This window comes from Aeromonas simiae, assembly GCF_014892695.1.
GTDB lineage: Bacteria > Pseudomonadota > Gammaproteobacteria > Enterobacterales > Aeromonadaceae > Aeromonas > Aeromonas simiae.
Genome location: NZ_CP040449.1, coordinates 1,603,903 through 1,659,451, shown reverse-complemented (window position 1 = coordinate 1,659,451; position 55,549 = coordinate 1,603,903). Strand labels below are relative to the sequence as shown.

The window sequence follows — 55,549 nt, the reverse complement described above, 5'->3', positions numbered from 1 at the left end:
GCAGAGCACCGCTCGCGACACCAATAAGGTGCTGCGTAACACCTACCTGCTGCTCTCCCTCACCCTGGGCTTCTCCGCCCTGGTGGCCGGTGTTGCCGCCACGCTGGCACTGCCGGCGCCCCATTGGGCAGTATTTCTCATCGGCGCCTATGGTCTGATGTTCCTGACCGAGAAGAACCGCAACAACAGCATGGGGCTGGTGTTCACCTTCCTGTTCACCGGTTTCATGGGCTACACCCTCGGCCCCATCATCAACTTGTTCATGAACAACGGCGGCGGCGACATCGTCCTGACTGCCATCGGCGGTACCGCCCTCACCTTCTTCGGCCTGTCGGCGTATGCCCTGACCACCAAGCGTGATCTCTCCTTTATCGGCGGCATGCTGTTTGTCGGCTTCTGGGTGCTGCTGGTGGCCATGATCGCCAACATCTTCTTGCAGATGCCGGCCCTGCACCTGGCGCTGTCGGCCATGTTCATGCTCTTCTCCTCTGGCGCCATCCTGCTGACCACCCAGCAGATCGTGCGTGGCGGTGAGACCAACTACATCTCGGCCACCGTGACCCTCTATATCTCCATCTACAACATCTTCGTGAGCCTGCTCAGCCTGCTGGGCGGCAACCGTAACTGATCTCCATGACGAATGAATGCAAACCCCGCCACGGCGGGGTTTTTTATCCCTTCTGATTTGGATCAGTCGGCTGGACACGCGTTTGCGTTACCATCACTATCCACTGATTCGTTCCGGACCCTGTTGTCATCCATGCCTACCGACTTTTTCGGCCAACTGCGCCGCTTTCTCACCGACAGCCACGTCTACTTCGCCCTCAAGGTGCTGATCGCCATCCTTGGCATTCTCGGCTTCTCACTGGTCACGGGGGATCTCAAGATCGCCGTGCTGCTCTCCCTCGGTGTGGTGGCCGGTGCCATCGCCGAAACCGACGACCACCTGTGGGGGCGTATCAAGAACCTCACCATGACACTCGGCTGCTTCCTGTTTGCCAGCTTCTCGGTGCAGTTTCTCTTCCCCTGGCCCTGGCTGTTTGCCCTCGGGCTGGCTAGCTCGAGCTTCCTGTTCGTCATGGTGGGGGCGCTGGGCCAGCGCTACGCCACCATCAGCTTTGGCTCACTGCTGATCGCCATCTACACCATGTTGGGCGCCGCCAATGCCCCCAACCTCTATTACCAGCCGCTGCTGCTGTGTGCCGGCGCCCTCTGGTACGGCGTGGTCTCCTTGCTCTGGCTCTGGCTGTTGCCCTACAAGACCTTGCACGAGCAGCTGGCCCAGGGCTACTTCGCCCTCAGCCGCTACCTGCTGGAAAAATCCCGCTTCTTCCCCGCTGACGAGCACGGCTCCCAGGCAATCCGTCACAACCTGGCGCTGCTCAACATCGAGGTGGTGCAGGCGATGAACCTCGCCAAGGCGAGCCTCAACAGCCGTCTCGGTCAGCATCGCTCCCCCGAGCTGGCGCGCCTGCTGCAACTCTATCTGCTGGCCCAGGAGATCCACGAGCGGGCGACCTCGAGTCACTACCCCTACAGCCAGCTCGAGCAGGATCTGAAACAGGGCATAGTGCTGGAAGGGTTCCAGGAGGTGCTGCTGCAACTGTCGGAGGCATGCCAGCGCCTCGGCTACAGCATCTTGGTGCACAAGACTTATCAGCATTCGCGCCGCAGCCATTGGACCTTGGAGGCGCTTGGTGACCAGCTCGAGTTTACCCATCTCAAGCAGCACTACCCGAGCAGCCTGCTCACCCCGATGAAGTTCCTGCGCCGTAATCTGGCCAGCATCAACGCCCTGCTCGAAAGCGCCGCCAACCTGCCAGAGCCGCAAGGAGAGCTGCCTGCGCTGGCCCGGGCACCGCGCATCAGCTGGCAGGTACTGCGCCAGCACCTCTCACTCGATTCCATGCTGCTGCGCCACGCCATCCGCATCTCGCTCGGGCTGGTGGTGGGTTACGGCATCTTGCAAGCCTTCTCCCTCGACAAGGGGTACTGGATCCTGCTGACCGTACTGTTTGTCTGCCAACCGAGCTACAGCGCCACCCGTCGCCGTCTGGTGCAGCGGATGCTCGGCACCTTCATCGGGATCCTGCTCGGGGTGCCGGTGCTGCTGCTCTTTCCTGACCTGCAATCCCAGTTGGTGGTCATGGGGCTGGCCGCCTTCCTCTTCTTTACCCAGGTGCGTCTCAACTACAGCGCGGCGGTCTGCTTTATCACCCTCTACGTGCTGATGGCCTTCAACCTGCTCGATAACATTGGGCTGGCCATCGTCGCACCGCGCCTACTCGATACCACGGTCGGCTGCCTGCTCTCTTATGCCCTGGTGGCCTGGCTCTGGCCCGACTGGCAATACAAGCGCCTGCCCGCCCTCATCGCCCGCTCCCTCTCGGCCAACGCCGGCTATCTCGACAGGGTGCTCTCGGCCCTGCATCAGGGGCGCAGCGAGTCGCTCGACTACCGGCTGGCGCGCAAACTGGCCCACCAAGCCGACAGCGAGCTGGCACTGGCCTGGCAAAGCATGCTGGTCGAGCCGCCCAAGCACCGCCACTTTCTCGAACTCTGCTTCTCGCTCACCTGGCACAACCATGCCCTGCTCTCCTATATCTCGGCACTGGGGGCGCACCGCGATACCCTGGAGGCGATCGAGGGGCTGGCGGAGATCAACGGCTACCTGATGCAGACCCTCGACAGCGCGGCGCTACAGATCACCGGGCAACAGGCCAATCAACCGATAGGACACTGCCCGGTGCTGAGCCCGGATCAGAGCGAAGAGCACCTGATGCTGGCCCAGCAGCTCAACCTCATCAGCCGTCAGGCCGAGGAGCTACTGGCGTTGGCCCGCCAGACCCGGTTGCTCACCCAGGGGTGAGGCGCTACCATGCCCGCCTCTTTACAGGAGTCATCCATGGCAGAACTGATCTTCAACGGTCGCACCATCGCCACCGATCCTCAGGGGTATCTGTGCGACATCAATGAGTGGAGCGAGGCGCTGGCCCTGCTGTTGGCCGAGCAGGAGGGGATCGTGATGGAGGAACCCCACTGGGAGGTGGTGCGTTTCGTGCGTGCTTTCTATCTGGAGTTCAACACCTCCCCCGCCATCCGCGCCTTGGTCAAGGCGATGGAGAAGCACTACGGCCCCGAGAAGGGCAACAGCCGCTATCTCTACAAGCTCTTTCCCAAAGGGCCCGCCAAGCAGGCCACCAAGATTGGCGGCCTGCCCAAGCCCGTCAAATGTATCTAAAAAAATACCGCGCCAAGGCGCGGTATTTTTTATTCGGTGGGGGACCCTTTTCTCAGGGGTTATAGGCCACCACAGAGCCGCTCAGCGCGGTCAGCTGGTTAAGGCGCGGCAGCATGCCCTGTAACTTGTCGCGCGACACATCAGGCCCCACCACGACACGGTTGAGCTCGCCCTGGCGCGGGGTGCGCGGCACGCTGTGGGCCGGATAACCGGCGGCGCGCAGCTTGGCGACGATGCTATTGACGCTGTCGACGTTTTTGAACGCCCCCAGCTGGATGATCCAGGAGCCCTGTGACGCCGTGGCAGCCGGTTTCGGCTTATCCAGCGTGGACATCAGATCCCCCAGCGGATCCCCAGAGCTAGCCCGCTTCGGCGTCTCAGTCGCCTTTGGCTTGGGCGGCAGGGCCGGCTTGGGCTTGGCTTCTGCGATCTGTACCGGTTTGGGCTGGGGCTTGGGATCGGGTTTCTTCTCGACCGGCTTGGTCTGGGTCACCGTCTGTGGCTTGCTCGGCACGGCCGGCTGATGGTTGGCCGCAAGTTGGGCTTTGCTCTCGGGCTGCTGCACCGTGACCGGCCCGGAGATGGGTTCAACCTGCCACTGCTGGTGTGCCTGCTCATCGACCTGAGCGCTCTCGAAAGCCGGCTGCTGGGCAGCCGAGGCCTGCGCCTGGCTGGCCTCATGGGCCGCCTGCAACTCGCTCGCCCCCGATACTTGCAGCGCCGGCTTGGCCGGCTCCAGCTCGGGGCGCAGCGGGATCTTGGCAAAAGACTCCTCTTCGACCTCCTGCTGCTTGTTACCGTCGAGCAGATCCGGCAGGAAGATCACCACCAGGGCCACCAGGATAACGGTGCCCACCAAACGATTCTGAAATTGCGAGGCCACTATGACTCCTCTTGCTCGTGCCCGGCCAATACGTCCGCGACAGTATAAAACGAGCCAAAAACGATAACCATATCAAGGGGCTCGGAACGAGAGAGCGCCGCCATATAGGCCTGCATCACGCTCTCATGGCAAAGGCCTGCTTCCCCCAGCGCCCCGAGCAGTTGCTCGGCGCTGGCACCGCGCGGCCCACCCAGGGTGGCCAGGTGCCACTCACCGATCAACCCCTTGAGTTCAGCCAGCGAGCCGGCCATGTCTTTGTCTTTGAGCATGCCGACCACGGCGCGACGAACCCCGGCGCACGGCAGCTCGCGCAGACGCTGCGCCAGATAAGCCGCCGAATGGGGGTTGTGGGCCACATCCACATAGACGGTGGGGTGCTCCTGCAACCGTTGCAGGCGACCCGCCAGCCTTGCCTGGGCCAGGCCCCGGCGAAGTGCAGACACCTCGAGAGGCAGGCCAAGGGATTCCAACGCCGCCAGCACGGTCACCGCATTCATCAGCGGCAGGGCCGGCTTGGGCAAGTCGGCATAGTGGTGGATGCCGTGGTAATCCCAGCCGTGCTCCCCCACCTCAGCGCGAAAATCACGTCCCACCTGGCGCAATCTAGCCCCAATCCGCTCGGCCTCGCTGGCGATGGTGGCCGGCGGCACGGGTTCGCCGCTGATGGCCGGCTTGCCGGCGCGGAAGATCCCGGCCTTCTCCACCGCCACCTGCTCGCGGGTATCGCCGAGCCAGTCGCAGTGATCGAGGGCAATCGAGGTGATCATCGCCACGTCGGACTCCACCACGTTGGTGGCATCAAGGCGGCCACCGAGCCCCACCTCGAGCAGCAGCACATCGATGCCGGCACGGGCGAAGATCCACAGCGCCGCCAGGGTGGCAAACTCGAAGAAGGTGAGCGAGATATCACCGCGCGCCGCCTCCACTGCCGTGAAGGCCTCACAGTGCAGCGCCTCGGCCAGTTCAGCCCCATCGACCCTCACCCGCTCGGTAAAACGCAGCAGGTGGGGTGAGGAGTAGACACCGACCCGGTAGCCGTGCTCTTGCAGCACGCTGGCAGCCATGGCGCAGGAGGAGCCCTTACCATTGGTGCCCCCCACGGTCACCACCTTGCACGGCAGGGTGGTGACCCCGAGCCGACGGGCCACCTCGCCGACACGGGTCAGGCCCATGTCGATGTTGGCCGGGTGGATGGCCTCCAAATAAGAAAGCCAGTCGACCAGCGACCGGCTTTGATCCAACGATGAAGAAGTCATGCTTACTCGGCGTCGACAGTGGTGTTCATCAGTTTGGCCATCAGGCCCGCCAGACGATCGCGCATCTCGCGGCGATCGATGATGAGATCGATGGCGCCCTTCTCGAGCAAAAACTCGGAGCGCTGGAACCCTTCCGGCAGCTTTTCGCGCACCGTCTGCTCGATGACGCGCGGACCGGCAAAACCGATCAGTGCCTTGGGCTCACCCACGTTGATGTCACCCAGCATGGCGAGGCTGGCAGAGACGCCCCCCATGGTCGGGTCCGTCAGCACGGAGATAAACGGCAACCCGGCCTTGGAGAGGCGATCGAGCGCCGCACTGGTCTTGGCCATCTGCATCAGGGAGAACAGCGCCTCCTGCATGCGGGCCCCGCCCGAGGCGGAGAAGCAGATCAGGCCGCGCCCCTCTTTGAGACACTCGTCGACGGCACGCACGAAGCGGGCGCCGACCACGGAGGACATAGAGCCGCCGATGAAGGCAAACTCAAAGGCGCATGCCACCACGGGCACCCCCTTGAGGGTTCCCTTCATGACCACCAGGGCGTCTTTCTCGCCGGTGCTCTTCTGGGCAGCGGCAAGGCGCTCCTTGTAACGTTTGGAGTCCTTGAACTTCAGAACATCCTGCGGCTCCAGCTCGGCGGCCACTTCGACGCGGCCCTCCTCGTCGAGGAACTGCTCCAGGCGATCCCGCGCACTGATGCGCATGTGGTGATCACACTTGGGACATACTTCCAGGTTGCGCTCCAGCTCAGCCCGGTAAAGCACCTGCTCGCAAGCACTGCACTTGGTCCACACCCCTTCCGGGATGTTGTGACGACGCGGTGTGGTGATCTTGCTCTTGGGAAGAATCTTCTCAAGCCAGCTCATGGAATTCCTTAATGCTTTTTCTGCTTGAAAACACGACAGCACCGTGAGGATTCAATCACTTGCCGATGCTGCGGGGATATGTGGCCTGCCATTAAAGCACACTTTCTCGGGGGCAGTTACAAAAAACTGGTCGTACCCGGGGCCGAGTCCGGCAACCACAAGGGGCCCAGCGGCACACCCGGTAGCGCGAATTCATCGGGGTAGTCGACATCGACCAGGTAGAGGCCGCCCGCCTTGGCGGTGGGGCCCGCCACATTGCGATCGCGCGCCGCCAGCACCTCAGCCACCCACTCCACCGGCTTCTCGCCCTTCCCCACCTCAAGCAGGGTGCCGGTGATGTTGCGCACCATGTGGTGCAAGAAGGCGTTGGCTTTAATGTCGAGCACGATATAGGGGCCGGAGCGGCTGACGCACAAGTGCGTCACATTACGCCACGGGGTATTGGACTGGCAACTGATGGCGCGAAACGAGCTGAAATCCTGCTCACCGATGAGACACTGTCCCGCCACGTGCATCAACTCGGCGTCGAGGTGGTCGTGATAGTGGCTCACCCCGCTGCCGAGGATCGCCGGGCGGTAGTTGTGGTTGTAGATGACATAGCGATAGCGGCGGGCCGTGGCGCTGAAACGGGCGTGGAAATCGTCCGGCACCTCCTTAAACCAGCGCACCGCGATGTCACCGGGCAGATTGGAGTTGAGCCCGAGGGTCCAGGCCGACTCCTTGCGGGCGGCATCGGTGTCAAAATGGATCACCTGACCGGTGGCATGCACACCGGCATCGGTGCGCCCGGCACACTGGATCTCGACCGGATGATTGGCGATCTTGCCAAGGGCCCGCTCCAGCTCGGCCTGTACGCTGATCACTTCCCGTTGACGCTGCCAGCCAAAATAGCGGCTGCCGTCATATTCGATTCCGAGGGCTATACGCATGGGACACCTGAGACAATGAAAACGCGGCGAATTATACGCAAACAGGGGGTAAAAAGAAGGGCGGCCATCCGGCCGCCCTGCATCACATCAGGCATCTGAACGGGATCAGGCCAGTCGCTTGAGGAGTTTCTCCGCCTCGGCACGCTGACTGTCGGAGCCCTGCGCCGCCGCCTCTTCCAGCAGCTCGCGCGCGCTCTCCTTGTCATCGATCTCGAGATAAGCGCGGGCCAGATCCAGCTTGGCGCCCACACCACCATCATCGGCATCGACATCAAAGCCGGAGCTCTCTGGCAGCACTTCGGGGAAGCCATCTAGGCCCACATCGAGCGACACATTCTGATAGGGCTCGTCAGAGCTGGCGCCGTGACCGGCGTCAGCCAACAGAGCGTCAATCTCCACATACTGCTCCTGCTGGGCGACATCACGCTCCGGCAACGGGGCCGCCTCGGACTCGCGGAAGGCCTCGGCAAAATCGAGCGCCAGCTCATCGTCTTGGCTGACATCGGGAGCGGCCTCATCACTCAAGGCCTGCTGCGGCGCTTCGCTCTCGGCCAGCACCTTGTCGAGCTCGGCATCGAGCTGGCTGAGATCAAACACCTCTTCGGCCAGTTCGGACGAGATCGGCGCCGCACTCTGCGCGGCGGTGGCGGTAAAGGGCGACAACTCGGGCTCATCGACCGCCTGCGGCTCGGGCACCAGATCCGGGTCCTGACTGGGTGTCAGCCCCACCGCCGAGTCATGTTCACTTTCGTCATGGAACACCAGATCGGGTTGCGCTTGCAGCGCAGAAAGCTCCGGCTCAGCCGACTCGCTGTGCGGCGGCTCCGGCACCAGAGGCGCCACTCCGGGTGCCAGCAGATCATCAAACTCATGGGAATCTTGATCATCGAAGAAGGCGGTCGTCGACTCCGACAGGCTCTTCTCCTGCTCCTCCAGCTCGCGGCGAGCACGGGCACGCAACCAGAGGGTGACCAGCGCCAGGACCAGAAGCACCGGCAGCAAAATGATCATGGCCAGATTAAGCGGCGATGAAAGCAGCTCCACCAACCAGTTCTTTTCCGTTGACGCCGGTGCGGCGGCTGGGGGCTGCCCCTGCAACTTGCCCTTGAGCTCACCGATCTCTTTTTGCAGCGCAGCCTGATCCACCAGTTGCGCCTTGAGGGTCTCCAGCTCCTGCATCTGGGACTCCACCCTCAGCTTGAGGCGGTGATTGGTCTCACTCACCTGGGCCAGCTGATTGGTGGTGTCATCGAGCGCCAGCTTCATCTCGGTGGCGTTGCCCGGCAGGTCGGTCGCCGTCTGCGGCGGCAAGGGGGCCGGAGCCACCACGGCACTGCTGACTGCTGGCACCAGCGCGACGGCGCTGGAGACGGCGGCAGAAGTGCTGGCCAGCGCAGCCGAAGGGGCGGCCTCGGTCTTGACCGGAGCAGCAGGCGGCAACGCAGCACGGCTCGCGGAGGGGGCCTTGGCCTGCGCCTTAGTGGGCAGCGGTGCCGCGCCATTGCGGGGGGCCGGCTTGGGTTGGCTGGCCACCTTGGGGTGCACCGTCAGGTTACGCACCTCTCCCAGCTCCCGATTGGCCTGGTACTTGGGACTGATCCCCTTCCAACTGGCATTGTCACTGCGAAAACGCGAGATGGCCTCGGCCTCGGAGATGCGCCGCGCCTCCTGCTCGGTGGGGAGCAGGATCGATGAGCCGACCAGAATATGGTTGATGTTGCCATCGGCGAAGCTGCGCGGATTCTTCTCGTAGATAGCCACCATGGTCTGGTAGACGCTGACCCGACTGCTAGGACGATAACGGCTGGCTAGGCTCCACAGGGTATCGCTACGGCGCACCGGGCCATAACGCTCGCTGCGAGTGGTCGTGGCCGGAGCCCCCCCCCTGGCGGTTGCCGCCGGCTGGGCAGCCGGCTGAGAAGATGCCGGCGTAGCGGCGGCGCGCCCCGGCTCATCCGGCCCCTTGAGTTCGACAAAGAAGGGCTCACGCTGCTCCCCATGGGCAGGAGTCAGCAGGCCCAAAACCAGCAACGTTGCCAATGCTATGCGGGAATGTCCCATATTCGTTCCTTGTTTGACGGCCCTATCGCATTGAAAAATTTGGATAGTTAACCCGTATTTTGTCGAAACACTATAATTCAGCCGGCGTTCACAGACCAGTTGTCGGCACGCCTTCGCTGACATTTCATGCAGCCGGGGTGACCTCGGTCATGATTCCCCCCCATTGCAAGCTCACAGATAATCGCGCAGCAGCACCTCTATCGCCTGCAGGGCTCCTTGTGCCACGCCGCTACGGACGTTATCGGCCACCAGCCACAGATCCGCACCCAACGGATGTGAAACGTCCTGACGCACCCGCGCCACCAGCACCTCATCACGGCCATTGGCATCGACCACGGGTGAAGGGACCCCCTCCTCCTCCTCGAACACGGCCACCCCGGGCGCTGCGCGCAAGATGGCACGGATCTGCTCGGCATCAAGGGGTTGCAACAATTCAAGGTGCAGCGCCAGCGCATCCCCGTAAAACACGGGCACCCGAGCCAGCGTCGGGTTGATGGCGACATCGCTGCCAAGGATCTTCTGGCTCTCTTGCAGCAACCGCCACTCCTCGCTGCTATAGCCATTGTCGAGCATGCTGCCGCACTGCCCCAGCACATTGAACGCGATCTGGGCGGGGAAACAGGCCGGCTCGACCGGACGGGCGTTGAGCAGGGCGGCGGTCTGACCGGCCAGCTCGCTCACCCCTTCCGCACCCGCCCCCGCCACGGCGAGATAGCCGGCCACGTTGGCACGCGCGACCCCCACCTCGGCATGCAGCGGACGTAATACCGCCAGCAGCTGGCTGGTTACGCCACAGGCCAGCGCAATCAGGTTACGTTGGCGAAAATCGCCGAGCGCATCCGGGTTGGCCCCCATGTACACCAGCGGCACCTCGTCATCGCTGATGAAGGCGCCGCTGGTATCTAGCACGATACAGCCCTGCTCGGCCGCCGCATCGGCCCAGCGCAGGCTCTCCTGCGCGGAGCACAAAAACAGCGCCAACTGGGCTTCGGCCCAGTCAAAGTGGGCCACATCCTCGACATCCAGATTGCGCCCCATGGCACGCACCGTCTCTCCGGCTTCGTCGGCACTCCCCAGCGCGACGACGCGTCCGATGGGAAGATCGCGCTCTTCTAACAGTTCCAGCACGGATTGGCCGACAGAGGTGGTGGCCCCGACAATGGCCAGGGTGAGTTGTTGACTCATCAAGATGACTCCTTTAAATGCATGAAACGGATGTGCCACGCACACCCGTCGTGATCTCAGTAGCTGGCAGGGGAAAAACCGAAAGCGTGCAGGGCGGCCAGACTCATCGCCCCTTCCAGACGCAGCGAGGAGAGCTCACGCCGCTCCAGGTAACATTTGCGCTGTCTGTCAAAACTGCCGGGCAGTCCCAGCTCGCGGCGAAAACGGGCATCATCACGGCGCACATCATACACAAGGTGCACCAGACGGCCGATAAGCGCTTGGCTCGGCGGCTGACCCAGGGTCAACGCAAGGACATCGGGGGCCGGCAGTAAAGAGGCCAGCTCCTGGCGCGGCGAGCGACCCAGCCGGGTACAGAGCGCCTCATAGAGCATCCAGGTGCCGCGCGCCTTTCCCTCTAGGCTATAACCGGCGATATGGGGGGTGGCAATCTCGGTGTGAGGCACCAGCTCGGTGAGAATGTCGGGCTCATGCTCCCACACATCCATGACCAGCGAGAGCGGGGCAGCGCCGCGCTGACGCTCGAGCAGGGCCTGATTGTCCCACACCTCACCACGCGAGGCATTGATGAGAAACTGGTTCGCCCGCAGCGCCGCAATTCGCGCCGCATTGAGCAGGTGCCAAGTGGCATCGGTGCCCTCACGGGTAAGCGGCACATGAAAGCTCACCACGTCGGCCTGCAATGCCTCCTCGAGCGAGATAAACGACCCAGCCCCTTCCGCTCTGGCTCGCGGAGGATCGCAATAGCACACCTGCATGCCCAAGGCGCTCGCATGGCTGGCCACGGCTCGCCCTGTGTTGCCGGCACCGACGATGGCCAGCGTCATACCAGCGAGCGTCAGGCCATGGCGCTCGGCCAGCACCAGCAGCGCACTCAATACATAGTCACCCACCGAGATACGGTTGCAGCCAGGGGCGCTGGCAAACGCGATACCCCGCGCAGCCAGCAGAGGCTGATCCACATGATCGGTGCCTATGGTGGCGGTGCCGACAAACTGCAACCGGCTGGCCTGCGCTAGCAGATCGGCGTTAACCCGGGTCACCGAGCGCACCAGCAGCACATCTGCCTGCGCAAGCTGAGCGGCGGTCATGTCGCGCCCCGGCAGCAGCGTCACCTCACCCAACTCGCCAAACAGCTCGCGGACATGGGGCATGTTCTCATCGGCCACTATTTTCAGCATGCTTACCTCTTCCGGCCCAGACCTCTTGGAAGGGCGCATTCTAACGCAAAGCCGGCGCCGATTTCATGCACCTTCGCCTTGACCCAACACCTCAGAAAGGCACAATGCGCGCTTCACGCTATCGGAGCCCCCCATGCTGACCAACGCCCGAGTGATCACCTTCAGCTCAGCCTTGATCCTGCCCCTCGCCCTGCTGGCTTGCTCGGGTTGGACCCCCTTTCTCAACAGCAATCTGCAACAAAGCGGCCTCTATATTGCCTATCTACTCTCAGGCACGGTCGGGTTGCCGGGGCTGATCGCCACCACCGCCCTGCTGCTGCTGATCACGTATATGAAGTTGCGGCTGGGTCGCCGCGAGTGGCTGCTGCTGCTCGGCGCCTTGGCCGCACTGCTGTTTGCCGACTGGTGCATCAAATCGCTTATCAAACATCTGACCCAGGAGCCGCGTCCCTATCTGGTCTGGCTCTCGGCGCAGCAACTGCTGCCTGCGCTCGATCAGTTTTATCGCCAAAGCTGCGAGCTACGTGCCGAGCAGGTCCATGCGGCCAGCCAACTGCTCGCCCTGCCCGCCTGGCTGGCCAACCACTGGCAGCACGGGGTGAATTACGCCTTTCCCTCCGGCCATACCATCGTCACCATCACCTTGGCCCAGTTTTTTGGGCTCATCTGGCTAGCACGGGCCCCCCGCGGTGCCTGGCTACTGCCACTGTGGGCGCTGGCGGTGGGGATCTCGCGCCTGATGCTCGGCATGCATTGGGTCGCCGATCTGCTGGCCAGCGCCATTTTGGGGTCACTGACCGCGCTCTTGGCGGTCCGTTGGTGGTTACATCACAGCCAACCTTAAACAGTGACTAGTTACTTCTATTTACTTTTCTGGCTTTGACCAAAGCGGCCTATTTTTTTACAATCCTTCCCCCTTTCACTTCGAGTGCCGATGAAGATGAGTGATTCGACTCACAGTAAATTGATTATTCTGGGTTCCGGCCCGGCCGGTTACACCGCCGCCGTCTATGCAGCCCGTGCCAATCTCAACCCGCTGCTCATCACCGGCATGCAGCAAGGTGGTCAGCTCACCACCACGACCGAAGTCGAAAACTGGCCCGGTGATCCAGAAGGCCTCACCGGCCCCCTGCTGATGGAGCGCATGAAGGCCCATGCCGAGCGCTTTGAAACCCGGATCCAGTTTGATCACATCAACGAAGTCACCCTCACCGAGCGTCCTTTCCGTCTCAAGGGCGACAGCGGTGAATACACCTGTGATGCACTGATCATCGCGACCGGCGCCTCTGCCAAGTACTTGGGGCTTCCCTCCGAGGAGTCGTTCCAAGGGCGTGGCGTCTCCGCCTGCGCCACCTGCGATGGATTTTTCTATCGTAATCAAGAGGTTGCCGTTATCGGCGGCGGTAATACCGCCGTGGAAGAGGCGCTTTATCTCGCCAACATTGCCAAGAAAGTGCACCTCATCCACCGCCGCGACGAGTTCCGCGCCGAGAAGATCCTGATCAAACGTCTGCACGAGAAGGTCGAGGCTGGCCAGATTGAGCTGCACACTCACCAGACTCTGGATGAAGTGCTGGGCGACGCCATGGGCGTTACCGGTGTTCGTTTGCGCAGTACCCAGGATCAGAGCCTGAGCGAGTTGCCGCTGATGGGGGTCTTCATCGCCATCGGCCACCAGCCGAATACTCAGATCTTCGAGGGTCAGCTTGAGATGCAAAACGGTTATCTCAAGGTGCGTGGCGGCCTCGATGGCTTCGCCACCCAGACCAGCATCGAAGGCGTCTTTGCCGCCGGCGACGTGGCTGACCACAACTACCGCCAGGCGATTACGTCGGCCGGAACAGGCTGTATGGCCGCACTGGATGCCGAACGTTACCTCGATTCTTAACTATCACGTCGGAGAGTCATCCCTGTCACTCATTGCCAAGCTCAAGACGCTATCCAAACCAGAAATATGAAAAAAGCCATTAAACAGAAAATCCTTATCGTCGAAGACAGTCTGACTATCCGACGGATGCTGACGCAAGCATTGCGCCAGCAAACAGAACTGGAAGTCGACGCATTCGAGACCTTAGGGGAGACTCGTCACTGTAATGGCGAAGATTATTTAGTCGCGCTCGTCGATCTCACGCTGCCAGATGCCCCTTCTGGTGAAGCCGTCACCGTGTTGATGGAACGCAAGTTACCTGTCGTGATACTCACCGCAGACATCAGCGAAGAGAAGCGAGCGCATTGGTTAGAAGCCGGCGTCTTGGACTACGTGATGAAAGACTCACGCCACTCCCTGCAATACGCCATCGGTCTGGTGCATCGTCTTTATCTCAATCAACAGATCGAGGTATTGGTCGTTGATGACTCTGTCACGGCTCGTCATCGCACGGCCACTCAGCTGCGACGCCAGTTGTTGAACGTGCATGAAGCCTGTCACGCCCAAGAGGCATTGGTCATGATGCGCGACCACCCTCAAATACGGTTGCTGCTGATTGATTACCATATGCCCAAAATTGACGGAATTAGTCTCGTCCGTCGCTTGAGAGAGCGTTATAACAAGCAGCAGTTGGCCATTATTGGCATCTCAGGCTCAGACAAGACCGGTCTGTCGGCTCGCTATCTTAAACAAGGGGCGAACGACTTTCTGAATCAGCCGTTTGAGCCTGAAGAGTTGCAGTGCAGAGTGAGCCATAACCTGGAGGCGCTCGAGCATTTCGAGCGCATTCAAGATGCTGCCAACAGGGATCATCTGACCACCCTCTATAACCGTCGCTACTGGTTTAGTGAAGGCCAGAAATGGTTTGACGAGCTCAAAGAGCAGAATGTCCCGATGGGCATTTGCATGATTGATGTCGATCACTTCAAACAGATTAATGACACTTGGGGTCATGATGTGGGCGATCAGGTGCTTCGCCATCTCAGTCAACAGCTCAAGAAGTTTTTCCCTGATGCATTGCTGGCCCGTTTCGGTGGTGAAGAGTTTGCACTCATGCTGCCTCGCTTCACCGGATGTGCCCTATCAAACCGTATCGAGGAGTTTCGACTGCACATGCGAGATCTCCCGTTATCCAAAGATACCCCACTCTTTGTAAAAGCCAGTTATGGGGTACTTAGCGTGGATAATATGGGGTTGAGCGAAGCATTGTGTGAAGCCGACCGTTTGCTCTACATCGCCAAGACCACCGGGCGTGACAAAATCATGACCCATGAGCTAGAAGCTGCGGCCGTTGCGGGCGCAGCCTAACCTAATAGGTGCGGTCGACACGCACGCCATCGTCAAAATAGAGGATCCTGGCCTTATCTCCACTCGCAAACACCATGGCCGGATCGTAATCCTGAATCACGTTGATGAGCTTGCCATCCTCACCACGGATGAGCAGCTCAACCAACTTGTACTCCACCGTCTCACCCTGCGACTGGTAATACTGGGCCGCACCGGCCCCCGCCAGCGCGCCGACAGCCGTCGCAATTTCACGCCCATGGCCACCGCCGAACTGGTTGCCAAGCAGGCCGCCTAACAGGGCTCCCCCCAAGGTCTTCCACCCCGAGTGTTCAGACTCGAGTACCTGGCGCTGGGTGATATTGCGTACGCTCTCCACCGTCCCAAACACCACCTGGTTGACCGGGCGAGCCGTATTACGCTCGTAAACACCGGCAGCGACGGGTACGGTGACAAAGCAGAGCAGGCTGGATAGTATCAATAGAAGACTCTTCAACGCGGTACCTCTTGGATGTCGATGTATCTCACCCAACTGGATGCCAATCCGACCCGATTTCCCGAGCCCGAGCTGGCGCTGGATGAACCAAACGGCCTGTTAGCCATCGGCGGGGATCTCTCCCCTGCCCGATTGCTGTCAGCTTACCACAGCGGCATCTTTCCTTGGTATGAGCCCCATCGCCCCATTCTCTGGTGGTCGCCCGATCCACGCGGCGTGCTCGAGCCGGCGCGCCTGCATGTAGGTCGGAGCCTACGCAAGTTGTGGCGCCGCGGTGAATTCCACATTTGGATCAACCGTGACTTCAATAGGGTGATCGAGGGGTGTGCAGCGCCACGCCGGACTGCCGATTCCACCTGGATCAGCCAGGAGATGATGGCTGCCTACCAAATGCTGCATCGTCTTGGGCACGCACACAGCGTCGAGATTTGGCAGCAAGAGCGGATGGTAGCCGGTCTCTATGGCCTCTCCCTGGGTCAGGTGTTCTGCGGCGAGTCCATGTTTAGCCTCATCGACAACGGCGCCAAGCTGGCCATGCTGGCATTGTGCCGCCATTTGACCACCTTCGGCGGCGAACTCATCGATACTCAGATGCAGAATCCATTTCTTGCAAGCATGGGGGTCGAAGAGTGGCCAAGATCGCAATTTCTCGAGCGGTTGCGCTCACTGACCCAGCGCCCTCTTTCCCCCGGATGCTGGCAGACCAGAGAGGTGTGGTATGACTGAAGAAGTGATCCTCAAAGTAGGCCTAACCCCTCAGCATGCCTGTAGCTACTTGGGAGAGCGGCGCGAACAGCTGCTGGTGCTGATGGATCACTCCCTGCTCACCCCCAGCGGCTATGAACGCCTACTCAGTGCCGGCTTTCGCCGCAGTGGCGGCGACATCTATCGCCCCCACTGCCCTGCCTGCTCCGCTTGTCAGTCACTGCGCATTCACAGTGACGATTTTATCCCTACCCGCCGGCAACGAAGGATCTGGCAACAGAACGGGGATCTTGAGGTGATCCTGAGTAGTGAGGATAAACCGGAGTATTACGCTCTCTATGAACGCTACATCCGCGAGCGGCATGCCGATGGCTCCATGTATCCCCCGAGTCGCAGCCAGTATCACGGTTTTCTTCACTGCCACTGGATGCCGCCACGCTATCTGGAGCTGCGCCTTGGCGAACGTCTGCTCGCTGTAGCCGTTACCGACCTGATGCCCCACTCACTGAGTGCCATGTACACCTTCTTCGATCCTGACGAAGCCGGTCGCTCTCTGGGGGTCTTTGCCATCATGAAACAACTGGAGCTGGCGCGCCACAGCGGACGAAACTGGGTCTACCTTGGCTATCTGGTCGAAGGGTGCCGCAAGATGAGCTACAAGCGTGAATACCACCCTCATGAGCTGTTAATAGACAAGGAATGGAAAAAAGTGACCTGACTTTGCGAGTAAACTTTACACATAGCCTTAAATCCGGCATGATCTCGCCGTTTTTTGTTGTGGCTTATCAAGAGGATTCAATGGCTAAAGAAGACAGTATTGAGATGCAAGGCACCATTCTGGAGACTCTGCCCAATACCATGTTCCGGGTGGAACTTGAGAATGGTCACGTCGTGATCGCCCATATTTCCGGTAAGATGCGCAAGAACTACATCCGCATCCTGACCGGTGACAAAGTCACCGTTGCCCTGACCCCGTACGATCTCTCCAAGGGACGCATCGTTTTCCGCTCTCGCTAAGCCAGGAATTCAAACAAAAACCCCAACCTGATGGTTGGGGTTTTTGTTGTCCTGCCCTTAGAAGATCAAGGCTGTAGTACCGCACCTGTCACCTGGAAATCGAAGGTTAAACCTTCCTTGCCCAGATCAACCCTGACACAACCCCCATCCACCAGTGAGCCAAACAGGATCTCATTGGCCAGCGGCTTCTTGAGCTGCTCCTGAATGACCCTGCCCATCGGGCGGGCTCCCATGGCGCGATCATATCCCTTCTCCGCCAACCAGTGCCGTGCTGCTTCGGAGATCTCGAGGGATACCCCCTTGGCATCCAGTTGCACCTGCAACTCGACGATGAACTTATCGACCACCTGATTAATCACCTCCATATCGAGGTGGTTAAACCAAATGATGTGATCGAGGCGGTTACGGAACTCCGGCGTGAATGTCTTGTTGATCACCGACATCGCATCGTGGCTCATGTCCTGTTGCTGGAAACCTATCGACTTGCGCTGCGTCTCCTGCACCCCGGCGTTGGTGGTCATCACCAGGATCACGTTACGAAAATCGGCTTTTCTGCCGTTATTGTCGGTCAGAGTCCCGTTGTCCATCACCTGTAACAACAGGTTGAAAACATCGGGGTGGGCCTTTTCAATCTCATCGAGCAGCACCACCGAGTGGGGATGTTTAATCACCGCATCGGTTAGCAACCCGCCCTGCTCAAAACCAACATAACCGGGAGGGGCGCCGATGAGCCGTGAGACAGTGTGGCGCTCCATGTACTCGGACATGTCAAAGCGCAGCAGCTCAACCCCAAGCGCTTTGCCCAGTTGTTGGGTGACCTCCGTCTTGCCCACCCCTGTGGGGCCGGCAAACAGGAAACAGCCCACCGGACGGCGCTCGTTACCAAGACCGGAGCGAGCCAACCGGATCGCATCCGTCAACACCGTAATGGCGCGGTCTTGCCCAAACACCACCATTTTCAGGTTGCGCTCGAGATTTTTCAGGATCTCCTTATCGGAAGCTGACACCGACTTCTCCGGGATACGTGCAATCTTGGCCACGATGGCCTCGATCTCGGGCACATTGATCACCTTCTTGCGCCGGCTCACCGGCTGCATCCGCTGGCTGGCACCGGCTTCATCGATGACATCGATGGCTTTGTCTGGCAGGTGACGATCATTGATGTATTTCGCCGCCAGCTCAGCCGCCGCCCGCATCGCCTTGGCGGTGTAACGCACGTTATGGTGCTGCTCATAACGGCTCTTGAGTCCCATCAGGATCCGAGTGGTGTCATCCACGCTGGGCTCGACAATGTCAATCTTCTGGAAGCGCCGCGCCAGCGCGTGCTCCTTTTCGAAGATCTGTGAGTACTCCTGGTAGGTGGTTGAACCGATGCAGCGCAGCATGCCGTTGGAGAGCAGCGGCTTGATGAGGTTTGCCGCATCAAGTTGCCCACCCGAGGCAGCCCCCGCGCCGATGATGGTGTGGATCTCATCGATGAAGAGGATGGCCCCCTCCTGACGCTCCAACTGTTTGAGCAGTACCTTGAGGCGCTTTTCGAAATCACCGCGATACTTGGTACCGGCCAGCAGCGACCCCATGTCGAGCGAGTAGATGGTACTGCCTGCGATCACCTCGGGGACCTCCCCCTTGACGATCCGGTAAGCCAGCCCTTCTGCAATCGCGGTCTTGCCGACCCCAGCCTCACCAACCAGCAGGGGATTGTTCTTACGGCGGCGGCAGAGCACCTGAATGGTTCGGTTGAGCTCCTGATCCCGGCCAATCAAGGGATCTATGCGCCCCTCCAGCACCAGTTGGTTGAGGTTCGTGGCAAAACTTTCGATCTGGGCCGAAGAGACATCATCCTCCCCTTCCCCAGCCTGTCCCCCTTGCTCCGGCTTATTCTCCTTGCGTGCACCATGGGAGAGGAAATTGACCACATCAAGGCGGCTGACCTCAGATTTTTTCAGAAAATAGGCCGCCTGTGACTCCTGCTCACTGAAAATGGCCACCAATACATTGGCGCCATTGACTTCGGTATTGCCCGATGACTGCACGTGGAACACAGCGCGCTGCAAGACTCGCTGAAAGCCAAGGGTAGGTTGGGTTTCACGATCTTCGTCATCACGGGGAATAATGGGGGTCGTTTGATGGATGAAGGCCGCGAGCTCCTGGCGCATCTTTTCAAGATCTACGCCACAAGAGATGAGCGCTTCACTGGCAGAGGGGTTGTCCAGCAGGGCCAGCAGCAGGTGCTCAACGGTCATAAACTCATGACGCTCGTCGCGGGCAACCTTGAAGGCTTCGTTCAGCGTCTTTTCCAGATCCTTGTTCAACATAGGCACCTCCCCTTACTACAGCGTCATTGTGGTGTCATTGCGTTTCTGTCATTGCTCATGCCTTTTCCATGGTACACAGCAGTGGATGCTCATTCTTGCGAGCATAGGTATTGACCTGGACTACCTTGGTTTCAGCAATCTCTGCGGTAAAGACACCACAGATCCCCTTGCCGCTATAATGCACACTCAGCATCACCTGAGTCGCCTTGTCCAGATCCATGGCGAAGAACCGTTGTAGCACTTCGACTACAAAGTCCATCGGGGTATAGTCGTCGTTGTTCAACACCACCTTGTACATGGGAGGGGGCTGCAGATCGACTTTTGCGTCAGCAACAACCTCTTCATTTACAAAGAGTTCTTTTTGTTTTGCCATACCTTCTATGGATACCTTTAGATTACTACCCGCCACGAGCGGGTTGTCAACCGCTTTTGTTAACGGCGTCACACGATGCTGTTAACAACTTCTTGACTCGTCGAGTTCTTAGACTAAATTGGTTACTTGCTAATCTGCCCCGCGGCCGAGGCAGGATACCTTTTCAATTTATAATGGGCGGGCGCAGGTTACTCAACGACTTTAGGGTAATCAATAAAAGGATGTAGATGTATGGCAACCGGAACAGTCAAGTGGTTCAACAACGCTAAGGGGTTTGGATTTATCTGTCCAGAAGAGGGGGGTGAAGATATTTTTGCTCACTACTCGACCATCCAGATGGAGGGATACAAGACGCTCAAAGCTGGCCAAGCGGTACAGTATGAACTGCAAAAAGGCCCCAAGGGCAATCATGCATCGGTTATTGTGCCGACAGAAGCACAAAACATCTAACGATAAGAGCAGCACGGTCCCAGTTCTTGCACCGCCTCCCCTTCGGGAGGCGGTGTTGTTTTAGGGCCTATGCATCGGCCGCAGGATGCACTGCGCCATGACGACCCCGCTCAGGGTCAAGATGCCTCCCAGAAGGTGGGCCATGGTCAATTGCTCCCCAAGCAGCCAGACGGCAAGCGAGGCCGTCATCAGCGGCAGCAGATTCAGATAGATAGCTGTGCGATTAGCCCCCAGTAAGGCAATACCCTGCATCCAGAGCCAAGGGGAGAGCGCCGAGGTCGGGATCCCGGCATACAGGATCAGCCAGAGCGCCTGCCGGTCAGGTAAGGTGCCATCGACCAGAAAAAAGTAGGGGGTCAGCAGCAGCAGGCTGCACAACACCTGACCATAGAGCATCATCCAACTGTCGAGCCCCAGCGTCCAGCGCCGCAGCAGCACGCTATAAAGCGCGTAAGTGAACGCAGAGAGCAGCATATAAATGTCACCGATGGCAATGCCATGGCGCAGCACACTCAAGGGATCGCCCTGTCCCAGCAACACCGCCAGCCCGCACAGCGACAGTACGCCCCCGAGCAGCGCCCCCCAGGTTGGCGGCTCACGCAGCAGCAGTGAGCTCAGCAGTACCGTCATGAGCGGGGTCAGTCCCATCATCAGCCCAATTTCCGTGGCGCCCAGGGTTTTCGCCGCGCAATAGCCGAGGGTCTGGTTAAGCACCATGCCAAGCAGCGCTAACGCCATCAGCTTGTGACCACTGCGCACCAGTCGATGGCGCAGGCGCCATGCTCGAGCCCCCAACACAGGGGTCAGCACCAGTGCCGCGATCAACCAGCGTGACCAAGAAAGAGCCGCGGGCGACATGATCTGCATCGCTAGTTTGCCGGCAATGCCGTTACCGGCCCAGATGGCGATACAAGAGAGGGGAAATAGAAACGCGAGCGAAGGCATGGGAGCCACCGAAGAGAAAGTGTCGCCATCTTAAGACAGTTGTTCGACTGACACAATTTGAACAGGGACAGAGTCTGGCACATAAGAGGCCCCTTGCCCTATCTCTTCAGGTGGCCTCTGCCCACAATGCCCCCAACTCATTGTCATAAGGAGTGTACGATGAACAAGTCCATGTTGGGGGGCGTGCTAGTTGGCGTCGTCAGCGCCCTGACGCTCTCTGCCGTTGCCAGCGGTAATCTGCTCCAACGTCAACCAGACAGTGCCCAAGTGCTGGCCGTCAAACCGGTCACCCGTACCGTCAAGATGCCGGAGCAAGTCTGCGAGCAGGTCAGCGTAACCCACCGTCGTCCGGTGCAAGATGAGCACAAACTCGCCGGTACCATCATAGGTGCAACGCTCGGCGGCGTGCTCGGACACCAGATTGGCGGAGGCAACGGCAAGAAGCTGGCCACGGCGGCGGGCGCCGTGGCGGGGGGGTATGCCGGCAATCAGGTGCAAGGCAACATGCAGCGCGCCGATACCTACACCAGCAACGAGCGTCGTTGTCGTACGGTGCAAAAGGAGCGTGAAGCGTCGCTTGGCTATGATGTCACCTACCGCCTCTCCGGTCAGGAGGGGGTCGTGCGCATGACACACCAGCCGGGTAACACCATTCCGGTGCGCGATGGTCGGCTCATATTGGATCAAGAGCCCCTGGCCAACCCGGGGTGAGGCGCATAAAAAGCCCGGCTCTTGCCGGGCTTATCCTGTCAACTCCGTCGCCGGATCTTGCGGATTTCGTGCTCATAAAAGCCTTCGTCCGTATCGGGGCGAGTGTGGAAAATTTTCAAAAACCACATGTATTGCTCAGGATAACGGGTGAGCAACGACTCGACCGACTGATTCATCACCAGTGTATCGTGGGTCATGTCGCCGCTTGGATAAGGGTCGGGCAACGGCTCGATCACCAACTCGTAGCGCAGCCGATCCTCGTTATAGATGGCCAGCATCATCAAGGGTACGGCACCGGTCAACTTGCACAATCGGGGCAGTGCCGGCAAGGTCGCTTTATCCATCCCAAAGAAGGGAACGAAGATGCTCGCCTCACGCCCGTGATCCTGATCTGGCAGATAATAGAAGCCGCCACCGGCCCGCAAATGCTTGATGATGGGTTTAAGACCGGCACTGCGTTCGTACACATGGCCGCCCCCGCGCCCCCGCTCCATGTTGATATAGCGATCGAACACTTCACTCTTGGCACTCTTCATCATGGTGCTCATGGGGAAAGGCTTGCGGTTGGCGATGATTCGGCCGCAAAAATCGATGGCCCAGGTGTGTGGCACCACAAAGATCACCGACTTCCCCGCCTCTTTAGCAGCCTCAACATGCTCCCATCCTGTCACCAGGGTGCGCTGCTCAAGATACTCGGGAGAACGCACACTCAGCTCACCAAAACTGGCAAAGGTTTTAATGCCCACCCGCATGCATTTATGCAGCAGCGCCTCGCGCGCCTCAGGGGTGAGCTGGGGAAAGCAGATCTCCAGATTGGTACGAGCGATATAGCACTGCTTCTTGGAAAAACGCACCAGCAGTGGCGCCAGTACATCACCCAGACGGTCGCGCAAACGCGCCGGCACATACCCAAGCAGATGCAACAGGCCAACCCCTAACCAAGCGCCCCAATGACGGGGATGCAGCAGCCCCCGATGGAAAGAGGTATCAAAAATGGGATCGTTCTGACTCATGTTTCGAGCTTCATAACCGAGTGACAAAGGGCACATTTTAGCGGTTTGTGGGCTCAAGCTCAAAGCGAGCGCGCCTGCATCTCATCGGAAAGCGGCATATAATGGCGCCAGACTGCACCGTCCCCAGCGGGACACTGACGAGGAATGTTCATGAAGAAAAACGTCATCTGTGACATTGACGGCGTGATCCTGCACAACAATGACCTGATCCCGGGGGCCGATCACTTCGTGCATCGCCTGCTCGAGCAGGGCACCAAACTGCTGTTTCTGACCAACTATCCGGCGCAAACCCAAAAAGATCTGCAAAACCGTTTCCTCGCAGCCGGCGTCTCAGTACCAGAAGAGTGCTTCTATACCTCCGCCATGGGCACCGCCGACTTTCTCAAGCGCCAGGAGGGCAAGAAAGCCTATGTGATCGGCGAAGGGGCGCTCACCCATGAACTCTACAAGGCCGGCTTCACCATTACCGACATCGATCCCGACTTCGTGGTCGTCGGTGAGACCCGTAACTACAACTGGAGCATGATGCAGCTCGGCGCCAAGTTTGTCTCTCAAGGGGCCCGTTTCATCGCCACCAACCCCGATACCCATGGCCCACTGATGTACCCCGCCTGCGGCGCACTGTGCGCCCCCATCGAGCGGATGACCGGCAAGAAGCCCTTCTATGTCGGCAAGCCAAGTGCCTGGATCATCCGTGCAGCACTCAACCGGATGGAGGCCCACTCCGATGACACCATGATCATCGGCGACAACCTGCGCACCGATATCCTGGCCGGTTTTCAGGCCGGTCTTGAGACCGTGCTGGTGCTCTCAGGGGTCAGCAAGGTCGAGGATATCGACCTGGTTCCGTTCCGCCCCAACCACATTTTCGATTCGGTACAAGACATTACCCTGGTGTAATCCGCTGCGGCAGGGCCGCTCGGCTCTGCTGCTATCCCTCCCCCTTTATTTGATCTGCCCTTGCCGCTGGCCCCCTCAGCCAACGAGATCACGCCGGCCACCACGGCAACGCCTTTCCGCCTCCCCCTATGGGGCATTTTCCGCCCCGCCGAATTTTGTCCGGTTTTTCTATTTGCAAACGAGGAAGGCTCTGGCATTGTGAGAAACGAGGAATGTAAACGGACTTTCGGGCCCAAACGTGGGGGGCCCAACAAAAATAAAGAGGATTTACATCGATGTGTTCCATCTTCGGTATTCTGGACATCAAGTCTGATGCGGTCAGCTTGCGCAAGACCGCCCTCGAGATGTCCAAGCGACTGCGTCATCGCGGCCCTGACTGGTCCGGCGTCTACAGCACCGACAAAGCCATTTTGGTGCATGAGCGCCTGGCTATCGTCGATCCGGGCAATGGCGCTCAGCCTCTCTACAACCCGGAACGCACCCACGTGCTGGCCGTCAACGGCGAGATTTACAACCACAAAGAGCTGGAAAAGAGCCTCAAGGTCGACTTCGAGTTCCAGACCCACTCCGATTGCGAGGTGCTGCTGGCCCTCTATAAGGAGAAGGGCCCGGCGTTTCTTGACGATCTCAACGGCATCTTCGCCTTTATCCTCTACGACGCCGAGCAAGATGCCTATCTCATCGGCCGCGATCACATGGGGATCATCCCCCTCTACACCGGCCGTGACGAGCACGGCAACTTCTATGTCGCCTCTGAGATGAAGGCATTGGTGCCGGTGTGCAAGAGTGTCGAGACCTTCCCGCCCGGCCACTACCTGTGGAGCAAGGATGGCGAGCTGAAGAAATGGTATCAGCGCGACTGGATGAGCTATGAGGCGGTCGAGCACAACGTCAGCGACAAGGCTGAACTCAAAGCCGCCATGGAGGCCGCGGTCAAGCGCCAGCTAATGTGTGACGTGCCTTACGGCGTGCTGCTCTCTGGCGGTCTCGATTCGTCCATCATCTCCGCCATCACCAAGCTCTATGCGGCGCGCCGCATCGAAGATGACGGCAAGAGCGAAGCCTGGTGGCCCCAACTGCACTCCTTTGCCGTCGGCCTCAAGGGCTCCCCTGACTTGGCCGCAGCCCAGAAAGTGGCCGATGCCCTTGGTACTGTGCACCACCAGATCCACTTCACGGTGCAAGAAGGGCTGGATGCCCTGCGGGACGTCATCTATCACCTCGAGACTTATGACGTTACCACCATCCGCGCCTCCACCCCCATGTATCTGATGGCGCGTTACATCAAGGCGATGGGGATCAAGATGGTGCTCTCCGGCGAAGGCTCCGACGAGCTGTTTGGTGGCTACCTCTACTTCCACAAGGCCCCGAACGCCCGCGAGTTTCACGAAGAGACGGTGCGTAAACTCGATGCCCTGCACCTGTATGACTGCCTGCGCGCCAACAAGTCGATGGCCGCCTGGGGCGTCGAGGGGCGAGTGCCGTTCCTTGACAAGGAGTTCATGGACGTGGCGATGCGCCTCAACCCCGTCGACAAGATGTGTGGTCACGGCAAGATTGAAAAACACATCCTGCGCGAGGTGTTTGGCGAGCTGCTGCCCCACGAAGTGGCCTGGCGCCAGAAGGAGCAGTTCTCCGACGGCGTGGGTTATTCGTGGATCGACAGCCTCAAAGCCATGGTGGAGCAAGAGGTGACCGATCAGATGTTCGAGGCGGCAGCTTACCGCTTCCCGGTCAACACCCCGCTGACCAAGGAGGCCTACTACTACCGCGCCATCTTCGAGGAGCACTTCCCGCTCGAATCGGCCGTCCGCACCGTGCCTTACGGCAAGTCGGTGGCCTGCTCCACCCCCACCGCCCTGGAGTGGGATGCCAAGTTCAAGGAGCTGGCCGATCCGTCAGGGCGCGCCGTGCTCGACGTGCACCAGCAGGCTTACTGATCGCTGGCGCACCATCGCAACCACCCCCGCTTAGGCGGGGGTGGTTGTTTGTAACGCTCGCCGGTCACCCCATCTTTTCACAAGGAGCGTGCATGAAGACCCTTTGCGCCGTGCTGCTGGCCGGCGCCCTGATCACCCCCTTTGGCGCCAGCGCCACCTGGGCCGAGGGGCAACCCGGCTACAGCCAGCGCTACGATCCGGCCCGTCGCCCCCTCGATGATCTGCTGGCGGCCCGCATGAAGGCGGCCAGCGAACGCAAAAAAATCCTGCTGCTGGTCGGCGGCGAATGGTGCAACTGGTGTCAGACGATGGAGCGCTTTCTCAATGCCAAGGCGTCGCTGGCCCGCTCTCTGACCGAGACCTTCGTGGTGGTGAAGGTCAATGTGAGCGATGAGAACCGGAACGAGGCGTTCTTGCGCCACTATCCGGCCTATGAGGGCGTGCCCCACTTTTATGTGCTGGATCAGCAGGGCAACCTGCTCGAGTCAATCAATACCGGCCTGCTGGAGCAGGGCGAGAGCTATAACCAAGAGACCTTTCACCAGCTGATCGAGCACTTTGCCACACGTTGATCACGCCTCCCCCAAATGACGGCCAAACTCGCGGGCCAGGGCCAGATCGAGAAACCCGTCTCCCCTCTTGTGGGTGCGCAAGAACTGGTAGAAGGCGAGCAAGCGGACCAATGACTCCGGCTCGTGATCGAGCACCATCCCCTGCTCCGCCAGCAGGGCGAGCGCCCCTTGCAGCGCCTCCCTGTCCACCACCTCGGCCTGGCGATAGAGATAACCGCAACCGGTCGCCAGCCACTCCAGCGAGCAGTTCGCCCCCATGGCAATCTGGTTGGCCTTGGTCAGACTCGGCTCGGCCCCCTTGAGGTATTTGCGAATAAGGGCCTCGGAGAGGCCGACTTTGCGGGCGAAAGCGCTGACGCTCCCCGCCCCGATGAGCTGGCTCAAGCGTTCGGCAAAAACGGACATTGTCGTACCATGGTTCGAACTGAATAGGGTGAGCATCTTGCCATGCCCCCCGGGCTTGGCCAAGATGGGACACTTTCCGCCACGGAGCTTTAACCATGCAACGCCTCGCTTTGCACCCGCAAGGGCCTGAATTCTCTCGCTTCATCATGGGCTACTGGCGCCTGATGGAGTGGCAGCTCTCCCCTGCCGCCCTGCTCGATTTTATCAAGTTTCACCTCGATCTCGGGATCACTACCCTTGATCATGCCGACATCTATGGCGGCTACCAATGTGAGCAAGCCTTTGGCGCCGCCCTGCGCCTTGAGCCCTCCTTGCGCGAACGCATGGAGGTGGTGAGCAAGTGTGGCATCGCCCTGACCGCAGATCCCGCCCATCAGCTCAACCACTACAACACCAGTCGCAGCCACATCATCGCCAGTGCCGAGCGCTCCTTGAACCACTTGGCGGTGGACAGTTTGGATCTACTGCTCATCCACCGCCCCGATCCGCTGATGGATGCCGACGAGGTGGCCGAGGCCTTCGTACGCCTTAAGGAGTCGGGCAAGATCCGTCACGCCGGGGTATCGAACTTCACCCCGAGCCAGTTCGCCCTGCTGCAATCGCGTCTGCCCTTCCCGCTGGTGACCAACCAGGTCGAGATCTCGCCACTGAACCAGAGCGCCACCCTAGATGGCACCCTGGATCAGTGCCAGCAGCTGGCCGTGCGCCCCATGGCCTGGTCCTGCCTCGGCGGCGGTCGGCTGTTCCATGCCCCCGAATACGCTCCGCTGCGCCATGAGCTGGAGACCATCCGCCACGAGGTGGGAGCCGAGACCATAGAGCAGGTGGTCTACGCCTGGGTGCTGATGCTCCCCTCACGCCCCTTGCCCATCATCGGCTCGGGCAAGCGCGAGCGTATCGCCCAGGCCGCTCGCGCCAGCGACCTCGTCCTGTCACGCCAGCAGTGGTTTCGCATTCGCAAGGCGGCGCTGGGTTACGATGTGCCGTGACCAAAACAAAAGAAGGCACCCCTCGGGGTGCCTTCTTCTTTATCTCAACGCATCAGCCGTGACGCGGCGGACGTGATGGACGGCGCGGAGCATCCGTCTTCGGTTTGGCCTGGTTGACGGTCAGGGTGCGGCCACCGGTTTCGGTGCCGTGCAGACTCTTGATCGCCGCCTCAGCCTCACTGCTAACCGGCATTTCGATGAAGCCAAAGCCCTTGGACTTGCCGGTTTCACGATCGATGATGATGTCGACTTTGTCGACTTGGCCGAACTGGGCAAACAACTGTTGCAGTTCGTCACTCGTCATCCGGTACGACAGATTCCCTACGTAAATCTTCATGCCATCCACTCTCGATTCAAGGTGCCTTCACTGTGCATCACCACCAGCGGATAAGGCCACAACCCCGCCGATTGTCCGTCGGGACAGCTCCCGACCTCTCCCTGTCACAGCGAAACCACAGCGAGACAGGCAAGCCATTTCTTGGGTCAGTATCCTGTCTTTACTACGGATTGTCGAGAAAATAGTCGGTCACGCCCCCCGCAGTGGCGCCAGGATCGATCGTAACCTGCGCGGTCGCTGCCAGGCGCGGTGAAACGCAAAACGGTAGACATCGGGGGCAACCTGATAGGCCTGCTCAGGAGCCAGACGAAGTAGCGCCAGCCCCTGTGCCAGCATCGCTTCGCTCAACTGCAAATCCAGTGCAAAGCCCAACCACTCCCCTTGATGCCCGACCTGACGCTCCAGATGCACCTGTTGCAGCGCGCTGCGTGGCAGGGCCAACGCCATATCGCGCCCCCCATCGAGCAGATAAAGCTGTTGGGCATCCCAGCCCAGCTCCGCTAGCCGCCACGCCTGCCAACTGCGTGGCATCAACAGCATCAGCGCCACCAAGGCGCCAAAGAGCAGTGCGACCCAGTGGGGAAAGGTCATCGCACCGAGACCCGACACCAGTGCCCAGCCCACGGCCCCCAACGCCGCCGCCAGCAACATGGCAATGACCCAGAGGTAGGGTGCACGAGGCGGTGCCAGCACGGTCACATCGGGGCGGCGCACCAGCTCACTCACGCGCAGGGAAGAAGGAGAGATCATTCTGAATTCCTTGAAAAAGAGGGCGCCACATTGTGGCCACTGCGCTGGGTAGAGGCAAGTCACATGGCTGGCTGCGCCCCCCCTGGCTTGCTATGCTGGCCTGGTTCGATTTTCCAAGGAGTGTTGTCATGTTTCTCTCCCTGCTGCTTGCCTCGGCCCTTCAGGCTGAAGCGATCGGCGGCTATGCAGGCGGTTGTCTCAAAGGGGGCCAACCACTGCCGCTCGAGGGCCCCGGTTACGAAGTGATCCGGGCCAAACGCCTGCGCTACTATGGCCACCCGGATCTCATCCACTACCTGACCCAGTTAGCCAGTCAGACCCAGCAGGCGGGTCTGCCCAGCCTTTATATCGCCGATCTGGCCATGCCCCACGGCGGCCCCTTTAGCTCGGGCCATCGCAGCCATCAGACCGGGCTCGATGCCGACATCTGGTTTCGCATGAGCGATCGCCCCATCGGGAAAAGTGAGCAGGATAACCCCGCCGAGTGGCCCCTCATCGACGAGCCCAGTTACCGGATGCTGCCCGGCCGCTTTGGCCCACAGCAACTCACCTTGCTCAAGCTGGCAGCCCAGGCCCGCGAGGTCGAGCGCATCTTCATCAATCCCGCCATCAAGGCCGAGGTATGTCGGCAGGCCCCTTATGATGACTGGGTGGGCAAACTCAGGCCCTGGGTCGGCCACTTTAGCCACTTCCATGTGCGCCTGCGCTGCCCGGCTGGCAGCCCGGAGTGCGTGCCGCAGGCCCCGATCCCGCCCGGTAACGGCTGCGGGGCCGAGCTGGCCTCCTGGCTCAAGGACAAGCCGCAACTGCCCAAGGTATCGGTGGCCAACCGCCGCCTCCCCCCCCTGCCAGCGCGCTGTGGATGATGTTCAAAAAGAGGCTGAACTGTTATGGTGATGCCCTCAAAATCATGAAGGAGAACAAGATGATAGTTCGCCACACATGGCGCCGTATCACGCAGGGTATGCTGCTGCTTCCCCTGCTCTTTTCGCTCACCGGCTGCGGGGTCAACACCATCCCCGAGCTCGACGAGCAGGTCAAGGCAAGCTGGGGTCAGGTCGAGAACCAGTACCAGCGCCGCGCCGATCTCATCCCCAACCTGGTGGCCACCGTGCAAGGCTATGCCAAGCACGAGCAGGAGACCCTCAAGGCGGTCACCGACGCGCGGGCCCGGGTGGGCAGCATTCAGGTCAATGATCCAGCCCAGCTCCAAGCCTATGATCAGGCCCAGACCCAACTCTCCAGCGCCCTCTCGCGCCTGATGGTGGTGGCCGAGCGCTATCCCGATCTCAAGGCCGACCAGCAGTTCCTCACCTTGCAGGCCCAATTGGAAGGCACCGAGAACCGCATCAGCGTGGCCCGCCGTGACTACATCGAGTCGGTGCGCCGCTTCAACACCGAGATCCGCACCTTTCCGGGGGTGATCTGGTCCAAGCTGCTCTATTCCGATCTCGAGGCCAAGCCGAGCTTTAGCGCCAAACCGGGCAGCGAAGAGGCGCCCAAGGTGAGCTTCCAATGAGCGCGGTTCCCCGACCTTGGTGGCTCCTGCTGTGGCTATGGGCACTGGCCCTGCAGGCAGCCCCCCCATTCCCGACCCTGAGTGGCCGGGTGGTCGACGAGGCCCAACTGCTTGATCCCAGCCAGCGTGAGAGTGAAACCCGCCGCTTGGCCGCCTTCGAGCAGGCCAGCGGTATCCAGCTAGTGGTGGTCACCCTCCCCTCATTGCAGGAGATGCCCATCGAAGAGTTCGGTTACCAGCTGGGACGCCACTGGGGCATAGGTCAGAAAGGCCAAGACAATGGCCTGCTGCTGATCATCGCCCCCAGTGAGCGCAAGGTGCGCATTGAGGTCGGTTATGGTCTGGAAGGCACTCTGCCCGACGCCATCGCCGCCAACATCATCCAGCGCCGCATCCTGCCCCAATTTCGCCAGGGCGACTTTGCCAGCGGCATCGACGCCGGCGTCACCGCCATCATCCAAGCCCTTGAAGGCCAGTACCAGCCGGTGCAATCCCAGCGCGACGACAAAGACCGCGGTTTCTGGCTGTTCGTGCTGATGGTCACCATCATGATTCTGCTGCACACCTTCCGCGGTGGGCGGGGCGGTGGCGGAGGCAAAGGGGGGCGCGGTGGTCGCAACGGCTTCTACGTGGGTGGCGGCAGCGGTCTCTCCGGCGGCTTTGGCGGCCCCCGTAGTGGCGGCTTTCGCGGCGGCGGCGGTAGTTTTGGCGGTGGCGGTGCCTCCGGCGGTTGGTAATTCAAGGAACAGAGCATGATTTCCAAGCAATTTTTTCACACTCTCAACACCCGGGTGCGCAAGGCCGAGCAGGCCACCGACGCCGAGCTGGTCACCGTGCTGGCCCCCGCCAGCGACGGCTATCGCTTCATCCCGACCCTATGGGCTGCCCTGCTGGCCATGCTCACCCCGCTGCTGGTACACGAGCTGGGGTTCTGGATGGACTGGCACGAGATCCTCATGGTGCAGTGGGCCGTCTGGCTGCTGCTCACCCTGCTGTTTCAGTGGACCCCCATCAAGATGTGGCTGGTGCCCGCCTCGGTGAAGCACCACCGCGCCTCCTTGATGGCCCGCCTGCAATTTATCGAGCAGGGGCTGCACCGCACCCGGGATCGCCTCGGCGTGCTCATCTTCGTCTCGGTGGCTGAACACTATGTGGAGATCCTGGCCGACGACGGCGTAGCCCAACACATCGAAGATCACGTCTGGCAAGAGCTGATCGACGACTTTGTCGAGCAGGTGCGGCGCGGCAAGGTGGAAGAGGGCTTCGTCGAGTGCGTGCAGCGTACCGGCGAGATCCTGGCGGATGTCTTCCCCCCCACCCATGAGCGCAACGAGCTTTCCGACGATTTGGTGGTGCTGGATCAGCCGTGAGGCGAGAAAAGCGCCAACCGCTGCTCACCCCATGAGCAAATGAAAAACAGCATGAAAAATAAGGGGAAAAAGTGTTGACCACCGCGCACCTTTCCCCTAAATTACGCCCCGTTCCGACGCACAGCGCGGCACCGTGGAGTTTGCCCACGTTAACAACAACCGACAATTTGGTGAGGTGTCCGAGTGGCTGAAGGAGCACGCCTGGAAAGTGTGTATACGGCAACGTATCGAGGGTTCGAATCCCTCCCTCACCGCCAAATGATAAGCCCAAGCAATTCAATTGCTTGGGCTTTTTCTTTGTCTATCACATGGCGATCATGCCAGATGTCGGTACGTCTCTTATTTTTTAGCTGCCTGTGCGGCAGCGAGGCCACCAAAACGCAGCAACTGGGCGCGCTTACCTTTCTGAGCTGCCTGTGCGGCAGCGAGGGGTGATGCTAATTGTGACGGGGCCCCCTTGGGTTTCTGAGCTGCCTGTGCGGCAGCGAGGTCAATCCGGGGTCTCTGTATCGGGTTGGCGAGTTTCTGAGCTGCCTGTGCGGCAGCGAGGTGGCTGGGACACGTCGCCGAAATGAACGAGCATTTCTGAGCTGCCTGTGCGGCAGCGAGGTTTCTTTAGGCTATCCATACCGCGACCGGCGCTTTCTGAGCTGCCTGTGCGGCAGCGAGGAGCGTGATGGTGACATTGTTCGTACCGTTTCTTTTCTGAGCTGCCTGTGCGGCAGCGAGGAAGTCATTATGCTCCAGCACAGCCTGCTCGTTTTTCTGAGCTGCCTGTGCGGCAGCGAGGCAGCATCATTGGATGCCGTCTGCAATCACTATTTTCTGAGCTGCCTGTGCGGCAGCGAGGCAACACCAGACCAGGTGATGGCTGCCATAACTTTTCTGAGCTGCCTGTGCGGCAGCGAGGCATGCTCCACGCTGATTCTGTAGGGATTCCAATTTCTGAGCTGCCTGTGCGGCAGCGAGGTTCCTGTTTGGCTTCGGTTTTACGACGCTTATTTTCTGAGCTGCCTGTGCGGCAGCGAGGGCAAATTTTCAGCGCTCGGCGCAAGATCAAAATTTCTGAGCTGCCTGTGCGGCAGCGAGGTTCAGCCCGGTATATGTGACCGCATCCCGTGATTTCTGAGCTGCCTGTGCGGCAGCGAGGAACCGATATTTTCCATCTCCTTCCCGGCTCATTTTCTGAGCTGCCTGTGCGGCAGCGAGGACCTGCATATTGACCAAAGTGAAGGTAGTCAGTTTCTGAGCTGCCTGTGCGGCAGCGAGGGCCAACTGCTGGACGCGGGCGGTGCGCAGGGCTTTCTGAGCTGCCTGTGCGGCAGCGAGGAGCGTGATGGTGACATTGTTCGTACCGTTTCTTTTCTGAGCTGCCTGTGCGGCAGCGAGGGTAGAGCGGAAGCATGGTGCTGCTGGTGCCACTTTCTGAGCTGCCTGTGCGGCAGCGAGGTCCGGATCCGCCTTGATGGCTGCCATGATGCTTTTCTGAGCTGCCTGTGCGGCAGCGAGGCCGCATTGCGCGGCCTTTATTTTGCTCGTTCTTTTCTGAGCTGCCTGTGCGGCAGCGAGGCTCATCGACTATGACCTGCTGGTGCTGGACGATTTCTGAGCTGCCTGTGCGGCAGCGAGGAAGGTGGACAAGGTGATGGGGACTGCCGGGGATTTCTGAGCTGCCTGTGCGGCAGCGAGGTGGATAAAGGCGACGGTATCGCCGCTACTGCTTTTCTGAGCTGCCTGTGCGGCAGCGAGGTGTTACATATTAGTGCTATCTCACTGATTGTTAAAGAACTTACCCCAAACTTGCCGCTAAACCCTATTTTTATCGGGGCGTAACGGTCATTGAAAAATCAATGAGTTAGCTACGCCCTTAAAAAAAGGGTCAGAACCAGGGAATGGTGGTGGTGGCACTCAACCCGTATGCGTTAAACGTCCCTACCACCGGCTTGTCTAGCAAGGGGCCGTGTTCGATATAAAGGCGCATCCGGCTTTGGGTCGAGAGGCTGTGCATCTCGGCATAGGGCAGTGACATCGCCTTCTGCTGCGTATCGGGAATACGAGTCAACGCCTCCTCTTCGCTCAGCCACCCCTTGGCCACCGAGCGGCGGCGCTTGTTATGGGCGCTCTTGGCTTGAACCCGCCGCACAACGCGAAAGCGCGCGGTGGCAGGCACCTGGGCCGGTTCGCCGATATGGATATAGTCCCGCATCCCTTGTAACCAGTTCACCTCGGTGAGGTTAAGCAGATCGGCCAGGGTACCGTGCAGACGCAGGCACTCCCCCAGGGTGCGCCTGTGGGCCGGAAAGCTGACCCCTACCCGTCCCTGAGTCAGGGAGGGAAGCACCCGATGCAACTTGGCGTAAAGGGCGTTAAGCAGCTCCACCTGACCAAATTCAGGGTCAGGTAGAACCCGAATATCGAGGTAGTGATCCATAGTGGCCCCTTAATCTGCCTCGCCGAAGACGCCGCCGCGAACCAGGGTCGCCATCACATAGTGCTGCTGCTCGGTTTCGGGTTGCTTGTCTTTGAGCATCCAGCCATCGAGCAGGTTATAAAAATCGAGCTTCTCTTTCGGCTGGCGATAGGCGGTCCCCCGACTGGTGACCGAGCCATAGGGCTCGACCGCGATGGGCCCCAGCTCCTCTGCGCCGGGGTACCAGGTATCGATGGTACGCAAGGCATTACCAATCTTCTGGGAGTGCATGGCGGCGATACCTGCCACCTGATAGAGGTGCTTGCTCTTTTTGCCCTCTTTGCCGCTGCTCTGATCGAGTACCAGCTCTTGGGAGGGGAATACCTCCTGGCCGGCCCCCAGACGCACGAAGGCTTCCACACTCAACAACGCGAAGTCGTGGCCCAGCAGACCCTGGCGGATCACCTCGGCCAGCTCAGCCAAGGCCCCCTCGGGCTTGGTAAAGGTGCGCAAGTTGAAACTTAAAGCATCAAAAACCCAGCGCTGCTTGACCGCGCCTTGTTCCAACTGGCTGACGCGCACCTCCACCTCCTCGGCCCCGACCCGGTTGCGCCAGAGGAAGCGCCCATTGGCCAGGTTCTCGGCATAGCGGGCCGCCAGCTCGTGGAACTGGTGCTCACGCACATACTCGCCAATTTTCGCCCCCAGCACCGCCTGATAGGCCTGATCGTTACAGGCCGAAGGCTGCGCCAGATTGCCCAGAATACGCAGGGTAAACCCGACTCGCAGGGTGTCGGCATCGAAGGGCAGCGTCGCCACATCGACCTTTTGCAGGTTCGGTTTTTGAATTTCGTTGTCGAGCTTGGCCGGATCGTCGGCGGTGGCCTTTTTCAGGCGGTTGGAGATGGTGCCGCGCACCGCCTTCTCTTGCAGTGAAATCGGACGCCAGGCCACTAGGTTATCCCGCTCTTGCCAGTTACCGGCAAACAGTTGGGCATCGGAGTTGGCGAGCTTGCGCTCGAAGGCCAGGACGGAGGCGGTCTTGATCGGTGTTTTTGCCATGATGAAGTTCCTTATCAGAAGAGGTCGTTTGCCATAAAGGGTTCTGCGTCGCTCTCGTCCCACGCCAACTCGGGGGCGTGATAACGATTCTCGCAGAGGTAGTAGGGTTCCTGATGGCGGTAGCGCCATAACAGGGAGTCGAGACTCTGAATCCGGTGCGGGCTGACCCACTGCCCCAGGGTGTAGATAGACTCAGCAAAGCGAAATGGGGTCTCCTGATCGCGGCTGCTGGGAATCGCGCCCGGCTCATGAAGGGGGGAGATCCCCAGGTAGCCCACGGCCAGCGGCACCAGGTAGCCTGGAGCCGGTTTAGCCCGTGGTTGCCAGCTCACCGCCCCACTTTCATCTTGCTGCGCCTGATGGCGCAAGGTGACAAAATCGAGCAGGCTGTCGAGCAACTCACGCCTGGGATCGCTCTCTAAGCACTGCTGATGGTGCCGGGTTAACAAGTCGTGACGGCAAACCAGAGCAAAGCCCGGCAACAGGCCCATGCGCAGGCGCCGCAGCTCGCGCTCGTCGTAATGCTCACGCCACTGCACCTGTCCTAGGGTGGTGATGGTGCCCCCCGCCAGGCGCAGGGTCGGCACGGTGCGTTCAAACCAGGTTTGCAGCGCGTCGATACGCAGATCTAGCGTTCCCCCCTTGGGCAGTTGGTCGGCATTAAAGTCACACTCGATAAGCAGACTGATGTCGAGGTGTACGCGCCCCTCTTCGTTAAACGGTGCCGTCTTGCCCTCTTTGGTCAGGGGATTGCGGGTCAGGGCGAAGACCTGCTCGCGGCGATTGCCGAGCGGTTGACTCTGTAGCTCGGTGTGATGGGCGATGACGGCGCAGCCCCCTAGGGTCAGGCCATAGATCTGCTCGAGACGGCGCGACAGGGCGTGGGTAAAACCAAGAAAGTGGCTGATGGCCGGAAAACCGTAAGTCAAACCGCCGATGGCATTGGCATTTTCCACCTTGAGGTGGCGAAGCAGCAGGGTCGATCTCATGCCCATCCCTCCAAATCCAGTTGCAGCAGACGCAGTTGACGGGCCAACAGGCGGCGCCAGACATGCAGCTCGGCATCCCCGACATGGGCCAATCGCTTTTGCAACCGCTGATTGAGCCAGCGACCAAATGCCAGAGCAATCTGATTGGCCTCTTTATCGGAGAGTGGTTGGCCATCCATGGGATCGAGCCAGTGGCAAAATGCATCGCTCATCGGCTCCGACATCGCACGGCTCCAGCCCGATGGCAAAGAACGCAACTCGGCGCCGTAGTTGAGCAGCGCTCCCATCAGATCGTCCACCAGCCCGGCGCGGCGCTGCTTGATCTCGTCATTGTTGTCGGCCCGCTCCACCGACTTGAGAAAATGGATTAGCTCGTAAAGCGTACCCGCGACCCGATGCTCGTAGCGTTTCCAGAAATGCTCGTCACTCTCAGGCGCCGTCAGACGCTTTTGCCATGCAGGCGGCTGGCAGCTCAGCAGATAGGCGCGGCCATAGCGCTTGCTGTTGAGCAAAGAGACATTCTGGGGCTTGGTGCCGCCAAAGTGCTGCTCCGCCAGATGGGGAAAGTCCACAACGCTCAGATCGGAACACTCGTTTTTACGGCGCGCATCGCGCGCCGCCTTCGCCTCATCCCCGAAGCGGGCCTGATCGATGCGTTGATACAAGGCATGGCACAAGGAGCTGGCAAACAGCGGGCTCAGCAGGTGGTAACCCTCATCCACCGGGAAGTAGGTCTGCTTGGCCAAGGTATGGGTGGTCAGCGTGCCACCGACCAAGGCCTGAGAGAGGCCATCGCACCACGTCGCTAGCTGAGCCTTATCTTTGGTGAAAGCGGCGAGAGGAGAGGCATCACCATCCTCAATCAAATCCACCAGCCGTTTGCCACCCGCCTCGAGCAGCAACAGATTGGCCACATCCAGCGCCGCCGCATTGCCGATCACATCGATCGCCGGCGCGGTCAGGCTGGCGGTAGAGAGAAACCCCTCCCCTTCCTGCCCCTCAACCCGGGCCCCGATGCCACGGGCATCCCCGTGGGTAAACTTGGGGGCATGGGTCACCAGGGTGATCTGCTTGGCCCGCTTGGCGGCCTCGTCGAGCCAGTCCCCCTTGCTGGGCCACTTGTCCGGCTTGGCTTCCAGCCTTGCCGAGATATAGTCATCGATGACCGATGACAACTGATCCACTCCCATTACTTCCTCCCTAGAACCTAAAGCGGCTCGACAAGGTGTATCTGACCAACCGGAATGAAAAACACCACATCAATATTCAGATGCAAGTGGCTAGCAATTCCTGAGCTAATACAAAGCAACCCGGCGAGCAGAAGACGTTTCATTTTTTCATCACCACACCTGAGAAAGACCCAAATCAGTCCACAGAAGCAATGATGCACATAAACGCGGCCATGATCAACGCCAATACCCTCGTACTTTTGAAATTAATCAGATTCGAGATGTTCTTATGGTGTCCCCTTAATCTGTTACTCGCTATAATCACCTCCCTGTCGTACAGACAGCTCAGAAAAATACACTCGTACTTTTTTTCTGCTCACCCTCGCTACCGAACAGGTAGCTTTCCCATTAAGGCGCTCAATCGAGCGCCTTATACACACCAAATAGCGGGTCATATTGCCAAGGCCTGACACTCTGGTCGTTAATGGGCAGACGGATCTCGGTAAAGGTGCGCGATAGCCTGGCGGCATCCCACTCCAGCTCTTCGGCCAGCGCAGCCAACAGGGGCTCTGGCTCGTTATCCAACCAGGGGGCGACCCGCTCGGCGGGTATGAATGCCTGACGCTCGAAACAGCTCGCCTCCACCAGCTCAGGCTCACCGCGCTCTTCGAGCCGGTGAAAGCGCAGGGGGTCATCCTCATCGGCCTGATAGAGCACAAAGCCCTGGTCGGGGCGCGAGGCCCGAAAGCGAGTCTGCCGCTGCATCTCGCCGGCCCAATCGACATGGTATTGGTGTTGCCACCAAGAGACGGCACAGGGGGGCTGACGCCCCTCAGCAAACAAGGAGATGGCCAGATGTGCGTGCTCCAGCGCTACCAGATTTGAGTAGGGCCCACTCCCTGGACTAGGTGGCATCTGGATCGCGGGTGACGCCCCAATCACCTCGTACTGCTCTTTTCGCAGACTCTGTGCCATATCGTGGTTGGCAAGCTGAAACTCGCTCGACTCAAACCCCGGCTGACAATAGGCCGGGGTCACCCCTCGCAACGCCTTGACGTTGCGATTGAGGATCAGGAGGTTGGGATGAGCGGAGGCCCTCTTGCGGTGACGCTGGATGCGACCGGCCAACTGAATAAGAGATCGCATCGAACTCGGCTCGGCAATGGCCCAGTCATAGTCGTGATCCCGCCCCACTTCGGCGACCGGCGAGGCAAAAACGACAAAGAGATGGTGTGTCTCGGGTTGTGCCAGCGCCAGCAACACCTCGGGGCGCTGCCAGAATGCATCGCTGTCATAGCGGGTCAACAGGGCATCGAGGCGCTTCTCCATCTCGGAGCGCACCAACAGCGGGTGGTGGCTGTGGTAGATGCAAAAGTGAATGCGGGTGTCGGGCGGTGGAACCCGGAGCAGTACCTGCTGGGCAATGGCAACCAGGGGATCGATATTGGCCATGCGCACCACGCCAACCGAGAGGCACTTGCCAGAGGCGTGGCGCTCATGGTGCTCACCGTGTAGCTGGAGCATGCCATCACCCACCGCGCTCGCCATGGCTTGCACCACCGCATCCCACTGTTTACTGCTGGCTCCCACAGGCCAGAGTGCGCCTCGGCGCAGGGTGGGTTGCTCGGCCAGTTTGGCCAGACGAGCGGCGACAAACGCCTGATGACGCTCCTTGAAGATCCGCGACTCGGCCAGATCTTGCTGGGCCACGCCGAACTCATCGAACCAGGCGCAGCAGATGGGAGGCATAGGCCCTGGCTCGCCGCAGCCCTTGTGAAAGTGAGCACGACCGGCCTGGTAGGCGGTAAACAGGGCGCTGAGCAAGGCCGGCGGCAGGGTGGCGGATGAGAGCAGTACCCGACACCCCAGCATCCCGGCCCAGTTGACCAGACGGCAAAGGGCAGGCAGATCGGAAAGCCCGAAGTCATCGGGTTCATCGAGCACCAGATCCGAGGTGAGCAAGCGCAACATGGGAGCTATCTGCTTGCCACCCCGGGTTCCTTCAGTGGCCGGGATCAGGTGGTCGATCGTACTCACCAGCACCGGGGCACTGACCAGTTGATGCAAGGCGGGCGATGAGGTGAGCCAGCGGCGTAGTGGGCCATCATCGAGGGCCCCTTCGTAACGCACGTGCAGATTGCTATCGAGCAGGGATGCCGCCGACTCGGAGCCACTCTTTAGATCTGATTGCGCCTCGCGAGTACGCCGCTCATGCAACTGCTGCACCGCCGCCGAGCCGATCAGCACCGCCAGATCGTCGCTATCGAGCGCCAATCTGGCTCTCAGGGCATCACCGGTTTGCAAGGTCAGGGTGCGAAGACCCAATGCCACGCTAAAGCGACAACCGAGCTTTTCATCGGCCAGTCCATACATGATGCGAGCATTGGCAAAGGTCTTGCCGCAGCCGGTCGAGGCCATATTCACCCCAAAAAAACCTTGCTGCTGCGAGCGGTGGGCCAGTAGCCTAGCCAGATCAAATGCCTTGTCTTGCCAGCGAAATGCCGCCTGTTGGCTGCGCTGCGTGAACCCTTTATGGCGAGTCATGGCCGGTAGATAAGGCCGCAGCTTTGGCAGACTTTTCGCCAGCAGATAGGCGTGATGGCCCACGCCGATATTGTGCTCATCGAGCGATTGCTTGAGCCTGCCGGTTTCGCGGTCGGTATTGGCATAGGCCAGATAGCCCTTGTCCTGCCACTTCTCGGTGACATTGCCGGCGGAGTAGGCGTGATCGGCCAACATCAGGCACAGCCGTGCCAGATGGGCAGTAAACCGATCGGATAACCACTCCCCTTCCTGCCAGAGTGAAGGGCACTGTAGCGCCCGCAGTGCCAGACGGTTGGCCTTGCTGCACCAGGTTTGGCTGGCCAAGGGGGTGCCATGGGGAAAGCGCCAAAGCCGTTGCCATACTTTTTCGTCCCACTCAGGGTTGCGGCACTGGGGGGAGTTCCAACTGGCATCAAAACGCCACGAGGTCAGCACCAACTGCTCTGGGGTCGGGGCTGCCAAGCGGGTCTCTGATGTATCGAACTGCGGCAGGCGGTGGTGCGAGACAATAAGCCAACCGATGATGCGCGCCAGCGGCGGCAGGCCTTCAAACGGATTTGCTCCGATCGGCTGTGCCTTGCTCTCGGCCTGTTTACCAAGGCTTGCCAATGCCTGCTTTTCATCATTTGGAGTCAGGTTGGAAAGTGCCGTCAACCACTGCCTGTCATCCCGCCCATCGACGAAGGCTTCAAAGATACGCAAAGAGACCCACTCATGGCGCAGTGGTTCGCTCAGCTCATGGCGTTTACCCCTGAGTTTGTCCTGAAAGAGGTGGTTAGCCTTACCCACATCGTGAAAAAGACCGGCGATTGCCGCCAGCAGCGCCATGGCCTCCCCCGAGTGCCAGCGGTTTTCATCCTGGCTGCGCAGTATGTTGCGCTCAGTGCTGTTGGTCGGCACTGAGCCCTGTTCATTGAAGCGGCGGGCATTGCCAACGATCCAGCACAGCTCGGACCCTGTGCTTTTCAGCCAATGACAAGCAACAGCCGTGTTGCGACGGGCCGTTTGACGCAGCAGTTTGCGCAAGGTATCGAGGCCATCTTGGGTAATGGGCGTCGCCCAGGTTCGCTCTCCCTTACGCTCGGCAAACTGATCCAGGATGCGCCTAGTTTCAACCAAGGCGCGCTTGCTGCACTGGGATACCAGTAGAACGTTCATCGCCCTACCTCGCTCAGGCTGGCAGCCACCGACTGCAAGGTCTCAATCATCAGATCCAATGCGCCATGTTGGTTAAAACCACTGATGATACGTTGGCGAAACGCCTGCTCTTCTTCTCCTGCCATGGCCGCAATAAAGGCCTGGGGCAGGATGAGCGCATCTTTGATGAGATCAGCCACATCAAACACCAAGCCACCGCGGCGGGTCTTGCCATGCAGCACAGAGAGGCCATGAGGCAAACCGATGACCCAGCAAGCGGTCGCGGCAATGCCATAGGCGAGATAGTTACCGTGATCGAGAAACCGGTTGGCCATATCGATGCCGCTACCCTGCTTGGCCCGGGTAAATTCGCCGTAGCAGACGGCATTGCCTGCCAACTTGTAGAGCATCTTGGTCAGGCTGGCCTCTTGCGCCAGCACATCGGTACTACTCTGGCAGCGAGCAAGTTGGGTCTCAAAGCGCTGCAAGGCACTGTCAAATGCGCGCTCGTCGAGCGCGAACGCCCGCTCACGTTTCATCGCAGCACCGAGCCATACCTGCCGGAGCTGGGCAACACGAACCCGCTGAAAGGCGATGGCCGCCTTAAGCCTTGCCTCATCGCAAAACCAGAAGCTGACCCACTGTTGCAAATATTCGGTTGGCCTGTATTCACTCTGGGAGTTGAGCCAGCTCACGCTCACCTCTACCTCATTGGCGGCAAACAGAGGTGTACCACCGCCACCACAAAAGCCGACCAGCACGCCGGCCTTAGCCAGCTCACGCATGGCCGCTTGCGTGATGGAGGTGCCCGTTCCCAGTAGAAGGGTGGTGGTATTAGCAATGGGGATATTCCAGTAGAGCGACGCCCTGCCCTCATCGGTGACGTACTCGACCCGGCCACCATTGACCAGCACCCGGCAATATTCCAGATAGTAAAGATTGGCCCGCTTGGAGTGCAGGATGGTCTTCAAATCTGATGGTTTTAGCGCTTCCATGTCAGCCTCTTTCGTTTGCGGCAACCCATTATTCCCCATTCACTCGCTCACCGGCGGGACCACTGACGCCGATGTTTCATGTTTTTTGAGGCCCGCCGTCATGGCCGCAATCACGCTGCGCCGAAGCGTGAGGGGCGATAGCACCTCGACCTCGCCACTAAAGCGCAGTAGGTCGCGCACCAACTCGCGCTGATCGGCATAGGGGAAGCGCAGGCGGATATGGCCGCTTGGCTCTATGGTCTGGCGTTGCTCCCGGTGCCACTGCACATCCCTAACCCAGGGGGCGGCACTGGGGTCAAAACGCAGCTCGGCCTGCTGCAAGGCGCTACCGGCGAAGATGCCGTAGCCGCTTTCGAACAAGGCGTCGAGCTCCCCGCTTTCGCGCTCGCAAGCGGCCTCATCGAGCGCAAGCGGCTCGGCAATGCGGCTTAAGGCAAACAGGCGCAGGGCGGCTCGCTCGTGGCACCAGGCGAGCAGGTACCAGTTGTCCCGATACCAGCACAGGCGCTGGGGCGAGACTTGGCGAGGCTCGGCTTCATGCAAGGTGGCGTGATAGACAAAATGGAGCCGGCGCCGGGCAAACAGGGCCTGCACTAGGGGGAGGAAGAGCTCGGGGGCCACATATTGGCGCCCTATGCTCTCGACGCGCAGCCGCTCGGCCTGGCCCTGCCACTGGGGGCCAAGGAGATCGCCGATGCCTGACTGCAACTGGGCCAGCCCCTGCTGGTGCAGACCGGGCTGTACATCTTGCAGCAGACGGTGGGCCATCAGGAGGGCGAAGGCCTCCGATTCGCTTAGCCAGACCCCGGGCAGGGTGAAGCGACCGTCAGTCGTGTCGTACTTGTAGCCCCGGGCGGCGCGATCCCAGACGATGGGGGCCTGGTAACTATCTCGCAGCAGCGCCAGCAACCGCTTGAAGGTGCTGGTCGAGCACTCGAGTCGCTCGAGGATCAGGGATTGGGGGACGGGGCGGCGATGATCCAGCAGCAGCTGGTGCAATCTTAGGGCGCGATCGAGCTGTTCCATTTTGTTGATAACACAGGCCAATTTTGAGCAATGTATCACTTTGTCAAAAATAAAACTCTATTGAGTCTCACTGTTAGCCTGTGTCGCCAAAAAGGATTGAGAGCTGGCGGGTCTTCGATGACCAGCAACGAGGGTAAGGGGTGAGGTGAGGCGCGCCGACGCCTCAAGCATGCCGAGCGCCGCTCAGTGGTTGCTCTTCGCTATGCAATAGCGCATAAGCTGAGCCCTTATCCTATCGGATCAGGGGCTCGAAAGGGGTCGCAACAGCAATACATGCAAGCCAAGCCACCCAATGGAAGATCTGACGCCCACGCGGCGCGAAACCGCCGTGTCATCGCAACGACGCCCCTTCAACAAGAGCAGGCGCCCTTTGCATCGTAAAACCGCGCTCAGTGAAACTCCGCCACCGTCATGGTGAAGATCAGTAACCGATCCGTCTGGTTGGCATAGGCGTGGGGCACATCGGTGCGGGCCACCGCCGAGGCCCCCTCACCCACGTCCAACTGCTCCTGTGCGATCTCCAGCGTCAAGGTGCCCTGCTCGACGTGAAACAGCTCGAAGGTGCCCTGCGGGTGGCCTGATGAAGCGAAGCGATCGCCCGGCTGCATCTCCCAGCGCCACAGCTCGATCATGGTGGGGCCGCTGCTACCGGCCAGCAGACGCGCCGAGCCCCCCTTCTCGCCCTGCCACAGGGTGGGGATCGCTGCGGCCTCCACCACCCGAACGGTCGGGGCCGGGGCCACCTCAACGATGTCGGCCACCGAGATGCCGAGCACCGCCGCCAGCTTGCACAAGATGGCGATGCTGGGATTGGCGGCGCACTTTTCTATCTCCACCAGCATGCCTTTACTCACCCCAGCGCGGCGGGAGAGCTCGTCGAGGGAGAGCTTCTGCTGCTGGCGGAAACTCTTGAGGCGCTGTGAAAGGGCGGCGCTGATGCGTTCAGCATCACTGCCTACATCGGTCGATATATTGACTTTAGTGCTCATCGGTCATTAGTATGTTCTTAAATAGTCAATATAGGATTCTGTCATGACCCCGGTTTCTCCGTCAATCGATCCCCGCGTCCTCACCCTTGCCCCCGGTTTTCGCGCCATCAGCATCAGGGTCGAGGCCGCCGAGCTACGCCACCCCGAGGTAGCCAGCCAAGCACTGCAACAAGCCTGCCAGAAGGTTTGCGCGGGCGGCGCGCCCTGGGGCGAGGCCCATCTGGCCGCCTGGGCTGAGGCATTTCGCGCCTTCGGCGCCAAGCCGCAGCGCACCCCTTGCTCGGCCGAGGCGCTGCGTAAACGGGTGCTGCGCGATGGGACCTTGCCCAGCATCGATCCGGTGGTCGATCTCTACAACGCCATCAGCCTCGAGTACGCCATCCCGGTTGGGGGCGAGAATCTCGCGGCCTATGTGGGCTCCCCACGCCTGGTCGTGGCCGACGGCAGCGAGCTGTTTGACACCATCAAGGAGGGTGCCCCGGCTCACGAGTCACCGGAGGTGGGTGAAGTGGTGTGGCGTGACGAGCTGGGGGTCACTTGCCGGCGCTGGAACTGGCGACAAGGGGTGCGCACCCGCTTGGGGGCCGATGCCCAGCAGATGTGGTTCATTCTGGAGAGCCTGCCGGCCATGCCACTTGAGGCCTTGCAGGAGGCCGCAGAGCGCCTGATGGCAGGGTTGCAGCACATGATGCCGGGGGCGCGCTGCATCCAGACCCTCATCGAGCCGGATCAGTTCGCCTGATCGGCTTTGGGTAACACAGGTGGCCGCCTGGGCAGGAAGAAACCGCAGGCGGCCCGGGTAGCAAGCGTCGGCTGCTCCCAGGCGCCGCACTGGTCTTTCTGATTTTGCCGGGCCCGGGTGAAATGCCGGCACTGACCGCAACGTTCCATGTCTGTTTGCTCCCTTATCGTTTGGCAGAGCCGCTGTGCTCTGCCCTCACAGATATCACACACAGTTTAAAAATCAACGTGATAGGCATGCTTAAAGGGCTTGGAACCGCTTCATACCGTCCCCATATCGGCTCCATCATCCCGATGGACACCCCCATGACGCTCTACCCCGAACACCGCTACGATCGCCACGGCCAGCTCAAGCCCCCCTTCTGGCTCTGGCCCATCGCCCTGCTACTGACCCGCTCCTTGTGGCTCTTTTTGATGGCCGGCGTCACCCGCCAGGGGGGCAGCGACATACTGGCACTGCTCTATCCCGAGCCGCGCAGCCTCTACATGGCGATGGCCGTCGATCTGCCCGCCGCCTTGGCTCTGCTCGCCTGCGGCGGTGCCCAGAGCCAGCCGTGGCGAAGCGGGTTGCGCCGTCACACTCTGCCCCTGCTGCTGCTCTCGGCGTGCGGCGGGCTGCTGCTACAACTGCTGGCGCTGCACACCCAGCAGTGGAGCTTTCACTGGGCCAGTGCGCTCACCCTGCTTGGCAACCTGTGGGCCCTCTGCTATCTGCTGCGCAGCCGCCAACTGCGCGATTACGCCGCCGACCGTCCCATGCCCTCGGCGCTGCATTGATCACGCGTGCTGCACGGATACAGCAGCGGCGGCCCATGGGCCGCCGCTGTACATGAAAGGAGATCAACGCGCCGTGACGCGAATTTGCAGGCGCTGGTTGAACGTCTGCGTCTGCTGCCCGCCGCCCGCTGTCCCCAACGCACTCCCCTGCTGATCCTGACTGATGGCCCCCAGCTCGATCCACTCCCCCGGTCGGCCGCTCACCTCAGTGGAGAGGTTCGCGCCGGCGCCCATGCCCGTTGCACTTCGGCTATTCAGTGCCACCGTGACCCGCTCGCCCACCAGGGTCGGCGTGGCGGCAATCCCCTCGCGCTCTTCGAGCAGCACAACCCAGCGCCCGCCGCGCCAGCCATAGAGGGTCACCGGACGGGTCTGGCCCAGAGTCAGGCTCACCGGCCGACCGGAGAGACCACTCACCTGCCACTCCCCCTGGCTTTGGGCTGAGCGACTCACCGCACCGACGCCAAGGCCGTGACGAGCGCCCACCTGCCAGCCCGACTCACTACGCTCGCCGACCACCCGCCACTGCACGCTCAGCATCAGGGGCGGCCGGTTGAGGGCCTCTAAAGTCTGCTTTACCTCGGCCAGCCGGGCCGGCTCACCGCTGACCACCAACTGACTGCCTAAGTGGCTCACCCCCAGATCCGGATAGAGTTCGCTCAAGGTGCGCGCCATGGCCGGCGCGTCATAGACCTCGCGCACCAATACCTCGGCACGCAGCGGTAACACCAGTAACAGCGCCAACCCGTATGCCACTCGTTTCATTACCCGCCTCCCGATGCAAGACGGGCCTGCCGGCCCGTCCTTCTCATGCTTATTTACTCTGGCTCATCGCCTCGGATTTGCGCATGCATTGCAGCATGGCCTCCATCACGCCGGCGCGCAGCCCTTTATCTTCCAGCACCTTGACCGCTTCGATGGTGGTGCCGCCGGGCGAGCAGACCATGTCCTTGAGCGCCCCCGGATGCTGGCCGCTCTCCAGCACCATCTTGGCCGAGCCGAGCACGGTCTGGGCGGCAAACTGATAAGCCTGGGCGCGCGGCATGCCCCCCAGCACGGCGGCATCGGCCATCGCCTCGATAAACATGAACACATAGGCAGGGGCGGAGCCGCTGACCGCCGTCACCGCGTGGATCAGCGACTCGGGCACCACCTCGGCGCGCCCGAAACTCTCCAGCAGGGCCACCACCTCGGCGACCTCGGCCGCATTGACATTGGCATTGGCGGTCAGCGAGCTCATGCCGGCATTGACCAGCGCCGGGGTATTGGGCATCACCCGCACCACCTTGCGCTCGGCGCCGACCGCCGCCGCCAGGCTCGCCAGGGTAACCCCGGCAGCGATCGAAACCAAGATCCCCCCCGCCTTGAGGCGCGGCGCCAGATCGGCCAGCACCTGGGTGATCACGTTCGGTTTGACCGCGGCAAACAAGATGTCGGCCTGCGCAGCCACCTCAGCGGCAGAGGCGGCGCCACGCACACCGAAACGGGCCACCAGATCGTCCACCTGGCTCTGCTGCAGATCGAAAACATGAATATCGCTGGCCGCCACTTGTCCGCTGGCGATGATGCCAGCGATGATCGCCTTGCCCATGTTACCGGCCCCGATAAATCCTATCTGTTTGCTCATTGCGCAGTCCTGCTCAAGATGAAGGCAAGGCGACAAGCCTTGCGAAAAAAGAAGTGGCAAGACGATAACAACCGCGCCCCAGCCAGGCAAGGGCCGCGCCACCACGCCATAACGAAAAGGGCCGCCCATGGGCGACCCTTCTCATCGTGGTAGCGTGATTACAGCCCCAGCTTCCAGACCCGGCCGAAGTGCTTGTAATGGCCCGCCGCCACCCCGGCCTGCTCGCCACGGCCATGGTAGAGATCCAAGTGACCGCCCTTGACCGCCCCACCGGTATCGAGGGCAATCAGCAAGCGCAGCTCGTGGCGACCGGTCCAGTTGCCCTCTTTATCGAGCAGCGGAACCTCGGCCAAGATGGGGGTGCCCATCGGCAGCAACCGGCGATCGGCGGCCACGGCCGCCATGCCGAGCAGGGGAATGCCGGCAGCCCCGATCACGTCGTTGGTCGGGCGGCGCTGGAAGAAGACATAAGAGGGGTTGTTCTCCACCAGCTCTTTGACCGCCGATTCAGGGCGACTATCGGCCCACTCCTTGATTGCCTTGAGCGACATCTTCTCCTTGGGCACCTCGCCGCGGTCGATCAGCACCCGGCCGATGCTGACGTAGCCATGGCCGTTCTTGCCCGCATAGCCGAGGTACTGCATCTGATCGGTATCGCCGTAGTGGACAAAGCCCGACCCTTGCACGTCCATCAGGAAGTTGTCGATAAGCGACTTGCTGTAACCGAGCTCCAGCCCCCGATTGGCCAGCGCGCCTTGGTGGATCTCGGCGCGGCTCGGGCAGCGCCCGCCGCAGTTGGGCATGGCATAGATGGGGTATTTGAACTCGCCACTTTTCTGGTGACGCACCTCAAGCACCGGCGAGAAGTAGCCGGTGAAGAGGATGTTGCCACGGTTATCGGCCCCCCCCAGTTGGGAGAGGGTGACGCCATAGCTCGGCAACTTGGCCGGATCGCCCCCCGCCGCTATCCAGCGGTTGAGCTTGTAGTAGAGGTTGCCATAGCGGCTGGCCATCCGCTTGGAGCGGTCAACCACGATCTGGCTCTGCGGGCCGAACATGCGAAAGTTGTGGGGCCGATTACTGTTGACCCGAGCCACCGGATTGAGATCGCCCGGCAGCACCCCGTCGAGGTACTGGCGCCCCAGGTTCTCTTCCTGGTTGCAGTTGAGAAAGCAGCTCTGCGCCTTGGGCTTGGGCGGACGTTTCTGGGCATCGCCCGAGCCGGCACAACCGCCGATCACCAAGGGGATGGCCAACCACCAATAGGAGCGTTTCTTCATCGGATCCTCATACAACACCACGCCTCTGATGGCCGGCAAGATGCCAAAAAGCCATCCACAAAGCAAACGCCTTAACCGCTGCGATGCGTTTTTTTCAACGCCTGTTACCGGCGGGTTACAAGGGGCAGAGCATGGGTTATAACATGAGCAGCACCGCGCAGGAGTGACCATGGAGCAGCTTGAATTTTTCCCACTGCAAAGCCCCTGCATCGGGGTGTGTGAACTCAACAACAAGGGATACTGCAAGGGGTGCTTTCGCAGCCGCGACGAGCGCTTCAACTGGCAGAGAATGAGCGAGGCCGAGCAGCAGGAGGTGCTGCGCCTGTGCCGGGATCGCCAGCGCCGGGTGCTGGCGGCCAAACGCAAGGTGGCGGCCGCAGAAGGCGAGCCGCCCGAGCAGTCCAGCTTCGATCTGTGAAATAAAAAAGGGGCGGCCCATGGGCCGCCCCTCTCGTTTGCGCCAGATGATCAAGCCGTCGCCAGCTTGGCCGACGCTTCGCCGCGCTTGAGCATGGCGTAGGAGACGCCGGTGAGCAGCGAGCCTGCCGCAATCGCCACGATATACATCATGACGTTGCTGATGGCGTTCGGGATAAACAGCACGAACAGGCCGCCGTGGGGCGCCATCAGCTCGCAGCCAAACAGCATGGAGAGGGCGCCGGTCAGGGCACCGCCGATCATGCAGGCCGGGATGACGCGCATCGGGTCCTTGGCGGCAAACGGGATCGCCCCCTCGGAGATGAAGCACAGCCCCAGCACGAAGGAGGCCTTGCCCGCTTCCTGCTCTGCCTTGATGAACTTCTTGCTAGCCAAGAAGGTGGCGATCCCCATCCCCAGCGCCGGCACCATGCCGGCTGCCATCACGGCCGCCATCGGAGCATAGGTCTTGGAGGCGAGCAGGCCGACCCCGAAGGCGTAGGCCGCCTTGTTGACCGGGCCCCCCATGTCAAAGCACATCATGGCGCCGATGATGACACCGAGCAGCACGGCGTTGGCCGACCCCATGTTGTTGAGGAACTCGGTCATGGCGTTCATGATGCCGGCCACCGGGCCGCCGACCACGTAGATCATCACCAAGCCGGTAAACAGGCTCGCCGCCAGCGGAATGATGAGGATAGGCTTGAGGGCCTCCAGGGTCACCGGCAGGCGCACCTTGTCACTTAAGAACTTGGCGCTGTAGCCGGCCAGGAAACCGGCGGCGATCCCGCCGAGGAAACCGGCCCCGAGGGAGCTGGCCAGCATGCCGCCGATCATGCCGGGGGCGAGGCCAGGACGGTCAGCGATGGAGTAGGCGATGTAACCCGCCAGCACCGGGATCATCAGGGCAAAGGCCGACGCGCCGCCGATCTTCATCAGGGCCGCCGCCAGCGTTCCTTCTACCTTGAACGCCTCGATACCGAACACGAACGAGAGGGCGATGATGAGGCCACCGGCCACCACCATGGGCAGCATGAAGGAGACACCGGTCAGCAGGTGCTTGTAGGGGCCAGCCTTCTCCTCCTTCTTAGCCACGCTGGCGCCACTGCTGTGGCGATAGACCTTGGCCTCGCTCCAGGCACGCTCGATCTCGGCGCGGGTCTTCTTAAGCGCCGCCCCTGTGCTGGTGCGATAGACGCTCTTGCCATCGAAGCGGGTCATGTCCACCTCGATGTCGGTGGCGAGCAGCACCAGATCGGCGGCGGCGATCTCCTCGGCGGTCAGGGCATTCTGGGCACCGACCGACCCTTGGGTCTCAACGCGGATCTGATAGCCGAGCTGGGGCGCCATGTTCTCAAGGGCCTCGGCCGACATGAAGGTGTGAGCCACCCCGGTCGGGCAGGCGGTGACCGCCACGATGCGCTTGCCGGCTTTGGTAGCCGGCGCGGCGCTGGCCACATGGGCATACGGTTTGGCCTGCGCACAGGCGGCCTCCAGCAGCGCCTCGGGGGCCTGAATGGCCTGCTCGATGTCACCGCGATAGAGGCGCTTGCCGTCAAAACGGGCCAGATCCAGCTCGGTGCTGGCGGCGACCACCACCAGCTCGGCGGCGGCCACCTCGGCATCGCTCAGCGTCTGGGCGTGGCCACGGGCCTCAGCCTTGACCTCCCAGCCTTTGGCCTTGGCCGCCTGCTCGAGGCGGCGGGCAGCAAGAAAACCGGTGGCGATGCCCGCCGGGCAGGCCGTCACTATGATTGCTTTCATTGGGCATCTCCTTGAGTCATCAGTTGTGTGATCACCACACGTTCCATCAGGGGGGCGAGCTGGTCGCGCCCGGCAAATCCAACGGCGACCTGGCTCACCGCCAGGGCCGAGGCGGCGGTGGCCAGACGCACCGTCTCCTCTTTGGGCAGTCCGGCGGCAAGGCCGTAGACCAGCCCGGCCACCAGGGAATCACCGGCGCCGACCGTGCTCACCACCTGCATCCGCGGCGGCACCGCACGCAGCACCCCCTCGCGGCTGAACCAGAGCAGACCACGGCTGCCGTCGGAGACGACCACCTGATCCACCCCCTTGGCCAGCAGGGCCTCGGCACACTCACGCTGCTCGGCATCGGTCTCGATGGGGCGACCGGCCCACTGGCCGAGCTCCTCGCGATTGGGCTTGACCAGGGTCGGTGCCCCCTCCAGCCCCACCCGCAGCGCCGCGCCGCTGCAATCGAAGATCACCTGCTTGCCGCGCGCCTTGAGGCGCACGATAAGATCGCGGGCAAACTCGGGTTCGACCCCCTTGGGCAGGCTGCCGGCCAGTACGAACCAGTCGTGATCGAGGCAGAGCCGATCGAGGGCGGCCAGCAGCGCCTCACGCGCCGGCTCATCGATGCTCAGCCCCGGCAGGTTGAGATCGGTCACCCGGCCGGCCTGCTCGGCAATCTTGACGTTGATGCGGGTCTCGCCACGGACACGCACAAAGGCATCCTCTAGCCCCTTGCGCTGGAACAGCTCGACGAAGGGGGCCTGATTGCCCTCCCCCAGCCAGCCGGTGACGGTCACGTCACAACCGAGATCCCGCAGCACCATGGCCACGTTGATCCCCTTGCCGGCGGCGCGCAGGGAGGCCTGTTCGACCAGATTGACCTCACCCGGCACCAAGGTGGCGAGACTGGTGGTGAGGTCGAGGGCCGGATTGAGAGTAATGGTGGCAATCTTCATGCTTGTGCTCCTTCACCCAGACCGGCGGCGATGGCGTCGCCCAGCCCCTTGAGGGCGGCCTCGGCATCCTCGCCACTGGCACGGAAGGCCAGGCGATGGCCGCACTTGACGCCAAGGCCGATCACCTTCATCAAGCTCTTGGCATTGACCTCTTCGCCGCTGCCGTCGAGGTTGGTAACGCGGATATCGGCGCCATACTCCTTGGCCACCTTGACCAGCATGGCGCCGGGGCGGGCGTGCAGGCCATGGGGGTTGACGATGGTGAAGGTGGCGCTGTGCCCCTCACCGGCTTCCTCCGGCGCCGGGGTGCGCTGCGCCTCGGCTTGCAGCAGGGCAAGGCCCTGACTCGCCAGCTCAGCCAGACGACCGGCGGCGGCCAGTTCGGCCAGGCGGGTCAGTTGCACCTCGTGGCCGGCCCCATTGGCACACAGCAGCAGCAGACCGTTGACCGGCTCATCGCCAGCGTGCAGCGGCTGCTCCGGGGTAGCCAGCAGCCAGCCGGCCTGGGCGGCACGGGTGCGGGCCAGCCACAACCCCTGCCCTAGATGGAGCGGCGTCTGCCCGAGCAGGGCCGCCAGGGTATCGGTGTCAATCCAGCCGGCCGACTTGGCGCGAGCGGCCGCGGCCAGTTGCAACTCATCGAGCGAGGCCACCGGGAAGCGCTCGAGGCTCTGGAACTGCGGCTCGGCCGCCGCCCCCTGCCCACTCAGCACGGCGATGATGTCGGCCACCTCAGTGGTATCGCGCAGACGCAGCGCCGCCGCCTCGTCACCCAGCACATGAGTGAGCTGGCGCAGGATGCCGAGGTGCTCGTCGGACTTGGCGGCGATGGCGATCACCAGATAGGCCAGTTGGCCATCGTCCCACTCGACCCCTTGCGGGAACTGAGCCACCTGCACCCCGGTCTGGCGCACCAGATGGCGGGTGTCGGTGGTGCCGTGGGGAATGGCGATGCCATTGCCAAGGTAGGTAGCATGCTGGGCCTCACGGGCCTGCATGCCGGCCAAGTAACCGCTCTCGACCAGGCCGGCGGCCTCAAGGCGACCAGCCAGCAGGGCGATCGCCTCACCCTTGTTGGCCGCTTTCTGTCCCAGCAGGATCTGTTCGGGTGCCAAGGTCAGCATAAAGTCTCTCCGTCATCGTCTATTTGTTGTGTCAGCTTCAGTGTAGACCACCAAAAACTGAAACGTTTCAGCTTGCAGGGTTCAGCTAACGCGTTGCTGAACCGCTCAACCTTGATTCAGACTGTTTCTCATCGCCAATTCAGGTGGAGCACGCTTGCAAGCTGAATCGTTTCACTTATATTTAAGACTGAATCGTTTCAGTGAATTGATCAAGCCCGACGCCAACGCCACATCTCGATGGTATGATCGGGCGCACAATTTTCATCATCCGGAGCCGTGAAATCCCATGAAACTGGAAGAGATTGCCGCCCTGGCGGGGGTATCCCGCACCACAGCCAGCTACGTGATCAACGGCAAGGCCGAGCAGTACCGCATCAGCCAAGCCACCCGTGACAAGGTCATGGCCGTGGTCGAAGCGCACCACTACCAGCCCGACAGCCGCGCCGCCTCCCTGCGTGGTGGCCAGACCCGCACCCTGGGCTTCATCCTGCCGGATCTGGAAAATGCCAGCTACGCCAAGCTGGCCAAGCGCCTCGAGCAGGGGGCCCGCGCCGAGGGGTATCAGCTGCTCATCGTCTGCTCGGAGGATGAACCCGATACCGAGCGCGAGCTGGCCAAGATGCTGCTGGCCCGCCATGTGGATGTACTGCTGGTCGCCAGCTGCCTGCCGGCAGACGATCCCTGGTATCGCGAGCGCCAGCGCGAAGGGGCCCGCATCATCGCCATCGATCGGGCGCTCGATCCAGCCTGCTTTGTCTCGGTCACCAGCGAGAACCGCAAGGGGTGTGAGGAGTTGACCCGCTCTTTGCTCTCCCCCACCCTGCCGAGTATTGCGCTGATCACCGCCATGCCCGACCTCACCATCAGCGAGGAGCGCCGTCAGGGGTTCGTGCAGGCACTCGAGGGGCACCCGGCCAAGGTGTGGGAGTGCGCCGGCGCCCACTTCGATCGCCGTGAGGGCTATCGCTTGATCCGCCAACTGCATGAGCAACGAGGCAGCCTGCCGGCCGCTCTGGTCACCACCTCCTACATCCTGATGGAGGGGGTGCTCGATTACCTGCTGGAGCAGAGTGTCGACATGAGCAGCCTCGCCATGGCCACCTTCGGCGATGATCGGCTGCTCGACTTTCTCCCCTGCGGCATCAACTCCCTGCCCCAATCCCACGACGAGATCGCTACCCGAGCCCTCACCCTGGCGTTCGGCGCCATCAATGGCGATTATCCGGCCGGCGTGCACGTGATCGCGCGGAGTCTGTGCCGCCGCTCGTAACGATATCGTTCCACAACCCCGCTATTTTTGTTGCCACCCTCCCCCCTGGTTGCTTGCCACGGGGGGTTGCCTTGTTTACAGTGCCCTCCTTAACTCGATCTTTCTCACTACCGAAAGGTCAAAATACCGACGATTACGCCATCCTGTACCCTATTGGCGAAAAATAGAACCAAAATCGGCTCCAATCGTACAGTTTTCTTTACGGAAGAGTTCATGCACTCCAAGACCCTCGGCTGTACCCTGCTCATCGCCGGCACCACCATAGGCGCCGGCATGCTGGCCCTGCCGCTGGCCGCCTCACCCCTCGGCGGACCGGCTACCCTGATCCTGATGCTGGTGCTGTGGGCACTGATGGCCTACACCGCCATGTTGCAGGTTGAAGCGAGCCTCACCACGGGTCATACCCACCTGCACCAACTAGCCGAGCACCTGCTCGGCGCCTGGGGCAAGCGTCTGGCCGCCTTCTGCGTGCTGATGCTCTTTTACTCGCTGGCTGCCGCCTACATCAGCGGTGGCAGCAGTCTGCTGAGCCAGGCGCTCGGTGATGAGGGCATCACGCTGAGTCAAGAGCGCAGTGCCTGGCTGTTTACCCTCTTCTTTGGTGGCATGGTCTGTATCGGCACCCGCTCGGTCGATTACCTCAACCGCCTGATGTTCGCCACCAAGCTGGTGATCATGGTGGCGGTGCTGGCCATGCTGCTGCCGCGTGCCGAGGGGCAGCACCTGCTGGCCATGCCGCTTGAGCAGGGGCTGCTGTTGGCGGGCCTGCCGGTCATCTTCACCTCGTTTGGCTTTCACGGCTCCATCCCCAGCGTCCTGCTCTACCTCGGCCGAGATCCGCGCCAACTGCGCCGGGTCTTCGTCTGGGGCTCGGCCCTGCCGCTCATCCTCTATGTGCTGTGGCAGGTGGCCATCCTCGGCCTGCTCGGCCAACAGCGCCTGATCGCAACCGGTGGGGCATTGGATGGCCTGCTGGCGGGGGTAGGCCAGGTGATCGACTGGAGTACCTTCAGCCAAGCCATGCATCTGTTTGCCGATCTGGCGCTGGCCACCTCTTTTCTTGGCGTGACCCTGGGGCTGTTTGACTTCATGGCCAAGGCCCTCAACCGCCGTGACAACGCCACCGGCCGCCTGCAAACCGGCCTTATCACCTTCGTGCCGCCCCTGCTGTTTGCCCTCTACTTTCCCCAGGGCTTCATCATGGCGCTCGGCTATGCGGCGATTGCGCTGGCGGTGCTGGCGGTCTTGCTGCCGGTCACTCTGGTATGGCAATCGCGCAAAGTTTCCGAGCAAGGAGGGTATCGAGCCCCTGGCGGCACCCCCGGCCTGCTCGCGGCCGCCCTGCTCGGCCTGCTCATCGTCGGTGTGCAGGTGAGCGTCTCGGTGGGGCTGCTGCCCGCCCTGTAAGGGGGCTCCCGCCAATAAGAAGGCCACCCTAGGGTGGCCTTCTTGCTATGCGCTCACATCAACCTTGCGGCGCCTCATGGGAGGAGAACTCCCGCATGAAGGCTTCGGCGCGCTCCACCATCTTGGTCGAGCCGACGAAGTAAGGGGTGCGCTGGTGCAGCGAGGTGGGCTCGATATCGAGGATACGGCGGAATCCATCCGATGCCTTGCCCCCGGCCTGCTCTATTAGCAGGGCCAGCGGGTTGCACTCG

The 55,549-nt window shown here is 61.1% G+C and carries 54 protein-coding genes, 1 tRNA gene and 1 CRISPR repeat array (2 of these 56 running past the window's edge); of the genes, 25 read left to right on the top strand and 30 right to left on the bottom strand.

Features of this window, described 5'->3' with window-relative positions:
• The 3 genes from FE240_RS07805 to FE240_RS07795 all read left to right on the top strand — a co-directional run.
• Positions 1-628: the 3' portion of a Bax inhibitor-1/YccA family protein gene (locus tag FE240_RS07805; RefSeq protein WP_193004052.1), read on the top strand. 29 nt of this gene lie to the left of the window's left edge; 628 of the gene's 657 nt are visible here — the last part of the coding sequence; its start codon lies beyond the left edge, outside the window; the stop codon is at positions 626-628.
• Positions 629-760: 132 nt separating this feature from the next.
• Entirely contained in the window at positions 761-2,869 is a 2,109-nt protein-coding gene (gene yccS / locus FE240_RS07800) for a YccS family putative transporter (protein ID WP_193004051.1), read from the top strand.
• Positions 2,870-2,905: 36 nt separating this feature from the next.
• Positions 2,906-3,241 (top strand): TusE/DsrC/DsvC family sulfur relay protein, encoded by a 336-nt coding sequence (locus tag FE240_RS07795; RefSeq protein ID WP_042047323.1) that lies wholly within the window; start codon positions 2,906-2,908, stop codon positions 3,239-3,241.
• A 52-nt stretch (positions 3,242-3,293) separates the two neighbouring features.
• Here FE240_RS07795 and dedD read toward each other — a convergent pair whose 3' ends face one another.
• The 7 genes from dedD to FE240_RS07760 all read right to left on the bottom strand — a co-directional run bounded on the left by dedD (position 3,294) and on the right by FE240_RS07760 (position 11,599).
• A complete protein-coding gene (gene dedD / locus FE240_RS07790; protein WP_193004050.1) occupies positions 3,294-4,124 on the bottom strand; it encodes a cell division protein DedD in 831 nt (276 codons plus the stop codon).
• Entirely contained in the window at positions 4,124-5,380 is a 1,257-nt protein-coding gene (gene folC, locus FE240_RS07785) for a bifunctional tetrahydrofolate synthase/dihydrofolate synthase (RefSeq protein WP_193004049.1), read from the bottom strand. The genes dedD and folC overlap by 1 nt, the downstream gene beginning before the upstream one ends.
• A 2-nt stretch (positions 5,381-5,382) precedes the next feature.
• Complete coding sequence (accD, locus tag FE240_RS07780) at positions 5,383-6,246, bottom strand: acetyl-CoA carboxylase, carboxyltransferase subunit beta (RefSeq protein ID WP_042047329.1); 864 nt, start codon at positions 6,244-6,246, stop codon at positions 5,383-5,385.
• A 116-nt stretch (positions 6,247-6,362) separates the two neighbouring features.
• On the bottom strand, positions 6,363-7,175 hold the full coding sequence (gene truA / locus FE240_RS07775) for a tRNA pseudouridine(38-40) synthase TruA (protein ID WP_193004048.1): 813 nt from the start codon (positions 7,173-7,175) through the stop codon (positions 6,363-6,365).
• A 105-nt stretch (positions 7,176-7,280) separates the two neighbouring features.
• Positions 7,281-9,236: a FimV/HubP family polar landmark protein gene (locus FE240_RS07770; RefSeq protein WP_193004047.1), complete on the bottom strand. Its 1,956-nt coding sequence runs from the start codon at positions 9,234-9,236 to the stop codon at positions 7,281-7,283.
• A gap of 171 nt (positions 9,237-9,407) precedes the next feature.
• Positions 9,408-10,421 carry an aspartate-semialdehyde dehydrogenase gene (locus FE240_RS07765; RefSeq protein WP_193004046.1) on the bottom strand — a complete coding sequence of 338 codons (1,014 nt, stop codon included), beginning with the start codon at positions 10,419-10,421 and terminating at the stop codon, positions 9,408-9,410.
• A 56-nt stretch (positions 10,422-10,477) separates the two neighbouring features.
• Positions 10,478-11,599 (bottom strand): 4-phosphoerythronate dehydrogenase, encoded by a 1,122-nt coding sequence (locus FE240_RS07760; RefSeq protein ID WP_193004491.1) that lies wholly within the window; start codon positions 11,597-11,599, stop codon positions 10,478-10,480.
• Positions 11,600-11,735: 136 nt separating this feature from the next.
• Between FE240_RS07760 and FE240_RS07755 the strand changes: the two genes are divergently transcribed.
• From FE240_RS07755 to FE240_RS07745, 3 genes are all read left to right on the top strand, one after another.
• Positions 11,736-12,446, top strand: a complete 711-nt coding sequence (locus FE240_RS07755; protein ID WP_193004045.1) for a phosphatase PAP2 family protein — start codon at positions 11,736-11,738, stop codon at positions 12,444-12,446.
• 96 nt (positions 12,447-12,542) lie between these two features.
• The gene (trxB, locus tag FE240_RS07750; RefSeq protein ID WP_042047445.1) at positions 12,543-13,490 is read left to right on the top strand and encodes a thioredoxin-disulfide reductase; all 948 of its coding nucleotides are present in this window, start codon (positions 12,543-12,545) and stop codon (positions 13,488-13,490) included.
• A 78-nt stretch (positions 13,491-13,568) separates the two neighbouring features.
• Positions 13,569-14,837, top strand: coding sequence for a diguanylate cyclase (locus tag FE240_RS07745; protein WP_193004490.1), 1,269 nt, complete (start codon positions 13,569-13,571; stop codon positions 14,835-14,837).
• Between the two features lies 1 nt (position 14,838).
• On the opposite strand, the gene FE240_RS07740 is transcribed toward FE240_RS07745, so the two are convergent.
• Positions 14,839-15,309, bottom strand: coding sequence for a glycine zipper 2TM domain-containing protein (locus FE240_RS07740; protein ID WP_193004044.1), 471 nt, complete (start codon positions 15,307-15,309; stop codon positions 14,839-14,841).
• 15 nt (positions 15,310-15,324) lie between these two features.
• Between FE240_RS07740 and aat the strand changes: the two genes are divergently transcribed.
• From aat to infA, 3 genes are all read left to right on the top strand, one after another.
• On the top strand, positions 15,325-16,035 hold the full coding sequence (aat, locus tag FE240_RS07735) for a leucyl/phenylalanyl-tRNA--protein transferase (RefSeq protein WP_193004043.1): 711 nt from the start codon (positions 15,325-15,327) through the stop codon (positions 16,033-16,035).
• Positions 16,028-16,732 (top strand): arginyltransferase, encoded by a 705-nt coding sequence (locus FE240_RS07730; RefSeq protein ID WP_042047342.1) that lies wholly within the window; start codon positions 16,028-16,030, stop codon positions 16,730-16,732. Before aat ends, FE240_RS07730 begins: the two co-directional genes overlap by 8 nt.
• An 80-nt stretch (positions 16,733-16,812) precedes the next feature.
• Positions 16,813-17,031: a translation initiation factor IF-1 gene (infA, locus tag FE240_RS07725; RefSeq protein WP_005300033.1), complete on the top strand. Its 219-nt coding sequence runs from the start codon at positions 16,813-16,815 to the stop codon at positions 17,029-17,031.
• A 65-nt stretch (positions 17,032-17,096) separates the two neighbouring features.
• Here the strand turns inward: infA and clpA are convergent, their stop codons facing one another.
• Positions 17,097-19,349: an ATP-dependent Clp protease ATP-binding subunit ClpA gene (gene clpA / locus FE240_RS07720; protein WP_193004042.1), complete on the bottom strand. Its 2,253-nt coding sequence runs from the start codon at positions 19,347-19,349 to the stop codon at positions 17,097-17,099.
• Between the two features lie 55 nt (positions 19,350-19,404).
• Positions 19,405-19,722 (bottom strand): ATP-dependent Clp protease adapter ClpS, encoded by a 318-nt coding sequence (gene clpS, locus FE240_RS07715; protein ID WP_193004041.1) that lies wholly within the window; start codon positions 19,720-19,722, stop codon positions 19,405-19,407.
• A gap of 231 nt (positions 19,723-19,953) precedes the next feature.
• On the opposite strand from clpS, the gene cspD reads away from it, so the two are divergent.
• Positions 19,954-20,172 carry a cold shock-like protein CspD gene (cspD, locus tag FE240_RS07710; RefSeq protein WP_042047347.1) on the top strand — a complete coding sequence of 73 codons (219 nt, stop codon included), beginning with the start codon at positions 19,954-19,956 and terminating at the stop codon, positions 20,170-20,172.
• Positions 20,173-20,232: 60 nt separating this feature from the next.
• On the opposite strand, the gene FE240_RS07705 is transcribed toward cspD, so the two are convergent.
• Entirely contained in the window at positions 20,233-21,117 is an 885-nt protein-coding gene (locus tag FE240_RS07705) for a DMT family transporter (RefSeq protein ID WP_193004040.1), read from the bottom strand.
• A 159-nt stretch (positions 21,118-21,276) separates the two neighbouring features.
• Here FE240_RS07705 and FE240_RS07700 point away from each other — a divergent pair, with 159 nt between their 5' ends.
• Positions 21,277-21,828, top strand: coding sequence for a glycine zipper 2TM domain-containing protein (locus FE240_RS07700; RefSeq protein ID WP_193004039.1), 552 nt, complete (start codon positions 21,277-21,279; stop codon positions 21,826-21,828).
• A 38-nt stretch (positions 21,829-21,866) separates the two neighbouring features.
• Here FE240_RS07700 and FE240_RS07695 read toward each other — a convergent pair whose 3' ends face one another.
• Positions 21,867-22,841, bottom strand: a complete 975-nt coding sequence (locus FE240_RS07695) for an LpxL/LpxP family acyltransferase (RefSeq protein ID WP_193004038.1) — start codon at positions 22,839-22,841, stop codon at positions 21,867-21,869.
• A 150-nt stretch (positions 22,842-22,991) separates the two neighbouring features.
• Here FE240_RS07695 and FE240_RS07690 point away from each other — a divergent pair, with 150 nt between their 5' ends.
• From FE240_RS07690 to FE240_RS07680, 3 genes are all read left to right on the top strand, one after another.
• On the top strand, positions 22,992-23,741 hold the full coding sequence (locus tag FE240_RS07690) for an HAD-IIA family hydrolase (RefSeq protein ID WP_042047351.1): 750 nt from the start codon (positions 22,992-22,994) through the stop codon (positions 23,739-23,741).
• Positions 23,742-24,016: 275 nt separating this feature from the next.
• Positions 24,017-25,681, top strand: coding sequence for an asparagine synthase B (gene asnB / locus FE240_RS07685; protein ID WP_193004037.1), 1,665 nt, complete (start codon positions 24,017-24,019; stop codon positions 25,679-25,681).
• Positions 25,682-25,773: 92 nt separating this feature from the next.
• Positions 25,774-26,253: a thioredoxin family protein gene (locus FE240_RS07680; protein ID WP_193004036.1), complete on the top strand. Its 480-nt coding sequence runs from the start codon at positions 25,774-25,776 to the stop codon at positions 26,251-26,253.
• On the opposite strand, the gene FE240_RS07675 is transcribed toward FE240_RS07680, so the two are convergent.
• Positions 26,254-26,658 carry a helix-turn-helix domain-containing protein gene (locus FE240_RS07675; RefSeq protein WP_193004035.1) on the bottom strand — a complete coding sequence of 135 codons (405 nt, stop codon included), beginning with the start codon at positions 26,656-26,658 and terminating at the stop codon, positions 26,254-26,256.
• A 95-nt stretch (positions 26,659-26,753) separates the two neighbouring features.
• Here FE240_RS07675 and FE240_RS07670 point away from each other — a divergent pair, with 95 nt between their 5' ends.
• Positions 26,754-27,647 (top strand): aldo/keto reductase, encoded by an 894-nt coding sequence (locus tag FE240_RS07670; RefSeq protein ID WP_193004034.1) that lies wholly within the window; start codon positions 26,754-26,756, stop codon positions 27,645-27,647.
• Between the two features lie 52 nt (positions 27,648-27,699).
• On the opposite strand, the gene FE240_RS07665 is transcribed toward FE240_RS07670, so the two are convergent.
• Both FE240_RS07665 and FE240_RS07660 read right to left on the bottom strand, forming a co-directional pair.
• Positions 27,700-27,951 carry an RNA recognition motif domain-containing protein gene (locus FE240_RS07665; protein ID WP_042047357.1) on the bottom strand — a complete coding sequence of 84 codons (252 nt, stop codon included), beginning with the start codon at positions 27,949-27,951 and terminating at the stop codon, positions 27,700-27,702.
• Between the two features lie 222 nt (positions 27,952-28,173).
• On the bottom strand, positions 28,174-28,734 hold the full coding sequence (locus FE240_RS07660) for a hypothetical protein (RefSeq protein WP_226799056.1): 561 nt from the start codon (positions 28,732-28,734) through the stop codon (positions 28,174-28,176).
• A gap of 128 nt (positions 28,735-28,862) precedes the next feature.
• On the opposite strand from FE240_RS07660, the gene mepA reads away from it, so the two are divergent.
• The 5 genes from mepA to FE240_RS07635 all read left to right on the top strand — a co-directional run bounded on the left by mepA (position 28,863) and on the right by FE240_RS07635 (position 31,880).
• Positions 28,863-29,600 carry a penicillin-insensitive murein endopeptidase gene (mepA, locus tag FE240_RS07655; protein WP_193004033.1) on the top strand — a complete coding sequence of 246 codons (738 nt, stop codon included), beginning with the start codon at positions 28,863-28,865 and terminating at the stop codon, positions 29,598-29,600.
• 59 nt (positions 29,601-29,659) lie between these two features.
• Positions 29,660-30,253 carry a LemA family protein gene (locus FE240_RS07650; protein ID WP_404800065.1) on the top strand — a complete coding sequence of 198 codons (594 nt, stop codon included), beginning with the start codon at positions 29,660-29,662 and terminating at the stop codon, positions 30,251-30,253.
• Positions 30,250-30,990, top strand: coding sequence for a TPM domain-containing protein (locus FE240_RS07645; RefSeq protein ID WP_193004031.1), 741 nt, complete (start codon positions 30,250-30,252; stop codon positions 30,988-30,990). Before FE240_RS07650 ends, FE240_RS07645 begins: the two co-directional genes overlap by 4 nt.
• A 15-nt stretch (positions 30,991-31,005) precedes the next feature.
• Positions 31,006-31,623, top strand: coding sequence for a TPM domain-containing protein (locus FE240_RS07640; protein WP_193004030.1), 618 nt, complete (start codon positions 31,006-31,008; stop codon positions 31,621-31,623).
• A gap of 169 nt (positions 31,624-31,792) precedes the next feature.
• Positions 31,793-31,880, top strand: a tRNA-Ser gene (locus tag FE240_RS07635).
• A gap of 85 nt (positions 31,881-31,965) precedes the next feature.
• Positions 31,966-33,373: a CRISPR direct-repeat array (repeat unit 28 nt; unit sequence TTTCTGAGCTGCCTGTGCGGCAGCGAGG).
• 129 nt (positions 33,374-33,502) lie between these two features.
• Here the strand turns inward: FE240_RS07635 and cas6f are convergent.
• The 8 genes from cas6f to FE240_RS07595 form a co-directional block, all read right to left on the bottom strand.
• A complete protein-coding gene (gene cas6f / locus FE240_RS07630) occupies positions 33,503-34,054 on the bottom strand; it encodes a type I-F CRISPR-associated endoribonuclease Cas6/Csy4 (protein WP_193004029.1) in 552 nt (183 codons plus the stop codon).
• Positions 34,055-34,063: 9 nt separating this feature from the next.
• Positions 34,064-35,095 carry a type I-F CRISPR-associated protein Csy3 gene (csy3, locus tag FE240_RS07625; protein WP_193004028.1) on the bottom strand — a complete coding sequence of 344 codons (1,032 nt, stop codon included), beginning with the start codon at positions 35,093-35,095 and terminating at the stop codon, positions 34,064-34,066.
• A 14-nt stretch (positions 35,096-35,109) separates the two neighbouring features.
• Entirely contained in the window at positions 35,110-36,084 is a 975-nt protein-coding gene (gene csy2 / locus FE240_RS07620; RefSeq protein WP_226799054.1) for a type I-F CRISPR-associated protein Csy2, read from the bottom strand.
• Positions 36,081-37,274: a type I-F CRISPR-associated protein Csy1 gene (gene csy1, locus FE240_RS07615; protein WP_193004026.1), complete on the bottom strand. Its 1,194-nt coding sequence runs from the start codon at positions 37,272-37,274 to the stop codon at positions 36,081-36,083. The genes csy2 and csy1 overlap by 4 nt, the downstream gene beginning before the upstream one ends.
• A 396-nt stretch (positions 37,275-37,670) precedes the next feature.
• Positions 37,671-40,955 (bottom strand): type I-F CRISPR-associated helicase Cas3f, encoded by a 3,285-nt coding sequence (gene cas3f, locus FE240_RS07610; protein ID WP_193004025.1) that lies wholly within the window; start codon positions 40,953-40,955, stop codon positions 37,671-37,673.
• On the bottom strand, positions 40,952-41,929 hold the full coding sequence (gene cas1f / locus FE240_RS07605; RefSeq protein ID WP_193004024.1) for a type I-F CRISPR-associated endonuclease Cas1f: 978 nt from the start codon (positions 41,927-41,929) through the stop codon (positions 40,952-40,954). The genes cas3f and cas1f overlap by 4 nt, the downstream gene beginning before the upstream one ends.
• Positions 41,930-41,968: 39 nt before the next feature.
• The gene (locus FE240_RS07600) at positions 41,969-42,955 is read right to left on the bottom strand and encodes a helix-turn-helix transcriptional regulator (RefSeq protein ID WP_193004023.1); all 987 of its coding nucleotides are present in this window, start codon (positions 42,953-42,955) and stop codon (positions 41,969-41,971) included.
• Between the two features lie 389 nt (positions 42,956-43,344).
• Positions 43,345-43,944: a helix-turn-helix domain-containing protein gene (locus tag FE240_RS07595; protein WP_193004022.1), complete on the bottom strand. Its 600-nt coding sequence runs from the start codon at positions 43,942-43,944 to the stop codon at positions 43,345-43,347.
• Between the two features lie 43 nt (positions 43,945-43,987).
• On the opposite strand from FE240_RS07595, the gene FE240_RS07590 reads away from it, so the two are divergent.
• A complete protein-coding gene (locus FE240_RS07590) occupies positions 43,988-44,686 on the top strand; it encodes a B3/B4 domain-containing protein (RefSeq protein ID WP_193004021.1) in 699 nt (232 codons plus the stop codon).
• Between the two features lie 305 nt (positions 44,687-44,991).
• Positions 44,992-45,462: a DUF2919 domain-containing protein gene (locus FE240_RS07585; RefSeq protein ID WP_193004020.1), complete on the top strand. Its 471-nt coding sequence runs from the start codon at positions 44,992-44,994 to the stop codon at positions 45,460-45,462.
• A gap of 63 nt (positions 45,463-45,525) precedes the next feature.
• Here FE240_RS07585 and FE240_RS07580 read toward each other — a convergent pair whose 3' ends face one another.
• The 3 genes from FE240_RS07580 to mltA all read right to left on the bottom strand — a co-directional run bounded on the left by FE240_RS07580 (position 45,526) and on the right by mltA (position 48,369).
• The gene (locus tag FE240_RS07580; RefSeq protein WP_193004019.1) at positions 45,526-46,227 is read right to left on the bottom strand and encodes a hypothetical protein; all 702 of its coding nucleotides are present in this window, start codon (positions 46,225-46,227) and stop codon (positions 45,526-45,528) included.
• A gap of 49 nt (positions 46,228-46,276) precedes the next feature.
• Positions 46,277-47,089, bottom strand: a complete 813-nt coding sequence (gene proC, locus FE240_RS07575) for a pyrroline-5-carboxylate reductase (protein ID WP_193004018.1) — start codon at positions 47,087-47,089, stop codon at positions 46,277-46,279.
• Positions 47,090-47,247: 158 nt separating this feature from the next.
• Positions 47,248-48,369, bottom strand: coding sequence for a murein transglycosylase A (gene mltA, locus FE240_RS07570; protein WP_193004017.1), 1,122 nt, complete (start codon positions 48,367-48,369; stop codon positions 47,248-47,250).
• A 169-nt stretch (positions 48,370-48,538) separates the two neighbouring features.
• On the opposite strand from mltA, the gene FE240_RS07565 reads away from it, so the two are divergent.
• Complete coding sequence (locus FE240_RS07565) at positions 48,539-48,787, top strand: DUF1289 domain-containing protein (RefSeq protein ID WP_193004016.1); 249 nt, start codon at positions 48,539-48,541, stop codon at positions 48,785-48,787.
• A gap of 50 nt (positions 48,788-48,837) precedes the next feature.
• Here the strand turns inward: FE240_RS07565 and fruA are convergent, their stop codons facing one another.
• Genes fruA through fruB form a run of 3 tightly spaced genes read right to left on the bottom strand, consistent with a single transcriptional unit; the run spans position 48,838 to position 52,621 of the window.
• Entirely contained in the window at positions 48,838-50,550 is a 1,713-nt protein-coding gene (gene fruA, locus FE240_RS07560) for a PTS fructose transporter subunit IIBC (RefSeq protein WP_193004015.1), read from the bottom strand.
• Positions 50,547-51,497, bottom strand: a complete 951-nt coding sequence (gene pfkB, locus FE240_RS07555) for a 1-phosphofructokinase (protein WP_193004014.1) — start codon at positions 51,495-51,497, stop codon at positions 50,547-50,549. The genes fruA and pfkB overlap by 4 nt, the downstream gene beginning before the upstream one ends.
• The gene (fruB, locus tag FE240_RS07550; protein WP_193004013.1) at positions 51,494-52,621 is read right to left on the bottom strand and encodes a fused PTS fructose transporter subunit IIA/HPr protein; all 1,128 of its coding nucleotides are present in this window, start codon (positions 52,619-52,621) and stop codon (positions 51,494-51,496) included. Before fruB ends, pfkB begins: the two co-directional genes overlap by 4 nt.
• 286 nt (positions 52,622-52,907) lie before the next feature.
• On the opposite strand from fruB, the gene cra reads away from it, so the two are divergent.
• Together cra and FE240_RS07540 are read left to right on the top strand one after the other, a co-directional pair.
• Positions 52,908-53,891: a catabolite repressor/activator gene (cra, locus tag FE240_RS07545; protein ID WP_193004012.1), complete on the top strand. Its 984-nt coding sequence runs from the start codon at positions 52,908-52,910 to the stop codon at positions 53,889-53,891.
• Between the two features lie 213 nt (positions 53,892-54,104).
• Positions 54,105-55,298 carry an aromatic amino acid transporter gene (locus FE240_RS07540; RefSeq protein ID WP_193004011.1) on the top strand — a complete coding sequence of 398 codons (1,194 nt, stop codon included), beginning with the start codon at positions 54,105-54,107 and terminating at the stop codon, positions 55,296-55,298.
• 58 nt (positions 55,299-55,356) lie between these two features.
• Here the strand turns inward: FE240_RS07540 and fbp are convergent, their stop codons facing one another.
• Positions 55,357-55,549: the 3' end of a class 1 fructose-bisphosphatase gene (fbp, locus tag FE240_RS07535; protein WP_193004010.1), read on the bottom strand. The gene runs 836 nt beyond the window's last position; the window shows 193 of its 1,029 coding nt (coding positions 837-1,029); its start codon lies off the right edge, out of view; the stop codon is at positions 55,357-55,359.

Bases quoted from the DNA above. Each gene is read 5' to 3' on its own strand.
- trxB (WP_042047445.1), top strand. From the start codon at position 12,543: ATGAGTGATTCGACTCACAGTAAATTGATTATTCTGGGTTCCGGCCCG.
- clpS (WP_193004041.1), bottom strand. From the start codon at position 19,722: ATGGCAAAACAAAAAGAACTCTTTGTAAATGAAGAGGTTGTTGCTGAC.
- cas6f (WP_193004029.1), bottom strand. From the start codon at position 34,054: ATGGATCACTACCTCGATATTCGGGTTCTACCTGACCCTGAATTTGGT.
- FE240_RS07700 (WP_193004039.1), top strand. From the start codon at position 21,277: ATGAACAAGTCCATGTTGGGGGGCGTGCTAGTTGGCGTCGTCAGCGCC.
- FE240_RS07695 (WP_193004038.1), bottom strand. From the start codon at position 22,841: ATGAGTCAGAACGATCCCATTTTTGATACCTCTTTCCATCGGGGGCTG.
- FE240_RS07770 (WP_193004047.1), bottom strand. From the start codon at position 9,236: ATGGGACATTCCCGCATAGCATTGGCAACGTTGCTGGTTTTGGGCCTG.
- csy2 (WP_226799054.1), bottom strand. From the start codon at position 36,084: ATGAGATCGACCCTGCTGCTTCGCCACCTCAAGGTGGAAAATGCCAAT.
- FE240_RS07650 (WP_404800065.1), top strand. From the start codon at position 29,660: ATGATAGTTCGCCACACATGGCGCCGTATCACGCAGGGTATGCTGCTG.
- fruB (WP_193004013.1), bottom strand. From the start codon at position 52,621: ATGCTGACCTTGGCACCCGAACAGATCCTGCTGGGACAGAAAGCGGCC.
- FE240_RS07690 (WP_042047351.1), top strand. From the start codon at position 22,992: ATGAAGAAAAACGTCATCTGTGACATTGACGGCGTGATCCTGCACAAC.
- FE240_RS07765 (WP_193004046.1), bottom strand. From the start codon at position 10,421: ATGAGTCAACAACTCACCCTGGCCATTGTCGGGGCCACCACCTCTGTC.
- FE240_RS07580 (WP_193004019.1), bottom strand. From the start codon at position 46,227: ATGAAACGAGTGGCATACGGGTTGGCGCTGTTACTGGTGTTACCGCTG.
- FE240_RS07675 (WP_193004035.1), bottom strand. From the start codon at position 26,658: ATGTCCGTTTTTGCCGAACGCTTGAGCCAGCTCATCGGGGCGGGGAGC.
- yccS (WP_193004051.1), top strand. From the start codon at position 761: ATGCCTACCGACTTTTTCGGCCAACTGCGCCGCTTTCTCACCGACAGC.
- FE240_RS07640 (WP_193004030.1), top strand. From the start codon at position 31,006: ATGATTTCCAAGCAATTTTTTCACACTCTCAACACCCGGGTGCGCAAG.
- mepA (WP_193004033.1), top strand. From the start codon at position 28,863: ATGTTTCTCTCCCTGCTGCTTGCCTCGGCCCTTCAGGCTGAAGCGATC.
- FE240_RS07680 (WP_193004036.1), top strand. From the start codon at position 25,774: ATGAAGACCCTTTGCGCCGTGCTGCTGGCCGGCGCCCTGATCACCCCC.
- clpA (WP_193004042.1), bottom strand. From the start codon at position 19,349: ATGTTGAACAAGGATCTGGAAAAGACGCTGAACGAAGCCTTCAAGGTT.
- cas3f (WP_193004025.1), bottom strand. From the start codon at position 40,955: ATGAACGTTCTACTGGTATCCCAGTGCAGCAAGCGCGCCTTGGTTGAA.
- csy3 (WP_193004028.1), bottom strand. From the start codon at position 35,095: ATGGCAAAAACACCGATCAAGACCGCCTCCGTCCTGGCCTTCGAGCGC.
- FE240_RS07670 (WP_193004034.1), top strand. From the start codon at position 26,754: ATGCAACGCCTCGCTTTGCACCCGCAAGGGCCTGAATTCTCTCGCTTC.
- FE240_RS07730 (WP_042047342.1), top strand. From the start codon at position 16,028: ATGACTGAAGAAGTGATCCTCAAAGTAGGCCTAACCCCTCAGCATGCC.
- accD (WP_042047329.1), bottom strand. From the start codon at position 6,246: ATGAGCTGGCTTGAGAAGATTCTTCCCAAGAGCAAGATCACCACACCG.
- folC (WP_193004049.1), bottom strand. From the start codon at position 5,380: ATGACTTCTTCATCGTTGGATCAAAGCCGGTCGCTGGTCGACTGGCTT.
- FE240_RS07645 (WP_193004031.1), top strand. From the start codon at position 30,250: ATGAGCGCGGTTCCCCGACCTTGGTGGCTCCTGCTGTGGCTATGGGCA.
- FE240_RS07565 (WP_193004016.1), top strand. From the start codon at position 48,539: ATGGAGCAGCTTGAATTTTTCCCACTGCAAAGCCCCTGCATCGGGGTG.
- csy1 (WP_193004026.1), bottom strand. From the start codon at position 37,274: ATGGGAGTGGATCAGTTGTCATCGGTCATCGATGACTATATCTCGGCA.
- infA (WP_005300033.1), top strand. From the start codon at position 16,813: ATGGCTAAAGAAGACAGTATTGAGATGCAAGGCACCATTCTGGAGACT.
- asnB (WP_193004037.1), top strand. From the start codon at position 24,017: ATGTGTTCCATCTTCGGTATTCTGGACATCAAGTCTGATGCGGTCAGC.
- truA (WP_193004048.1), bottom strand. From the start codon at position 7,175: ATGCGTATAGCCCTCGGAATCGAATATGACGGCAGCCGCTATTTTGGC.
- FE240_RS07590 (WP_193004021.1), top strand. From the start codon at position 43,988: ATGACCCCGGTTTCTCCGTCAATCGATCCCCGCGTCCTCACCCTTGCC.
- cra (WP_193004012.1), top strand. From the start codon at position 52,908: ATGAAACTGGAAGAGATTGCCGCCCTGGCGGGGGTATCCCGCACCACA.
- FE240_RS07600 (WP_193004023.1), bottom strand. From the start codon at position 42,955: ATGGAACAGCTCGATCGCGCCCTAAGATTGCACCAGCTGCTGCTGGAT.
- proC (WP_193004018.1), bottom strand. From the start codon at position 47,089: ATGAGCAAACAGATAGGATTTATCGGGGCCGGTAACATGGGCAAGGCG.
- FE240_RS07705 (WP_193004040.1), bottom strand. From the start codon at position 21,117: ATGCCTTCGCTCGCGTTTCTATTTCCCCTCTCTTGTATCGCCATCTGG.
- FE240_RS07585 (WP_193004020.1), top strand. From the start codon at position 44,992: ATGACGCTCTACCCCGAACACCGCTACGATCGCCACGGCCAGCTCAAG.
- mltA (WP_193004017.1), bottom strand. From the start codon at position 48,369: ATGAAGAAACGCTCCTATTGGTGGTTGGCCATCCCCTTGGTGATCGGC.
- FE240_RS07755 (WP_193004045.1), top strand. From the start codon at position 11,736: ATGCTGACCAACGCCCGAGTGATCACCTTCAGCTCAGCCTTGATCCTG.
- FE240_RS07660 (WP_226799056.1), bottom strand. From the start codon at position 28,734: ATGATCTCTCCTTCTTCCCTGCGCGTGAGTGAGCTGGTGCGCCGCCCC.
- FE240_RS07795 (WP_042047323.1), top strand. From the start codon at position 2,906: ATGGCAGAACTGATCTTCAACGGTCGCACCATCGCCACCGATCCTCAG.
- cas1f (WP_193004024.1), bottom strand. From the start codon at position 41,929: ATGGAAGCGCTAAAACCATCAGATTTGAAGACCATCCTGCACTCCAAG.
- FE240_RS07540 (WP_193004011.1), top strand. From the start codon at position 54,105: ATGCACTCCAAGACCCTCGGCTGTACCCTGCTCATCGCCGGCACCACC.
- aat (WP_193004043.1), top strand. From the start codon at position 15,325: ATGTCGATGTATCTCACCCAACTGGATGCCAATCCGACCCGATTTCCC.
- fruA (WP_193004015.1), bottom strand. From the start codon at position 50,550: ATGAAAGCAATCATAGTGACGGCCTGCCCGGCGGGCATCGCCACCGGT.
- pfkB (WP_193004014.1), bottom strand. From the start codon at position 51,497: ATGAAGATTGCCACCATTACTCTCAATCCGGCCCTCGACCTCACCACC.
- cspD (WP_042047347.1), top strand. From the start codon at position 19,954: ATGGCAACCGGAACAGTCAAGTGGTTCAACAACGCTAAGGGGTTTGGA.
- FE240_RS07595 (WP_193004022.1), bottom strand. From the start codon at position 43,944: ATGAGCACTAAAGTCAATATATCGACCGATGTAGGCAGTGATGCTGAA.
- FE240_RS07665 (WP_042047357.1), bottom strand. From the start codon at position 27,951: ATGACGAGTGACGAACTGCAACAGTTGTTTGCCCAGTTCGGCCAAGTC.